At 63.7% G+C, this 57,671-nt stretch carries 44 protein-coding genes, 2 pseudogenes and 1 other annotated feature (2 of these 47 only partly in view); of the genes and pseudogenes, 12 read left to right on the top strand and 34 right to left on the bottom strand.

The annotated features are described in order from the left end of the window. The 14 genes from trpA to MBR110_RS16590 form a co-directional block, all read right to left on the bottom strand. On the bottom strand, positions 1–272 hold the start of the coding sequence (gene trpA, locus MBR110_RS16655) for a tryptophan synthase subunit alpha (RefSeq protein ID WP_011881763.1). The gene continues 547 nt to the left of window position 1, outside the view; 272 of the gene's 819 nt are visible here — the first part of the coding sequence; the start codon lies at positions 270–272; the stop codon falls past the left edge of the window. 91 nt (positions 273–363) lie between these two features. Further along, complete coding sequence (locus MBR110_RS16650; protein WP_046424982.1) at positions 364–1,215, bottom strand: DNA-methyltransferase; 852 nt, start codon at positions 1,213–1,215, stop codon at positions 364–366. A 7-nt stretch (positions 1,216–1,222) separates the two neighbouring features. Continuing rightward, positions 1,223–2,416: a tryptophan synthase subunit beta gene (gene trpB, locus MBR110_RS16645; protein ID WP_011881761.1), complete on the bottom strand. Its 1,194-nt coding sequence runs from the start codon at positions 2,414–2,416 to the stop codon at positions 1,223–1,225. Between the two features lie 54 nt (positions 2,417–2,470). Continuing rightward, positions 2,471–3,169 (bottom strand): phosphoribosylanthranilate isomerase, encoded by a 699-nt coding sequence (locus MBR110_RS16640; RefSeq protein ID WP_181709424.1) that lies wholly within the window; start codon positions 3,167–3,169, stop codon positions 2,471–2,473. Continuing rightward, positions 3,166–3,978 carry a tRNA pseudouridine(38-40) synthase TruA gene (gene truA, locus MBR110_RS16635; RefSeq protein ID WP_034195022.1) on the bottom strand — a complete coding sequence of 271 codons (813 nt, stop codon included), beginning with the start codon at positions 3,976–3,978 and terminating at the stop codon, positions 3,166–3,168. The genes MBR110_RS16640 and truA overlap by 4 nt, the downstream gene beginning before the upstream one ends. Further along, complete coding sequence (locus MBR110_RS16630) at positions 3,978–6,128, bottom strand: FimV/HubP family polar landmark protein (RefSeq protein ID WP_181709423.1); 2,151 nt, start codon at positions 6,126–6,128, stop codon at positions 3,978–3,980. Before MBR110_RS16630 ends, truA begins: the two co-directional genes overlap by 1 nt. 507 nt (positions 6,129–6,635) lie before the next feature. Next, entirely contained in the window at positions 6,636–7,757 is a 1,122-nt protein-coding gene (gene asd, locus MBR110_RS16625; protein WP_034195019.1) for an aspartate-semialdehyde dehydrogenase, read from the bottom strand. An 82-nt stretch (positions 7,758–7,839) separates the two neighbouring features. Continuing rightward, positions 7,840–7,959, bottom strand: a complete 120-nt coding sequence (locus tag MBR110_RS32140) for a hypothetical protein (protein WP_014725191.1) — start codon at positions 7,957–7,959, stop codon at positions 7,840–7,842. A gap of 130 nt (positions 7,960–8,089) precedes the next feature. Beyond that, the gene (gene leuB, locus MBR110_RS16615) at positions 8,090–9,157 is read right to left on the bottom strand and encodes a 3-isopropylmalate dehydrogenase (protein WP_014725192.1); all 1,068 of its coding nucleotides are present in this window, start codon (positions 9,155–9,157) and stop codon (positions 8,090–8,092) included. Positions 9,158–9,230: 73 nt separating this feature from the next. Then, positions 9,231–9,881, bottom strand: a complete 651-nt coding sequence (gene leuD / locus MBR110_RS16610; RefSeq protein ID WP_011881755.1) for a 3-isopropylmalate dehydratase small subunit — start codon at positions 9,879–9,881, stop codon at positions 9,231–9,233. 67 nt (positions 9,882–9,948) lie between these two features. Further along, positions 9,949–10,095: an entericidin A/B family lipoprotein gene (locus MBR110_RS16605; RefSeq protein WP_011881754.1), complete on the bottom strand. Its 147-nt coding sequence runs from the start codon at positions 10,093–10,095 to the stop codon at positions 9,949–9,951. 3 nt (positions 10,096–10,098) lie between these two features. After that, positions 10,099–11,508 carry a 3-isopropylmalate dehydratase large subunit gene (gene leuC / locus MBR110_RS16600; RefSeq protein ID WP_014725194.1) on the bottom strand — a complete coding sequence of 470 codons (1,410 nt, stop codon included), beginning with the start codon at positions 11,506–11,508 and terminating at the stop codon, positions 10,099–10,101. 599 nt (positions 11,509–12,107) lie between these two features. After that, positions 12,108–13,394 (bottom strand): SEL1-like repeat protein, encoded by a 1,287-nt coding sequence (locus MBR110_RS16595; RefSeq protein WP_014725195.1) that lies wholly within the window; start codon positions 13,392–13,394, stop codon positions 12,108–12,110. Positions 13,395–13,397: 3 nt separating this feature from the next. After that, positions 13,398–15,146 (bottom strand): phospholipase D-like domain-containing protein, encoded by a 1,749-nt coding sequence (locus MBR110_RS16590; protein WP_014725196.1) that lies wholly within the window; start codon positions 15,144–15,146, stop codon positions 13,398–13,400. A 92-nt stretch (positions 15,147–15,238) separates the two neighbouring features. On the opposite strand from MBR110_RS16590, the gene istA reads away from it, so the two are divergent. Together istA and istB are read left to right on the top strand one after the other, a co-directional pair. Then, entirely contained in the window at positions 15,239–16,267 is a 1,029-nt protein-coding gene (gene istA / locus MBR110_RS16585) for an IS21 family transposase (protein ID WP_041494180.1), read from the top strand. After that, the gene (istB, locus tag MBR110_RS16580; RefSeq protein WP_011881749.1) at positions 16,264–17,037 is read left to right on the top strand and encodes an IS21-like element ISBcen13 family helper ATPase IstB; all 774 of its coding nucleotides are present in this window, start codon (positions 16,264–16,266) and stop codon (positions 17,035–17,037) included. The genes istA and istB overlap by 4 nt, the downstream gene beginning before the upstream one ends. A 43-nt stretch (positions 17,038–17,080) precedes the next feature. Here the strand turns inward: istB and MBR110_RS16575 are convergent, their stop codons facing one another. Beyond that, on the bottom strand, positions 17,081–17,248 hold the full coding sequence (locus MBR110_RS16575) for a hypothetical protein (RefSeq protein WP_155630342.1): 168 nt from the start codon (positions 17,246–17,248) through the stop codon (positions 17,081–17,083). Between the two features lie 166 nt (positions 17,249–17,414). On the opposite strand from MBR110_RS16575, the gene MBR110_RS16570 reads away from it, so the two are divergent. Further along, a protein-coding gene (locus tag MBR110_RS16570) for an IS3-like element IS1416 family transposase (RefSeq protein ID WP_105819029.1) occupies positions 17,415–18,652 on the top strand; the annotation gives its coding sequence in 2 pieces (ribosomal slippage) (positions 17,415–17,706 and positions 17,706–18,652; 1,239 coding nt in all). After that, positions 17,696–17,812: a sequence feature (AL1L pseudoknot), on the top strand. (Overlaps the previous gene by 117 nt.) Here the strand turns inward: MBR110_RS16570 and MBR110_RS16565 are convergent. Then, positions 18,649–21,251 (bottom strand): annotated as a pseudogene (locus tag MBR110_RS16565) (type VI secretion system Vgr family protein). The gene MBR110_RS16570 and the pseudogene MBR110_RS16565 sit on opposite strands and share 4 nt — an antisense overlap. Before the next feature lie 63 nt (positions 21,252–21,314). Here MBR110_RS16565 and MBR110_RS16560 point away from each other — a divergent pair. Further along, complete coding sequence (locus MBR110_RS16560) at positions 21,315–21,752, top strand: hypothetical protein (protein WP_181709422.1); 438 nt, start codon at positions 21,315–21,317, stop codon at positions 21,750–21,752. Between the two features lie 60 nt (positions 21,753–21,812). Here MBR110_RS16560 and tssJ read toward each other — a convergent pair whose 3' ends face one another. The 10 genes and pseudogenes from tssJ to MBR110_RS16510 all read right to left on the bottom strand — a co-directional run. Further along, positions 21,813–22,463, bottom strand: a complete 651-nt coding sequence (tssJ, locus tag MBR110_RS16555) for a type VI secretion system lipoprotein TssJ (RefSeq protein ID WP_181709421.1) — start codon at positions 22,461–22,463, stop codon at positions 21,813–21,815. A 46-nt stretch (positions 22,464–22,509) separates the two neighbouring features. After that, positions 22,510–23,526: a type VI secretion system baseplate subunit TssG gene (gene tssG, locus MBR110_RS16550; protein ID WP_011881747.1), complete on the bottom strand. Its 1,017-nt coding sequence runs from the start codon at positions 23,524–23,526 to the stop codon at positions 22,510–22,512. Positions 23,527–23,588: 62 nt separating this feature from the next. Then, positions 23,589–25,403 carry a type VI secretion system baseplate subunit TssF gene (tssF, locus tag MBR110_RS16545; protein ID WP_034195156.1) on the bottom strand — a complete coding sequence of 605 codons (1,815 nt, stop codon included), beginning with the start codon at positions 25,401–25,403 and terminating at the stop codon, positions 23,589–23,591. 16 nt (positions 25,404–25,419) lie between these two features. Further along, the gene (locus MBR110_RS16540; protein WP_181709420.1) at positions 25,420–28,974 is read right to left on the bottom strand and encodes an ImcF-related family protein; all 3,555 of its coding nucleotides are present in this window, start codon (positions 28,972–28,974) and stop codon (positions 25,420–25,422) included. A gap of 1 nt (position 28,975) precedes the next feature. Then, positions 28,976–30,136: a hypothetical protein gene (locus tag MBR110_RS16535; protein ID WP_011881744.1), complete on the bottom strand. Its 1,161-nt coding sequence runs from the start codon at positions 30,134–30,136 to the stop codon at positions 28,976–28,978. Between the two features lie 34 nt (positions 30,137–30,170). Further along, a complete protein-coding gene (locus MBR110_RS16530; protein ID WP_124260072.1) occupies positions 30,171–30,989 on the bottom strand; it encodes a hypothetical protein in 819 nt (272 codons plus the stop codon). 32 nt (positions 30,990–31,021) lie between these two features. Further along, on the bottom strand, positions 31,022–33,175 hold the full coding sequence (locus MBR110_RS16525; protein ID WP_011881741.1) for a hypothetical protein: 2,154 nt from the start codon (positions 33,173–33,175) through the stop codon (positions 31,022–31,024). Between the two features lie 12 nt (positions 33,176–33,187). Beyond that, entirely contained in the window at positions 33,188–35,734 is a 2,547-nt protein-coding gene (locus tag MBR110_RS16520) for a type VI secretion system Vgr family protein (RefSeq protein ID WP_011881740.1), read from the bottom strand. Between the two features lie 569 nt (positions 35,735–36,303). Further along, positions 36,304–37,629 (bottom strand): hypothetical protein, encoded by a 1,326-nt coding sequence (locus MBR110_RS16515; protein WP_011881739.1) that lies wholly within the window; start codon positions 37,627–37,629, stop codon positions 36,304–36,306. 1,450 nt (positions 37,630–39,079) lie between these two features. Then, a pseudogene (locus MBR110_RS16510) lies at positions 39,080–41,347 on the bottom strand (type VI secretion system Vgr family protein); the annotation flags it as partial. A gap of 289 nt (positions 41,348–41,636) precedes the next feature. On the opposite strand from MBR110_RS16510, the gene tssC reads away from it, so the two are divergent. The 6 genes from tssC (at position 41,637) to MBR110_RS16480 (ending at position 46,904) form a co-directional block, all read left to right on the top strand. Then, on the top strand, positions 41,637–42,959 hold the full coding sequence (gene tssC, locus MBR110_RS16505) for a type VI secretion system contractile sheath large subunit (protein ID WP_014725205.1): 1,323 nt from the start codon (positions 41,637–41,639) through the stop codon (positions 42,957–42,959). Positions 42,960–43,015: 56 nt separating this feature from the next. After that, positions 43,016–44,362, top strand: a complete 1,347-nt coding sequence (gene tssK, locus MBR110_RS16500) for a type VI secretion system baseplate subunit TssK (RefSeq protein WP_011881735.1) — start codon at positions 43,016–43,018, stop codon at positions 44,360–44,362. After that, on the top strand, positions 44,359–45,021 hold the full coding sequence (locus MBR110_RS16495) for a DotU family type IV/VI secretion system protein (protein ID WP_011881734.1): 663 nt from the start codon (positions 44,359–44,361) through the stop codon (positions 45,019–45,021). Before tssK ends, MBR110_RS16495 begins: the two co-directional genes overlap by 4 nt. Positions 45,022–45,033: 12 nt before the next feature. After that, on the top strand, positions 45,034–45,465 hold the full coding sequence (tssE, locus tag MBR110_RS16490; protein WP_011881733.1) for a type VI secretion system baseplate subunit TssE: 432 nt from the start codon (positions 45,034–45,036) through the stop codon (positions 45,463–45,465). A 27-nt stretch (positions 45,466–45,492) separates the two neighbouring features. Next, positions 45,493–45,771 (top strand): PAAR domain-containing protein, encoded by a 279-nt coding sequence (locus MBR110_RS16485; RefSeq protein WP_011881732.1) that lies wholly within the window; start codon positions 45,493–45,495, stop codon positions 45,769–45,771. Between the two features lie 407 nt (positions 45,772–46,178). Continuing rightward, on the top strand, positions 46,179–46,904 hold the full coding sequence (locus MBR110_RS16480; RefSeq protein ID WP_011881731.1) for a glutathione S-transferase: 726 nt from the start codon (positions 46,179–46,181) through the stop codon (positions 46,902–46,904). 14 nt (positions 46,905–46,918) lie between these two features. On the opposite strand, the gene MBR110_RS16475 is transcribed toward MBR110_RS16480, so the two are convergent. The 5 genes from MBR110_RS16475 to MBR110_RS16455 all read right to left on the bottom strand — a co-directional run bounded on the left by MBR110_RS16475 (position 46,919) and on the right by MBR110_RS16455 (position 52,409). Further along, on the bottom strand, positions 46,919–48,616 hold the full coding sequence (locus MBR110_RS16475; protein WP_011881730.1) for a flavin monoamine oxidase family protein: 1,698 nt from the start codon (positions 48,614–48,616) through the stop codon (positions 46,919–46,921). Between the two features lie 39 nt (positions 48,617–48,655). After that, entirely contained in the window at positions 48,656–49,138 is a 483-nt protein-coding gene (locus MBR110_RS16470) for an aromatic-ring-hydroxylating dioxygenase subunit beta (RefSeq protein WP_011881729.1), read from the bottom strand. Then, positions 49,122–50,462 (bottom strand): Rieske 2Fe-2S domain-containing protein, encoded by a 1,341-nt coding sequence (locus MBR110_RS16465; protein WP_059567414.1) that lies wholly within the window; start codon positions 50,460–50,462, stop codon positions 49,122–49,124. Before MBR110_RS16465 ends, MBR110_RS16470 begins: the two co-directional genes overlap by 17 nt. A 157-nt stretch (positions 50,463–50,619) precedes the next feature. Beyond that, positions 50,620–51,018, bottom strand: a complete 399-nt coding sequence (locus MBR110_RS16460) for a hypothetical protein (RefSeq protein ID WP_011881727.1) — start codon at positions 51,016–51,018, stop codon at positions 50,620–50,622. Between the two features lie 8 nt (positions 51,019–51,026). Further along, positions 51,027–52,409 (bottom strand): MFS transporter, encoded by a 1,383-nt coding sequence (locus MBR110_RS16455; protein ID WP_034195016.1) that lies wholly within the window; start codon positions 52,407–52,409, stop codon positions 51,027–51,029. Between the two features lie 138 nt (positions 52,410–52,547). Between MBR110_RS16455 and MBR110_RS16450 the strand changes: the two genes are divergently transcribed. Next, on the top strand, positions 52,548–53,453 hold the full coding sequence (locus tag MBR110_RS16450; protein WP_011881725.1) for a LysR family transcriptional regulator: 906 nt from the start codon (positions 52,548–52,550) through the stop codon (positions 53,451–53,453). 21 nt (positions 53,454–53,474) lie between these two features. Here MBR110_RS16450 and iaaH read toward each other — a convergent pair whose 3' ends face one another. The 3 genes from iaaH to MBR110_RS16435 all read right to left on the bottom strand — a co-directional run bounded on the left by iaaH (position 53,475) and on the right by MBR110_RS16435 (position 56,928). Continuing rightward, positions 53,475–54,896, bottom strand: coding sequence for an indoleacetamide hydrolase (iaaH, locus tag MBR110_RS16445; RefSeq protein ID WP_081054332.1), 1,422 nt, complete (start codon positions 54,894–54,896; stop codon positions 53,475–53,477). A gap of 287 nt (positions 54,897–55,183) precedes the next feature. After that, complete coding sequence (locus MBR110_RS16440; RefSeq protein WP_060082192.1) at positions 55,184–56,434, bottom strand: DUF1479 domain-containing protein; 1,251 nt, start codon at positions 56,432–56,434, stop codon at positions 55,184–55,186. Positions 56,435–56,538: 104 nt separating this feature from the next. Further along, entirely contained in the window at positions 56,539–56,928 is a 390-nt protein-coding gene (locus MBR110_RS16435) for a VOC family protein (protein WP_034195013.1), read from the bottom strand. A 71-nt stretch (positions 56,929–56,999) separates the two neighbouring features. Between MBR110_RS16435 and MBR110_RS16430 the strand changes: the two genes are divergently transcribed. Further along, on the top strand, positions 57,000–57,671 hold the 5' portion of the coding sequence (locus MBR110_RS16430) for a helix-turn-helix domain-containing protein (RefSeq protein WP_175658282.1). Its footprint extends 330 nt past the window's final position; 672 of the gene's 1,002 nt are visible here — the first part of the coding sequence; the start codon lies at positions 57,000–57,002; its stop codon lies beyond the right edge, outside the window.

Below are 57,671 nucleotides of genomic sequence, written 5' to 3'. Positions count from 1 at the left end.
TCGCGAAAGCGCTTCACGTCGGCGAGCACGGTCTTGAGCGTGACGCCGCGCGCGAGCGCGCGCTCCGACGAGCGCTGGATCACCGGGCCGTCGGCCATCGGGTCCGAGAACGGCACGCCGAGCTCGATCACGTCGGCGCCGCCCGCGGCGAGCGCGTGCATGAACTCGACGGTCTTCGCGGGATCGGGATCGCCGGCCGTGATGAACGGGATCAGGCCCTTGCGGCCTTGTTCGGCGAGCGCCGCGAAGGTCTGCTGGATACGGTTGGACATGGCAATTTTCCTTGTGTCGACCGGAGCGGGCGCTTCAGCGCTCAACTCCGATCCCATGCAAAGCGAGCGATCGGCACGGCGGCGGCGCGGCTCACGCGCACGCCTGCGCGGCGAGCGCGTTCACGCGCTCATGCGCGATCGCGCAATAACTTTCGTTGATCTCGTAGCCGACGAAGTCGCGCCCCTGCCGCGCGCAGGCCACCGCGGTCGTGCCGCTGCCCATGAACGGATCGAGCACGCGGCCGCCCGGCGGGCAGCTTGCGAGCACCATCCGCTCGATGATTTCCAGCGGCTTCTGGGTCGGATGATCGACGCGCTCCGCGTGCTGCCGATGCAGGCGCGAGACCGACCAGACGTCCTTCGGGTTGTAGCCCATCTCCAGCCACTTGCTGCCTTCGAACAGCTTGCGCGAGCGGGCCTTCTTCGTGTCGGCGTCGTAAGGGATGCGGACCGGATCGAGATCGAAGTAATACGCTTTCGAAACCGCGAAAAAGCCGATGTTGTCGTGCACCGACGTGAAACGGCGCGTCGTGCCGCCCATGCTCGGCACGCGCCGATCCCAGATGATCTCGTTGACCATCGTGAGCTTCGTCTTCAGGAAGCTGAAGATTTCCGGCGCGTACTGCCACGTGCAGAAGATGTACATCGACCCGCTCGGCTTGAGCTTCGGAATCGCGAGCTCGAGCCACTCGCGCGTCCACGCGAGAAACGCGTCGCCCGAACGCTTGTCCGAGTCGTTGCCGTAGTCCTTGCCGAGCCCGTACGGCGGATCAGCGACGATCAGGTCGATCGACGCATCCGGCAGGCGCGCGGCTTCGGTCATGAAATCGCGGTTGTACAGCTCGATCCCGAGCGGCAGCGCGCGCGGCGCGGCGGCGGCCGGCTGCGCGGCCTCCGCTTCGCTCGCGGCGCCGCCGCCCGGTTGTTCGATCAGGTCACGCATCGGGCGGTCAGAGCGCGATGCCCGTTCGCTCGGCGACGGTGTGCATGTCCTTGTCGCCGCGGCCCGATAGGTTGACGAGCAGGATCTTGTCCTTCGGCAACGTCGGCGCGAGCTTCACGGCATATGCAAGCGCATGGCTCGACTCCAGCGCCGGAATGATCCCTTCGATCCGGCAGCAGTCGTGGAACGCCTTCAGCGCTTCGTCGTCGGTGATCGCCACGTACTGCGCGCGGCCGCTGTCCTTCAGCCATGCGTGCTCGGGGCCGACGCCCGGATAGTCGAGGCCGGCCGACACCGAATGCGTCTCGATGATCTGGCCGTTCTCGTCCTGCAGCAGGTACGTGCGGTTGCCGTGCAGCACGCCGGGGCTGCCGGCGATCAGCGATGCCGCGTGATGGCCCGACGCGAGGCCCTCGCCGGCCGCTTCGACGCCGATCAGCTGCACCGACGTGTCGTCGATGTACGGATAGAAGATGCCCATCGCGTTCGAGCCGCCGCCCACGCACGCGATCACCGCGTCCGGTTGACGGCCGGCCAGCTCCGGCATCTGCACGCGGCACTCGTCGCCGATCACGCGCTGGAAGTCGCGCACCATCGCCGGATACGGATGCGGGCCCGCGACCGTGCCGATGATGTAGAACGTGCTTTCGATGTTCGTGACCCAGTCGCGCATCGCCTCGTTGAGCGCGTCCTTCAGCGTGCGCGAACCCGATTCGACCGGCACGACCGTCGCGCCGAGCAGCTTCATCCGGTAGACGTTGGCGGCCTGGCGGCGCACGTCTTCCGCGCCCATGTAGACGACGCACTCCATCCCGAAGCGCGCGCAGATCGTCGCGGTCGCGACGCCGTGCTGGCCGGCGCCCGTCTCGGCGATCACGCGCTTCTTGCCCATGCGCTTCGCGAGCAGCGCCTGGCCGATCACGTTGTTGATCTTGTGCGCGCCGGTGTGGTTCAGGTCTTCGCGCTTCAGGTAGATCTGCGCGCCGCCGAGCATCTCGCTCCAGCGCTGCGCGTGATAGATCGGCGACGGCCGGCCGACGAAGTACTTGAGCTCGCGCTCATACTCGGCGACAAATTCGGGGTCATTGCGGAATTTTTCGTACGCCGCGCGCAGTTCGTCCAGCGCGTGAATCAGCGTTTCGGCGACGAATACGCCGCCATACGGGCCGAAGTGGCCGTGATCATCAGGGAGGTTGTACATGGTGTCACTCTCGATCGGTCGGTGCGCCGCACTGTGGGGCCGCACCGGCTTGCATCACCCGGCGTCCGCGTCGCGCACCGCGCGTACGAACGCCGCCATCCGGGCGTGATCCTTCACGCCCTTTGCGCCCGCCACTTCGATGCCGCTCGAGACATCGACAGCAAACGGACGCAACCGGCGGATCGCATCACCGACGTTTTGCTCGTTCAAGCCACCACTCAAAACGGCCCGATGCGCGAGCTCTGCGGGAATAAGTGACCAATCGAAGACCTTGCCGCTACCGCCGTAGTCCGGCACCAGGGTGTCGAACAGGAGGCCGCGCGCTTTCGAATAATGAAGATCCGATTCTACCAAATCGGCCGGCTGCGTCGAGGGGCCGACGCGCACCGCGCGCAACCACGGCAGCCGCGCCGCGCGGCCGAGGGCCTCGCACTGCTGCGGCGTCTCGTCGCCGTGGAACTGCAGCATCGTCAGCGGCACGTCGCGCACCACCGCATCGATTTCGGCCTCGGTCGCGTTGACGAACAGCCCCACCACCGATACGAACGGCGGCGCGGCGCGCGCCAGCTCGGCCGCCTGCGCGATCGACACCGCGCGCGGGCTGCTCGGGTAGAACACGAGGCCGATCGCGTCGGCGCCGAGCACGGCGGCGTGCAGCACGTCGTCGACGCGCGACAGCCCGCAAAGCTTGATGCGCGTGCGCGGCGCGACGCCGGACGCGGAAGTCGAAGGAAACACGGCCAGCTCCGTCATGGTTGAGGGTCCAGATCGGCCCAGACGCTGCTCCACGGCACGCTGCCGAGCTGCGCGGGCGGGACGGCGAATTCCGCCGGATAGCCGACGTGGGCGAGGTACAGCCCGTCCGCCATGAACGTCGGCGCGGCGAGATTGCGATCGCGGCCCGCGAGCACGTCGGCGAGCCAGTCGGCCGGGTAGCGGCCGCGCCCGACCGCGACGAGGCAGCCCATCAGGTTGCGCACCATGTGGTGCAGGAACGCGTTCGCGCGGAAGCGGAAATGGATGAAGTGCCCCGCACGTCGCACGTCGATCTGATACAGGTGTTTGACCGGCGTCTTCGACTGGCATTCCGACGAACGGAACGACGAGAAGTCGTGCTCGCCGATCAGGTGCGCGGCGGCGGCGCGCATCGCGTCGTCGTCGAGCGGCGTGTGGATCCAGCCGGCCCGGCCGGCCAGCATCGGCGAGCGCACCGGATGCACGTACAGCGCGTAGTAGTAGGTGCGCTCGAACGCCGAGAAGCGCGCGTGGAACGTGTCGGGCATCGCCTTCGCCCACTGCACGGACACGGTCGGCGGCAGGAACGCGTTGGTGCCGCGCACCCACGAGAATTCCGCGCGGTCGAGCGCCGTGTCGAAGTGGACGACCTGACCGAGCCCGTGCACGCCCGTGTCGGTCCGTCCCGCGACCGTCGTGTGCAATGGCACGCACGCGAATTCGCCGAGCGCGCGCTCGAGCGCATCCTGCACGGTCTTGCCGTGCGGCTGCGCCTGCCAGCCGCAGAACGCGGCGCCGTCGTACTGAACCCCGAGCGCGATCCGCATCACGCGTCGGCCGCCAGTTTCGCGAGCAGTGCGCGCGCATCGTCGCGCGTGGCGGCGTCGTTTGCGTCGACCACCTCCTGCAGCAGCGTGCGCGCGCCCGACAGGTCGCCAAGCTCCACGTATTCCAACGCCAGATCCAGCTTGTTGCGGGCAATGCGCGCAAGCTCCTCCGGCGTCAGTGCGGGCAGCTCGGCATCGGGGGCGGACGGCAGATCGAGATCGAAATCGAGCTTCAATGCACCGAACCGGGCGCCGAGCGGCGGCAGCGATGACGGCGTGGGCACCGTGGACGCGCCTCCCGCCTGCTCGGCAGGCGTGGTCGCATCCGGGTCCCAATCGAACTCGTCGTCGTGCTCGACGGATCGTTCATCCGACGCTTCGGTCGCGCCCAGCGGCGGGCGCGGCGCGGCTTGACCGTTAGTTGCTGATTGCTCGCTTTCGGTTTGGGCTTCCGACGCTTGCGGCACGGCGTGCTCGTCGGCGATGCGCGGCGGCAACGGCATGTCGAGGCTATTCAACGCGTTGATCGCGTTCTGCATCAGCGCCTCGTGCTGCGTGTCGGTCGGTGTAGGAGCCGCGGGCGCCGTTTCAGCCGGCGCGTCTGCAGCGGCGGGCGCAGCAGCAGGCACGTCGGGCGGGAGCGCTGCTGCGGCGTGCGCTGCTGCGGGCGCGGCCGGCGCTTCGGCTTCGGCGTGATCGTCGTGCGTCGACGCCTCTTCCGGCGGCGGCGCGACGTCGGCCTCCCGCACGTCGGCCGTCTCTGCCGCGACCGCGGCGGCCGTCACGAGGCTCACGTCGGTCGCCGCATCGCGGGAAAACGGTGTGGCGGGCAGCGTCGGCGGCACGGGCTCGACGGCACGCGACGATGCGCCGAGGTCGGTGTCGATGTCGATGTCGACGGGTGCCGTATCACGGGATTGCGCCGGAGGCACGTCGGCGGACGACGCCGCAGCGGCGTCCGCGGCGCGCGCTTTCCTGCGCTTGCGCCATGCAAAACCCGCAATGAGGACGACAACGGCCGCGCCGGCTGCTGCGGCCGGACGCCAGTCCATCTGACCGGTCGCGCGAGGCGACGGCGGCGGCGCAACGCTCGTCACGGCCGGCGGCACGGTGGCCGACGCCGGCGCCACTGCGCTGGCGGCGGCACCGGAAGCCGCACCGGACGCCGCGTCGCCCGCGACCGCCGACGACGCAGCACCGGGTGCCGCGACATCGCCCTGAACCGGACGCACAGCGGCCGGCGCAGGCGCAACGTTGCCGGACGGCGCCGGCTTGCCGATGCCGTGCTTCTGCAACTCCATCAGCACGCGATTCTTCAGCGCGAGCAATTGCTGAAGGCTGGACGGCCGCGGCTGCGACGCACTCGCAGCCGCCGCCGCTGCGGGCGGCTGCTGTGCGTGCTGAGCCGCACCGCCTGCGGCCGGCTGCGCCGCAGCCTCGCTCGCGGACGACGGTGCGGACTGAATCGCGCCGTTCCAGACGTGCGGCCCGCTGGCGCCGCCGACCGGCGCCGCCGGTTGAGCGGTTGCGGCCGACGATGCACCGTGCGTCGCCGATGCGCCGGCCGAACTCGATGCACCGTTGGCGGCCGGGGCGTTCGCGCTGCTCGTGGGAGCGGCCGGCGCCGCGGGTGCGATCGGGGCGCTCGACACGGCCGATGCCGTCGGCGCGGCCACGGCGGCCGAGCCGGGATGGGCAGCCGACGCGCCGTGCTGCGCACCCGCCACCGTGGCGGAGCCCCCACCTGCCGCGGACCCGGCCGATGCGCCCGATGCCGCGCCTGCACCGGCCGGCACGAGCGCGGCGCCGGTGGCGTCCAGCGCCGGCACGGTCAGCGTCGCACCGACTTTCAGCCGACTCGGGTCGCGCTTCATGAACGCCTGCGGATTCGCGTCGAACAGCGCACGACCGGCACGCGCGAGCACGCCCGGGTCATGCGACTGCGTGGCGGCCTTCGCCAGATCGTTCAGCGACTGGCCCGGCTGGACCGTCACGGTGAGCGGAACGGCGCCGCCGGCGGTCGACGCCGGCAGTTCGCCGGGGCTGGCCGCACCGGCCGAAGCGGCCGCGCCGAGCGCCAGGACCGCCAGTGCGCCGCACACGGCGCGCGACAGGCGGGACTGACGCGGAAACAGGGAATTTCGGGACATCGTGGGCTCTATCGCCGCGCGCGGGCGCGGCTCGGATTCGCGTAGGGAAGCGTCTATAAACTCGCCGCAGAAATGCAAAAGCGTCGCGCGGAACGCGACGCTTTCGGCGGCTCTGCGCGTCGTAACCGCATAGTTTACTTCACGCGATCCGATTCCGGCCGAATTCGTCGCCGGCCGATACGGCCGACCGACCGATTCGCCAATGGATCGCGGGATCGCGCGCGGCGCGCATGATCGAGCACGCGCCATTCGTCGGCCTGAATGTCGCCGGCGGCGTTCTGGCGGGAACGAACGCGGCCGCCATCGACGCGATGCGCGCAACGCGCACCGCATCGACATCCACGCCCACTTCCGCGCCGGCCGCGAAGCCGCGGTATCGGCGGCGCGGCCCCAGCCTGCTCATGAGCGCATCCAGCGCCGGACATCAACAAAAACGCCTGCCGCCCGCGAACGGGCTGGCAGGCGTCTCGCCTCGCGCGCCGGCGGCGCGCGTGCGCGGCCCGATGCTTACTTGTCGAGCAGGATGCGCAGCATGCGGCGCAGCGGCTCGGCCGCGCCCCACAGCAGCTGGTCGCCGACCGTGAATGCCGACAGGTACTCGCCGCCCATCGCCAGCTTGCGCAGGCGGCCGACCGGCACCGTCAGCGTCCCGGTGATCTTCGCCGGCGACAGATCGCGCATCGACGCTTCACGCTCGTTCGGGACGACCTTCACCCAGTCGTTCGCCGACGCGAGGATGCCGTTGATCTCGTCGAGCGGCACGTCCTTCTTCAGCTTGATCGTCAGCGCCTGCGAGTGGCAGCGCATCGCGCCGATGCGCACGCACAGCCCGTCGACCGGGATCGAGCCCGGCTGGCCCATCGCCGGCTTGCCGAGGATCTTGTTGGTTTCCGCGCCGCCCTTCCACTCTTCCTTCGACATCCCGTTGCCGAGATCCTTGTCGATCCACGGAATCAGCGAGCCGGCGAGCGGCACGCCGAACTGGCTCGTCGGCATAGCGTCGCTGTTCATCGTCGCGAGCACGCGGCGGTCGATGTCGAGGATCGCCGAAGCCGGATCGGCCAGTTGCTGCTCGACCGAGCCGTGCAGCGCGCCCATCTGCGACAGCAGTTCGCGCATGTTCTGCGCGCCCGCGCCCGACGCGGCCTGGTACGTCATGGCCGTCATCCAGTCGACGAGGTTCTCGCGGAACAGGCCGCCGAGCGCCATCAACATCAGGCTGACCGTGCAGTTGCCGCCAACGAAGTTCTTCGTGCCCTTGACGAGCGCGTCCTTGATCACGTCGAGGTTCACCGGATCGAGGATGATGACCGCATCGTCGTTCATCCGCAGCGACGACGCCGCGTCGATCCAGTAGCCGTTCCAGCCGGCCGCGCGCAGCTTCGGGAACACTTCGTTCGTGTAGTCACCGCCCTGGCACGTGATGATCACGTCGCACTTCTTCAGTTCCTCGACGTTGGTCGCGTCCTTGAGCGTGGTCTCGTTTTTCGCGAACGACGGCGCTTTGCCGCCCGTGTTGCTGGTGCTGAAAAACACCGGTTCGATCAGGTCGAAATCGCCTTCTTCCTGCATGCGTTGCATCAGCACGCTGCCGACCATGCCGCGCCAACCTACGAGACCTACGTTCATGACTAACCCTTTGAATGGAGCTTCCCCGCCATTTCCGCCCCCGGCGTGACCGCGCGGGGAAACAGGCGGGCACGACGGACGATCAGCGTTTAATGATCGTTTTCGTGGTAATGGTTTTCGTGATGACGATGGCGCGCGCATCCGCACGGGCAATGTTGCCGTGGGATTTCAAGACCGGGGAGATCAGGGAAATCAGCGCCATCGTTCGAGTCTACACAAAGCCGGTTGCCCGCACAACGGCCAACCGTGCGTGGACCGGCCGATTTCGCGGCCGATTCACGTGTTTTTCATCCCGGCCGCCGTACCGGCCGGCCATATGCGTGCAACGCGGCTTACAGCGCCGCCACCACCGCATCGCCCATCGCCGAGGTGCCGACCTGCTGGCAGCCCGGCGTCGCGATGTCGCCGGTGCGATAACCTTGTTCGAGCACCGTTTTCACCGCGCGCTCGATCCGGTCGGCCTGCTCCGCGCGATTCAGCGAATAGCGCAGCAACATCGCGGCCGACAGGATCGTCGCCAGCGGGTTCGCGATGCCCTTGCCGGCGATGTCCGGCGCCGAGCCGTGCGACGGCTCGTACAGGCCCTTGTTGTTCTTGTCGAGCGAGGCCGACGGCAGCATGCCGATCGAGCCCGTCAGCATCGACGCTTCATCCGACAGGATGTCGCCGAACATGTTGCCCGTCACGATCACGTCGAACTGCTTCGGCGCCTTCGCGAGCTGCATCGCCGCGTTGTCGACGTACATGTGCGACAACTCGACGTCCGCGTATTCCTTAGACACGTCGATCATCACGTCGCGCCAGAATTGCGACGTTTCGAGCACGTTCGACTTGTCGACCGACAGCAGCTTCTTCGCGCGCTTTTGCGCGGCCTGGAACGCGACGTGTGCAATGCGGCGCACTTCGGGTTCCGAGTAGCGCATCGTGTCGAAACCTTCGCGCGCGCCGGCGAACGGGCCGTCCGGTGCGGCGCGCACGCCGCGCGGCTGGCCGAAGTAGATGTCGCCGTTCAGCTCGCGCACGATCAGGATGTCGAGGCCCGCGACCAGCTCCGGCTTCAGCGGCGACGCATCGACGAGCTGCGGATAGCAGATCGCCGGGCGGAAGTTCGCGAACAGCTCGAGGTGCTTGCGCAGCCCGAGGATCGCCTGCTCGGGGCGCAGCGCGCGCTCGAGCGAGTCGTACTTCCAGTCGCCGACCGCGCCGAACAGGATCGCGTCGGCGTCCTTCGCCAGCTTCAGCGTCGCGTCGGGCAGCGGATGACCGCTCGCCTCGTAGCCGGCGCCGCCCACCGGCGCGTGCTCGAGCTCGAACTTCTCGTCGAGGGCGTTCAGCACCTTGACCGCTTCGTTGACGATTTCCGGACCGATGCCGTCGCCGGGCAGCACTGCAATCTTCATGCGTTATTCCTGGACTGGGTAATGTAGGTGGCAGGTCGGCGAGCGCGTCACGCGCGCCCGCCCGCGGCCGAAATCAGCCGACCAGCTTGTTGTTGAGCCACGGCTGCTTCGCGAGCCGCTCGGCTTCGAACTGGCGGATCTTGTCCGCGTGACGCAGCGTCAGGCCGATGTCGTCATAGCCGTTCAGCAGACAGTACTTGCGGAACGCGGCGATCTCGAACGGATACTCGCGGCCGTCGCCCGTGCGCACGACCTGCGCCTCGAGGTCGATCGTCAGCTGATAGCCGTTGAACGCATACGTGTCGTTGAACAGGTGATCGACCTGCTGCTCGGTCAGCACGATCGGCAGCAGCCCGTTCTTGTAGCAGTTGTTGAAGAAGATGTCGGCGAAGCTCGGCGCGATGATCGCGCGGAAGCCGTACTGCTGGAGCGCCCACGGCGCGTGCTCGCGCGAGCTGCCGCAGCCGAAGTTCTTGCGGGCCAGCAGCACCGACGCGCCCTGGTAGCGCGGCTGGTTCAGCACGAAGTCGGGGTTCAGCGGGCGCTTCGAGTTGTCCTGGCCGGGCTCGCCGTGGTCGAGGTAACGCCATTCGTCGAACGCGTTCGGGCCGAAGCCCGTGCGCTTGATCGACTTCAGGAACTGCTTCGGGATGATCGCGTCGGTGTCGACGTTCTCGCGATCGAGCGGCGCCACGACGCCGGTATGCACATTGAATTTTTCCATGATCCGTCTATCCGGTTGAAGGGCCGGCATGCCTGGCCGGCGCACATCGACAATATTTCGGCGGGCGTCAGTCCGCGGCGCGCTGCAGCGCGTTGCCGGCGGCGTTGACGTCCTGGCCGAAGCCTCGGACGGTGTTGCAGCCCGTCAGGCCGAAGCCGAGCCCGACGAGTGCCAGCGCGGCAAGCACGCGCACGATACGTTGCGATGCCTTCACGCGTTACCCCAGCTTGCGAATGTCGACGAAATGGCCTTCGATCGCCGCCGCCGCCGCCATCGCGGGGCTCACGAGGTGCGTGCGGCCGCCCGCGCCCTGCCGGCCTTCGAAGTTGCGGTTCGACGTCGACGCGCAGCGCTCGCCCGGCTCGAGCCGGTCGGCGTTCATCGCGAGGCACATCGAGCAGCCGGGCTCGCGCCATTCGAAGCCCGCGTCGGTGAACACCTTGTCGAGCCCTTCGCGCTCGGCCTGCGCCTTCACGAGGCCCGAGCCCGGCACGACCATCGCGAGGCGCACGTTCGGTGCGATGCGGCGGTTCAGCTTCTTCACGACGTACGCGGCCGCGCGGATGTCTTCGATGCGCGCGTTCGTGCACGAACCGATGAAGATCTTGTCGACGTTGATCGACTCCATCGGCGTGTTCGGCTCGAGCGCCATGTAGGCGAGTGCGCGCTCCATCGCGTCGCGCTTGACCGGATCCTTCTCGCGCTCGGGATCGGGTACGCGCGCGTCGATCGACGTGACCATTTCCGGCGACGTGCCCCACGTGACCTGCGGGACGATCTCGGCTGCGTTCAGCTCGACCACGCGGTCGAACTGCGCGCCTTCGTCGGACTTGAATTCGCGCCAGTATTCGACCGCCTGATCCCATTCCGCGCCGGTCGGCACGAACGGACGGCCTTTCAGGTAGTCGATCGTCGTGTCGTCGACGGCAACCATGCCGGCGCGGGCGCCGGCTTCGATCGCCATGTTGCACACGGTCATCCGGCCTTCCATCGTCAGCGCGCGGATCGTCGAGCCGCCGAATTCGATCGCGTAGCCGGTGCCGCCCGCGGTGCCGATCTTGCCGATGATCGCGAGCACGATGTCCTTCGCGGTACAGCCGCGCGGCAGCGTGCCTTCGACCTTCACGAGCATGTTCTTGCTCTTTTTCTGCAGCAGCGTCTGCGTCGCGAGCACGTGTTCGACTTCCGACGTGCCGATGCCGTGCGCGAGCGCGCCGAACGCGCCGTGCGTCGACGTGTGCGAATCACCGCAGACGATCGTCATGCCCGGCAGCGTCGCGCCCTGCTCCGGCCCGATGATGTGCACGATGCCCTGACGCAGGTCGTTCATCTTGAACTGCGTGATGCCGAAGGCGTCGCAGTTCGCGTCGAGCGTGTCGACCTGCAGCTTCGAGACCGGATCGGCGATGCCGTGGCTGCGATCGGTGGTGGGGACGTTGTGGTCCGACACGGCCAGGTTCGCGCTGATGCGCCACACCGGGCGGTGCGCGACGTTCAGCCCTTCGAACGCCTGCGGGCTCGTGACTTCGTGCAGCAGTTGACGGTCGATGTAGAGCAATGCCGTGCCGTCGTCTTCGGTGTGGACGACGTGGGTATTCCACAGTTTGTCGTAGAGAGTCTGTGCCATGGGTATGCGGGGTCGTGATGACTACAAGCCTTGCGGGTGCGGTCGATTATGCCACGCGCAACGCGCCGCCGCGCAGTGCGGGCGCGAAAAACCCATTAAAAACAGTGGTTTGGCTGGTAGTGGCAATACCTGTATCGGGATTACCAGCCAAAATCAGTGCCGGATTTGATCAGACGCGGAGGGCCTATTTGTCATTTTGCGGCGTGCGCCGCAGAGGCGAGACGGGGCGACGCGTGAAGAGCGCGCAGGAGTCCCGGCGCCGAAATTGCGGTAAGTGCAGATATTGGTCGGGGGCGAATGCGCGTGTGAGTGGCCTACGCGCAATACGGACATGGCGGGACCGGCCCGGAATCGAGCGAGGGCACATCTCCCCAAAGTGCCAATACGAAGGCCGGCAGCCCCGAATCGTCCACATCGGCAAAGTCGCGGCGACGCGCGAATGTGAGCGACTGCGTGATATCGAATTGAAGCACTGCCTGATGAGCCCGACTCTGCCGACTTGCTTATCGAAATTCTCTCAACCCGGGTGCTTCACAGTGCGCTCACTGTCGGACTGCCGCTCGCGCTCTTCGGAATGGGCCGTACCAAGCGGTCAGTGATCACAATACGCGTCGGTCATAAGATTCGAGGCGCCAGACCTCGTCAGTACTGTGCACACGCATGCCGAGTAATGCATCGAGCCCGGGAAGTGGCCGGGGATTGTCGACAGCGAGAGGCGGCATGATTTCGCCCTTGCTGACATACCGCGTTGCCTCGAGACAAACTCGAGAAACATGCCGTACCGACCAGATGCCGTCCTGCGGACACACCTCGCCTGTGCGCGCCGCGGTGCCCAGTGGCATGCGATCCTCCTGAGTGCTTTTAGGTGCTGACACAAGAGGCAGCCCAGTCGTCGGGTCGAGGTTCTTTTCGCGCGCGAGGCGCTCGACTAGTTGGTCGGACGGTTTTTGCGGCGGTTTGGCCGCTTCCTGCTCTTTTTGCCACTGAAACGTGCCGTCCCAAGGCGGTAACTTCACGGGAGGCAGCGGGACGATCTTGTCAATGTCCGGTACCTTCGGGTTGAGATCCTCATTGTCGTTGAGAAATTTCCAGATCGCTTCGTAGCGGCGCGAGCGTTCGAGGTCATTAGATAACCCGAGGAAATAAACCCTATCCGATGGTTGAGTATCAAATCCGTGCCGCAACGCAAACGCCGATTCAGCAACCCCCGCTCGCACGCCCTTCTGAAATGCTTTGACGGCTGCGGGGTACGATTTTTCAGTCGACAAATCGATGCCTAGGTAATTCGCCGCCTTGCCGTATCCTTGATCGGTTGCACACTCGATCATTTTTCTGGCAATGTCCGGTGCGCGATCCCTGGGGGAAAGCAGGTCTCCGACACGAAATTGCCCTTCTGGACTTCCCAGGTCGGCGGCTTTTCTGAAATAGGTCAACGCCTTCTTCTCGTCCTGCTTTACGCCATAACCGAGTTCGAGATAATGGGCCATGTCGTAGTAGCCCCCCGCAACGCCAGCTGTAATCAACTGTTCGACCAGATCAATCGTCTCCTTTGGCGCATCGGGCGAGTGCGCGAAACCTTCGGACACCAGCAGTTGCAGATTGTGGTTCGCCTTGAAGTGTCCGTAGGCAGCCGCAATCCGGTAATATCGGGCTGCTGCATCGTAGTTCTTCGGCCCCTCCTGCTTCTCCAAATACAGTGCGTACTTGAACAGTGTGTCTGCTTCCGGATCGAGCGGCGGCAGATGGTCGACTTCGTGAACGCAGGTAAAGGCCAGTTTCGCGCGCACGGCGTTCATGTCAGCTTCGGAGGGCATCGAATTGTCCTTGTTCGAACAAGCGCAAAGCGCAAGCGCCAGGCAGATCGCAGTAGCAGTGTTTCGTTTCATTGTTTAGTCCAACCGCGTGCGCTTTGTCGACGTCCACTTGAAGCCGACGAGAGAGGCGATAGGTGGCTGCCCGCGTTTCTGATTACTAGCATTCAGTTTAATGATGTGCTCCCAAGCCGTCGCCGCGTTCCCCGCTGAGTCTGATGCACCCTCCTCTACTCCTCCGGTATGCATGGCCCACAGCCGTCTACGCAATGGCTGCGTGACGCCCATATGTTCATGGCAGATGTTTAGCTCACTATCGACTTCCATGCTGCGGCGGTTGATGTTGGCCGAACCGTGTGTCAGGAACACATCGTCTACGATCATAATCTTGCTGTGGATATAGACTGGCATCCAGTTGGTCGGCGGGGAATCCGGCGCGACTAATGTGCAGAGGTGAACCTTCAATCCACGAATCTCCTGCGGCAGGATCAGCGTTTTCATATCGTCATTGATCTGGGCTTGCCGCCTGACGCTATCGAGCTTCGCCTGCGCCTTCTGCTTTTCCTCTGGACCAGAGGCATTATTCAACTGCAGCTGTGCTGCGGTCGCTTGCTTGCCAAGCGATTTGGCAGTTTCTATCCGTGCAACGTTCGGCATGGTATCCGCACGGCCCAATGCGTTCAGCATGTCGTAGGTCGTGCCGGCACCCAGCCCCATCCCCTCGTCACTCGAATTGGTCACGACAAAGAGATGAACGGAGCCGTGCTTGGCGATATCGCGCCCCTGCCCAAATTGCTTCTTCACCGCGCTCTTGATTTCATCGGCCAGATCCGGCCACCTGAAATACTGATTCTCGATATAGATGAACTTCGTCGCGTTGCGAACCGCTTGAAGATAAAGAGACTTGATGTTACGCACGCCCTCTTGCGACTGCGTGCGATTGATCTGAGCCATGACCGGTGTCCCGGCCGTGGTCGATAACTTCAGTTGCTTGGCCAGCGGCATGCGCTTCGCTAGCAGATCTTCCTTCGTGCTGTGCTGCCATGCCCGGCAGAAGTTGACGTTCAGATGTTCGAGAATCGGACCCGCAATCCTCGCCGACATGTCCTGTCGGGGTGTCTCACCGTTACGACCGCGATCCGGAGATTTTTTCACATAGCTATGCGAGTCATCATCCCAGTAGGCATCAAGTGTGTTGTGTCCCATCACGAAGCCCAGTGCCAGCGCAGGGGCCTCATAGTCGATCAGCACTGTCTTCTGATGATGAGACGGTTCCGCACCATACGCGCCGATGGCAGTGTGGGTCGGACCTTTGCCGCTCCCACGCAGCAACGCCTCTCGATACATTATCTCGCTACGATCACCGAGTGAAAAATCCCGCATCACCACCTCGATCCCAATATCCTTGAGTGATTGGGTGCCGAGCAATGGCCAGGCATTCGAAGCAAGTTGCGGGTACATTTTCGATCCGGCGGGCGCGATCGTAGATCGTTGCGTTCCGCGAGGTTGCCGCGCGCAGTAATACCAGTTCCGATCGTACGCTCTCTGTTGTGTGTCCTCGTTCTGGGTCACGAAGCGCTTCAGATTGTATTCTGGCGCTTCCTGTTCGCTGAACTGTGCGACCCACGCAGAATCCAGCCAACAGAGAATGCGAACCTTGACCCCTTGCTTGGCCTGCTGGATAAGCAAGTCGCCGATGCGTAGCGACTTTCCACCGTCACGCTTGAAATACATCGACGGTTGAAACCCCCAGCAAACGTAATCGATACTGTGCTTGGCATTGCAAATCGCATCATAGAGCGCCCCGAACGCCTCCTTGCCGTTCACTGTTGGGCGCAAAGTAATAATGAGCCACTTCGCGCGAAGTAAATCTAAGCCACCTTTCAGTACAGTCAGCCTTTTGCGCGCAAAGGCTGGCGATGCTCCAGAAGGAACAGTGGATGCAAATCCATGTGCTCAAAGCCCAAGGCGTATCGGAGCGCGAGATCGCGCGGCGCCTGGGCATTTCTCGCAACACGGTGGCGCGGTACCTGTCGGCTGAGGAAGTGCCGCGCTACAAGCCGCGTGAACCGCGGCCAACCAAGCTCGGAGCGTTCGAGGCGTACATCATCGAGCGCATGAGGGCCGCAGCACCGGAGATCATCGCAGCGCCGGCGCTGCTGCGCGAGTTGCGGGCGCGCGGCTACGAGGGCCAACTGCGAAGCCTGCAGGCTTTCATGAACACGCATAAGCCCATGCCGAAGCCCGATCCAGTCGTAAGGTTCGAGACCGAGCCCGGTCGGCAGATGCAGTGCGATTTCGTTGTCTTCCGACGAGGCACCGACCCGCTTTACGCCTTCACCGCCACGCTCGGCTTCAGTCGTTGGCGCTGGGCACACTTCACCACCGATGAACGCGCCGAGACGCTGGTTGCCTGTCATCATGCGCTGTTCGAAGCCTTGGGTGGCATTCCTCGCGAGATCCTTTACGACAACGCCAAGACCATCGTTGTCGAACGCGATGCTTATGGCGACGGCCAACATCGCTGGCACGCCGGCCTGCTCGATCTGGCCAAGCGGTACGGCTTCCTGCCCAGATTGTGCCAACCGTACCGCGCGCAGACCAAGGGCAAGGTCGAGCGATTCCACCGCTATCTGCGCGGCAATTTCTATGTGCCGCTGGCAAGCCAGCTTAAACAATCCGGCTTGATGCTCGATGCCGCGACTGCGAACGTCGAGGTGAGTAAATGGCTGCGCGACGTGGCCAACCAGCGCGTGCATCCGGTTACCGGGCAGGCACCCGCGATTCTGTTGGAGCAACGAGAACGGGCTTGCTTGCTCGATATGCCTGGCTACACATTGCCCCGATTGCCGGCTCGCGCCGTCGCTCGGCCGCGCGTTGATCCCGCGATGTCGATCCAGCACCCGTTGTCCGTCTACCAGCAATTACTGACCGAGGTGCGCGCATGAACTTGCAGCAGGAACGCATCGACGGGCACTGCCAAAGCCTGAAGCTCGAGGGACTCATGCACCGATACGTCGCTCTGGCCAGCGACGCGGCGGCCAAGCAATGGAGTTTCCTCGACTTCCTCGAGAACGCGCTCGCGCACGAACGAGAGACGAGGCAAGTTCGTTCGCGGCAAACACTGGTGCGCATGGCCGGGTTTCCCGCCATCAAGACACTGGATGACTACGACTACAGCTTCGCCGTCGGGGTCCCGCGCGAGGCAATCGACGAGCTTGCCACGCTACGCTTCATCGAGCGAGGCGAGAACGCCGTGTTGCTTGGTCCGTCGGGCGTGGGCAAGACGCACCTCGCGATCGCCATCGGATATGCAGCGACGCAGGCCGGCATCAAGACGAAGTTCATCACGGCGGCGGATCTGATGTTACAGCTCGAGGCTGCACGCCGACAGGAGCGATACGACGCCGTTCTTCGGCACAACATTCTCGGCCCGAGGCTGCTCATCGTCGATGAGATCGGCTATCTACCGCTCTCGGGCGATCAGGCCAGTCACTTCTTCCAGATCGTCGCCAAGCGCTACGAGCGTGGCTCGATGATCCTGACCAGCAACCTGCCGTTTGCGCAGTGGGACGAAACCTTCGGCGGCAACACCACCCTCACTGCAGCGATGCTCGACCGCATCCTCCACCATGCCCACATCATCCAGATCAAAGGAGACAGCTACAGACTGAAACAGCAACGCAAAGCCGGGCACGTCCCGACATCGAAGAAGTAACGACTGGCTCAGTTTTACTTTGCGCGATCAGGCGCGAAGTGGCTCAGATTTCAAATGCGTTTGACATCACTAACGGCATATACGATGCTTCTACGGGGTGAAACTCGGCAGGCCCCTCTGCGGCAAAGTCAACGAACCATGGTGAACAGAAGGTCGCCGAGCGTTTCTCGCTACGAGCGATCGGCGTGACGATATTTGACGGGTCGGCCACGTTTTATGCTCCAGTCTGAGAATCCGGCGCGATATCTATCAGATCACTGTATCGCTGGCGATGTGCCGCTCGGTCACCCGGCGGGGTGATGTCTGGATTCCTGCTGTTTTCATGAATGAACCGCACCGAATTTTGTGGAGGCTCGGATTCTTGAGAGAATCGAGCCATGAACAAGAAGGCAACCAAGTTTTCCCCGGAAGTCCGGGAGCGCGCAGTGCGTCTGGTACGTGAGCAGCGTAGCGAACATCCGTCGATGTGGGCGGCGGTCGAATCGATTGCGCCGATGATCGGCTGTACGCCGCAGACGCTGCTGGATTGGGTCAAGCGCGAGGAGATCGATCGTGGGGAACGTGATGGCGTGAGCACGGCCGAGCGTGAACGCATCAAGGCCCTGGAGCGTGAGGTCAAGGAACTGCGCCGTACCAACGAGATTCTCAAGCTGGCGAGCGCGTTTTTCGCCCAGGCGGAGCTCGACCGCCGATTCAAGTCCTGAAGGCCTTCGTTGATCAGCATCGCGACACCTTCGGGGTCGAGCCGATCTGCAAGGTATTGCGGATCGCCCCGTCGGGCTACCGACGCCATGCTGCGCAGCTTCGTGATCCGTCCAAACGCTGCGCTCGTGCCAAACGCGATGAGGTCCTGCAACCCGAGATCAAGCGTGTCTGGCGGGCCAACATGCAGGTCTACGGTGTGCCGAAGGTCTGGAAGCAGATGAACCGGGAGGGCATTGTGGTCGCACGCTGCACGGTCGGGCGGCTGATGAAGCTGCAGGGCTTGCGAGGCACAGTTCGCGGCAAGCGAGTTCGCACGACGAATCCCGATACGAGCGCCCCGCGCCCGCTGGACCGGGTCAACCGGCAGTTCAAGGCTGAGCGCCCAAATCAGCTCTGGGTGTCTGACTTCACCTATGTCTCGACATGGCAGGGTTGGCTGTACGTGGCGTTCGTGATCGACGTGTTTGCCCGTCGCATCGTCGGTTGGCGCGTCAGTTCGTCGATGAGCACGGACTTCGTTCTGGATGCGCTCGAACAGGCGCTGTACGCGCGCCAACCGGGCGACGATGGGACCTTGATACACCACTCCGATAGGGGGGCTCAATACGTCAGCATTCGGTATAGCGAACGTTTGGCCGAGGCGGGTATCGAGCCGTCCGTCGGCAGCCGTGGCGACAGCTACGATAACGCGCTGGCTGAAACGATCAACGGTCTCTACAAGACGGAACTGATTCATCGGCGCGCCCCTTGGAAAACGAGGGAATCCGTCGAACTGGCAACGCTGGAATGGGTCGCCTGGTACAACCATCATCGGCTGATGGAACCGCTCGGCTATATCCCGCCCGCCGAGGCTGAGGCAAACTACTACAGGCAACTCAGAAATGCTGCTGAAGTGCCTGCATTAACTTAAACCAACCGGCCTCCACGATTCCCGGTGCGGTTCAGAAAGTGGTAGCCGCTGTTCGCGAGCGCCGCATTGGCACTTTCGCCGCGGTAATCCTCGCTGACAGGAAACGTATGCGTAACGCCATTCGCGAGTTCGAGTTTGTATTGCTGAGTTGTGACGTGATGGTCGATCTGGAGTAGTCCCGTCTCGTCGAATACACCTTGTTTCACCAGTATCCCGTCAGCAAACAGCTTGTAGGGCATGCCTGCTGGTACAACGGCCTTCGAGGCGGGCGAGGCAATGGCATTCAGAATGAGCGGCGTTGTTGGCAACGTAGCTAGCGCAGGATGAGTCAAGTTCAGTGGCGTATTCATCGACGCTGCCCCTTGCTTCTGGATCGTGATGACCTTAAAAAGGAGGTCACCGGGGCCACCGAGTGTGATGTTGCCATCCTTCAACTGGATGAAGGCGCCGCCGCATTCCAGAATGATCTCCTTCGCCGCAATGAGATCAACCTGCCCGGTCACGCTAACGATGCTGACATCCTTGTCTGCGGCGAGCGACATCGCGCCGCTCTGGGCCTGCAACTCGACCGGCCCTTTCCCCGCAAAGATCTTGATCCCGAGCTTCTGCGCGAACAGCGAGATTCGCTCGCCGGCAGTCGCCGTGAAACGCTTCATGACGCTGAAGTCAGCGCTCTTCCCCGCCACGGCCGAGATGTTGTCTTCGGCTGCGATCTGCACGCCTTGGCCCGCGATGATCCCCGCCGACGCGGGCGTACTCATCAGCAATCCCGGTTTCTTCAGCCCGTCGAGCTCGTCCTTCATCTGCTGTTGCGCATCGGTGTCGGCCGGCATCGCCTTAGCCGTACGCGCCGCATCACCCAGCGACTTCGCCAACGCCAGCGCTTGCTCCAGTTGCGCGATCGTCTCCTGCATGTCGAGTTGCTTCCCGCTCGCACCCGGGCGGTCGCAGGCCGTCAGGTGCAGCCCCTTGCCCGCGCGCTCGACACCGTGACCCGACGTGCGCAGTTCGAAACCCTCACCGCGCCGCTCCAGTTTCTCGTCGACCAGATAGCCCAGGTCCAGGTGGCTCGTGCCGGAGTGTTCCGTGCTGAGCTTGATGCCCTCCTGCCCCGCCCAGTCCTCCATCCGCAGTTTGTTGTTCGACTGCGTGCGGATCACGTTGCGCGACAGCCAGCGGCGATCGCTCGTCACCAGATCGCGCGCCTGACTGTGATGATGGAAGCCGATGATCTCCGGCTTATCCGGGTCCGCGTCCCGGAACGCGATCACCGCTTCGTCGTTGTCCAGCGCCGGGAAGTGGAAGCCCGTCTGCCACTTGCCCGCGAAGGGCTTTGCCAGCCGCAGCGGCACGCTTTCCCCGCCTGCCGGCCAGTCCGCGAAGTCCACGTCGAATCGGACCGTGTAGTAGCCCGCCGCGGTCAGGTACGCGACTTGTATTTGTCCGGTGACGTAACCCGGCCCGAGAGCGTACCGGCGATCTTCGGCCACTCGGCCTCGTCGAGCTTCAGCCGGAAGCGCCGGTTCGCCGGGATCGCCATATAGCGATTCGTGTAGGACTGGTCGCGCGCGCCGGTGTGCGTCACCTCGATCACGACCTGACCGTCCGGCGCATCGGGCAACTCGGTGTCGAGGTTCAGCACGCGTCCGGCATGCAGCGCCAGCACGTTGCTCTCGCCCTCGTAGACGACCTGCCATGCGATCGCCGCTTCATGGCGCAGTTGCGCCTCCCACTTCGCGCCCGCCTGATCGAGGTGGTGCGTGCCGTAGATGTACGGCTGCCCATAGGTGGTCCGGTCCTGCGGCGCGACGTTCGCCTCGTCCTTGAACCGCTCCCATGCCTGCTCGGGGTTGTAGTCCGCCACACGGAACGACTGTGGCACCGTCACCGCGTGGGTCCTAAGCGACCTCACTGCCTCGGCGCCGGTCGCCTCGAGCCCCGCTGTCTCGCGGTACGCGGCTGTCAGGTGCGGGTCCCACTGGTAATGGTCGACGTCGTCGGCAAACACCACCTGGTCGCCATGCTCGGTCTCGACGATGTAGCTGTAGATGCCTGCCTTCTGCATCAGCATCTGCACGTACGACAGGTCGTCGAGCTTGTACTGGAAGCGGAACAGGTGCTGCGGATACTGGCGGCGCAGCCGGAATGCGAACTGGTGGCCTTCCAACCCGTGGCTGCGCAGCACCGCCTCGATGATCTGCGGGGTGGTCTGATGCTGGTAAATGCGGCTCGTCGTGACGGCTTCGAGGCGCGCAAAGTGCGACCGCAGGACGATTTCGTACTTCGTGAAGTCGTGCGTGGTCTGCAGCCCGGAGAAGCGTGCAATGAACCCGGAGAACCGCCGCGGCGCCCCGTCATCCGGCACGATTGTGCAGGCCGCATCCCGGTTCAGGTAGTCGGCGCGCACCAGTGGCAACGGATGGGTCAGCACCACGTGCACCTCGGTGGGCGCGCCCATCCGTTCGGTGGCGTGTACCGACACCACCGACAGCGCAGCCGCGCTATCGGTGCCAGGCACATCGAGAAAATATGCCTGGCACCCCGAAATCGCCGTCAGGTTTGAAACGAACCGCTTCGCGTCGTCAAACGAACTTGCCATTGGTGTTCACCCGTCGTAGTGACAGTACGACTCCGCAATCGGTGCCCGCGAAGGTTCTTCTTCATGAGCGAATTCCCGCGCAACGTGGCTATGTGCCTGCCATCGAACAGCACATCTGCTTCCGACGAAAATCCAGCCCATTTACGAACGCCGCGTGTTGTTGGCTTCGAAGGTCGGCTGCAGAACCTTGTAGGTTTGCGTCGCGGAACAGCTTGGCAAATTGGAGTCGTACCGTGCGAATCGTATGACGCTATCAAACGCTCGTCATACAGTCCAATCCCGCAACGCAAATTTGACAATTCTTTGATCATGTCTTGCGTATTCCCAACTACGGTCGTTGATACCAATATCAACAACTTCGATTTCCTAATCACAAAACGTAATCGCAATGCTGCACTCCGATTGCCTGCCCGTCTAACCGTTTTCTACTGCGCCGCCCCTGGTACATCGGGCAACGCTGGGTTGCTCGTCGTAGATCGTGAGCAGCACCTTGCTGCTTGACCATTTTTCTTCGATGGCCACCTCATCCCGCCCAATCCTGACGAAAGCGAGTCCCGATGTTCATCCTTCATCCTGTGTGCCGGATTGAGTGGTTGCTTTAGGTATGGGCTTGGGCGCGGCCGGTGCGCTCTGCTGGGGCGCGGTGTGAGTTATCGGCCGATCCTTTGTACCGACCAGATTGAGCGTGTTGTCGCGCACCTCGATCTTCACCGGATCGGTCTTTTTCCACTGCTTCTTCGACACCGCCAGTTTCCACACCGCGCCGTCCCCCGGCTCACGGAAGAACGCCACGACGCCGACCACCTGCGCGTCCGGGTTCATCGGCTCGACCACGCTGGCGCTCGCGCCCGGGCGCAACACGACATCCTTGGTCGCCAGCAGATCCGCCTTCAGCACATCGAGATCGTTGGTCTGCAACTGGGTATAGTCGAGTTGCTCGAAGGTCTTCGCGTCCTTCAACTGATAGAGCCTCACCACCGTCGACAACGGCTGCCCGGCCGCGTTGGCGTTGAGCGATGAGCGGGCGACGAGGTCCAGGTTCATCGTCTTCACCTGCGTCGTGAAGGCCCATTTCGCAGCGTCCACCGTGCTGTCCTTCACGGCCTGGCCGACGCCGCAACCGGCCGTCGCAACGACCACCACGGTGGCCACTGCACCGACGAAGCTTCGTCCAATCGGGATCCTTAAAATGTTCATCTGATTGTTGTCCATGTTTCGAGTTCTGCGTCGCGTTGTGCCAGCGAATCGTATTGCGGGCTTATACGGTTTCCGTCGCCCCGCTCCAGCGCCCCAACTGCACCCGTGTCACGCGAGTGGGTCCGCGCCCTACCGCAGGCGGCGACCCGAGCTGCGTGGTCAGGCCGAGGTTCGCCTGACCGGCGGCCAACAACGGTTCCGGCATCAGGTCAGGATGCACCTGCATCTCGAGCAGCGCTTCGCTTTCGTAGCCGAGGTAGAAGCGCAGCAACGCGGTGATCTGTCGGTATGCCGGTTGCCCGGGTACCAGCGCGGTGACCGATTCGCGCGTGTGCGGCGTGATCACGATGCGTACCGTGTTCGCCCGATCGTAGAATCCGCGTCCGAGCAGACATTGTTCGCCGAGCGCTGCAGGCTCGAAATCGTTGACGGTACGCCACACCGGATAGAACTCCTCCACGTCGATCGCGGCATCCGGTATCGCATGTGTCAGCACGCCGGCGAGCCCTTCCGCGGTACGCGTCTTCTGAGCGGCTAGTCCGAGCATCGACAGCAGCGTTCGTGCACCAACGCCCTGCGGCAGCCCCCAGTCAGGCGCATGTGTGTCCGGCGACCGGAACCCAAGACCGACAAAGCTGAGCACACCGCGGGAGACCGTGTCGAAGCCATCCGGCCGGAAACCGGCCGGATAGCGATACTTGCGCCAAATCCGGTAGAACTGCGTCGCAATACGATGGTGGAACAGGTCCAGGAACGCCGACAGCGGCTCGGCGCCGTCGCGGTTCTGCGCCACTTCGTCGACGAAGTACGTCGGCATCCGCGCGTCGACGCCGTACAGACCGAGGAACGTCGTACGCACCGCAACCGGCTTCGCCGGATCGTCCGCGTCGTATTCGACTGCATCGATCTCGCGCGCCGGAAACCCAAGTTGGCCACGTGAGCGGAACCGGACCGGATCCGTCGCGGGCGAATCGGTGGCGCCGAGCGGCGCTGCATCGGGTGACGCCAGTTCGATCAACGCGCAGAAGCGATAGAAATTCATCCGATGCGCCTGATCCAACAGCGCCGGCAACAACATCCGGTCCGCGTGGGCTGGCGGCAGGGTCGTCAAGCTGCGTTCCGACCGGGTCGGAAGTGCGTTCAAAACGGCGCTCCTTCGCCCTTCGTATCGGGCCATTCGAGCCGCTGACCGGTCGGCTGCGACACGATGACGAGCTTCGTGTACAGGTTGACCGTCGCATAGAGGCCGAGGAACCGGTTCAGCATGGCGCCGAACAGCTCGAGATCGCCGTTGCCCGCGAAACGCGTGCTGTCGATCGTCACCGCAATCTCGACGCCGCGCATCAAGCCGCCCTTCACGAGCTTCTGCAATGGCCGGTGACGCACGTCGGTGATCGCCTCGATGCGCCGCCGGTTCAACTCCCCGTCCGTCCAGTCGTACAACGCGAGCGAGCCGCGCAGGATTTCCGCATCGAGCAGCGACAGATAGTTCGGCGCCAGATGGGACAGCACACGCCATTGGAAGCGATCGCCGGTCGGCGGGTAGACCGGCAGCGTCGGTGCGGTCAGATTGCGCACTGCCGCGATGTTGGTGAAGCCCGCGCGCATCCGCGTGATGCTGGCATCGCGCAGCGCCTTGCGCGGCAGCATGCCGTTGGTGCCCGTCACCGACAGCGACAGCGTTTCCGGGGGCAGCGCATGCTCGCTTTCCCAAGCGTGGCCGCCCAGCACGACCCACGTATCGAACCGTCCGGAAGGCGCGCGTCGCACGTGCGAATGGAAATATCGCTCGGGCATCGTATGGCGCAGCATGCCGCCACGATGGCGGAATGCCGCGAACGGCGCATATTCGAAGCGTCGGCCGCGATCGATGCCGTGCACCGCGTCGATCGAGTAGATATCGACCAACGGGCCGTGCTGCTCGCGCGCCCGTACCCGGTATTCGGTCTCGAACTGCGTGACCTTGACCGGATCGGCCTGAACGGGAAACAGGTTGATGATCGGCGTGCAGTAGAGCCGCACGTTCTGCGCGTTGAAACGCATGTCGTCCTGCCACGGCTTTGCCAGCACGATCTCGACGTCGACATGCGGCGCGGACGGTGGAAGCGCCTGGATGTCGAGCCCGAGCAGGTCGACGAACATGAACTTCTCGGGGAACGTGAAGTACTCCAGCAGCAATTGGTAGCCGCCGAACGCGTTGTCGGCCTTCGGCCACAGACGTTCGTTGCCCGCGTAGCCGGCCGCCTCGATCCGAAGCCCCGGTATATCTTGAGGCGCACCGGGGCGATCTTCCGGGAAACCGGGCACACGCACGTGCATTGCCAGCGGTTTCGCCGTCAACGCGGCATGCAGTGCGAGCGCAATCGGCCGGTCCGCGTCGAGATACAGCCGCAGTCGCGGTACATGCAGTCGTTCACGCTGAGCTTGTGGCTGAATCGCCAGGCGCAACCGGATGACCGAGCGACCGTCTTCGCGCGCCCACGCGCCTGCGTCGGTGAGCGTGATCGGGTAGAGATCGATCGGCTGCGTCGTGCGGTACACGCATTCGACGTGTGCGGGTGCGCCGTCTGTGTGGCCCGTCGCGATCGGTCCGGACGTCACCTCGAGGCCGGCGCCGAGCGTCTCGTGCTTTTGCAGCGCACCCATGTCCGGCGTGAGCTCGAGGATCGACAGCGACGGAATCATGCGCAGATAGTGCGGCCACAGCATGCTGACGAGCCCTTCGGTCAGCTCGGGCAGCTCGTCGTCGAGCTTGTGACGCAGGCGGCCCATCAGGAACGCGAAGCCTTCGAGCAGCCGTTCCACATGAGGGTCGCGCTCGCCTCCGCGATCCAGGCCCAGCTCGCGCGCGCGATCGGGAAATGCATCGGCAAACTCCCGGCCGGCGTCGCGCAAATAGCGCATCTCCGCCTCGTAATAGCGCAGGATCTCGTTATCCTTGATCGGATTCGTCATTCGGTGTCCTGTTGTGTCATTCGGGCAGAGACCCGCCGGGGATCGGCACGGATGCGTGGCGCGCCGCGGCGAGTGCGCCCGGCGGAAGCGGCGGCGGCTGCAACGCCGTACCGGCCGCTCGGGACGGCGTCGTTCGGGGCACAAAGACGCGTGAAGGCAATGCGAACCCGCGCAACGCCAGCAGTTCGAGCGGCCCCTTGCCCACATCGGTGCGCATCAGGTAGGTGAGCGGATACGCCAGCGATGCCGGCGCGGGAGCGAGCGGCGCCTGCGTGGTCAACGACTCGCCATCGTCCGTCTTCGCGACGCCTGCCTTCGACTGCGGCGCGGCCTGCCAAGTGATCAGATAGGTGGCCGTATCCACCGGGCTCACGTGTGCTCGCTCCAGCAGCCGGACCAGCGCCCACCGGCCGCCGAATTCCATGTTCAGGTTCGTGCCCGCTCGCTCGGTCTGCCATTCGAGACGCGTGCCCGCCTTCTGCGGCTCGTTCGACGGCCACGTGAACGTCTGCCACGTCTCCTGCTGGTTGTAGTAGTGCAGCTTTTGACCGTCTACCGTCAGGCGCGTGTCCGTCACGCCGAGGCTGGGTACCGGTTTGAGGTCGAATGCGTACTGCGGCTCGCCCTGCGCCAGCAGGTGATTGGCGATCCGCTGCAGCATGTTGATCGCATTGAGAAAGGCCGGATCGATCGTGCGCGCCGCGCTGCTCGCGCCCGAACCGCTCGATGCCGGCACCCATTGGTCGCCCTGCAACGTCAGCACGCCCGCCAGCTGCGTGGCGAGGAACGAGCCGACCAAGCCGCCCTGCGGTCGCAGGAAGCGCGACAGCTCCGGCAACGATGCGTCGTTGTTGGTGTTGGCGAACGGATAGCGGCCGGCAAACGAGCGGTTCCAGCTCGCGACGACGGTCTGGCGCCATGCGTCGTTCAAGCTCGCCTGTGCCGGCTCCAGAATGGCCTGAGTGGCTTGCGTGACCGGCTGCACGAACAGCGACTGCCCCATCCCCGCCCACTGCTCGCCGAGACTGGCGGCGACAAGCTGCGCATAGGCGAGCGTGTCGGCCAGTTCCGAACTCTTGCCTTGGAACAGCGACTGCGCGACTTGTCGCGACTCGCTATCGGCGTCCGGGCTGTCAGCGATTTGTTGCAGCTTCAGACGCAGCATCGTGATGCGTTCGATGAAACGCTGCAGGCTCAGGTCGCTCGTTGCGCCTGCCGTCGCAGCGTTCCCCGGTGCGATCAGATGCAACACGGGGCCGAACGACACGCCGAGCGGTCCGGCCGGGTCGGGCGCGGCCGGCTGCGGCGCATTGTCCTTGCTCGCGAACATGTTCTGCGCCTTGTTCACCAGGGTGTCGGACAGCGATGTCTTCACGACGCCCGCTCCGCCCTGGAACTCGAGCGACTTCATCAGCGAGATCACCGGCGACTGCCGCGAATCGGCGATGAGTTTCAACTGCGCGACGGCGGCCGGCAAGGTCCGCGCCGGTTCGCACGTGATGCTGTTCATGAAGGTTTGCCAACGGTCCGCATAGTCCGCGAAGTAGCGCGTGCGCAACGACGCGCGCAGCGCCTCGGGCGTCGCGGCCGACGCGTTGCGATTGGCGCCGGTCGCGCCGAGCACCCAGTCGGCCGTCACGCCATTGCGTTTCGCCATGTCGTCGATCGCGGCCTCGATGGTCCCGTCCCATGCCTGACGCGTGTACGCGCCGGGCACGCTGGCCGTGGTTTTCAGCAGTCCGCGCGTGTCGGTGCCATCGGTCAGAGACGCGAGCGTCTGGTCCGGGTACTTGCGACCGACCGATTCGAGGATGCCCTGATAGATCATGTCTTCCGAGTTTTTCACGCCGATCACGGCGAGCAAGGTCTGGCGGGCGCCCGCGACGAGCTCGTCACGCGCGGCGATGCGCCAGTCGGGATGCGCGCCGAGGTGCTGCGCGTAGAACGCCAGCAGCCGCTGCGACAGGTCGAGCTTTTCGCCCGGAGACAGTCCGATGCCGCCGTTCCAATGGCGCACCAGTTGCGGCGTCATGAACGCCGCATCGGCGCGCGACGGGTCCGCCATCATCAGGTACGTCTTGAGCGTGGCGTGACCGTCGCGAGCGAGGCGATTGACCTGGTCATCGACTTGGGCGGTCGGCATCTGCGTGAGATCGACCAGTTGCCCTTCGATGTCCTGTTGCACGGGCGCAAGCAGTTGCGGGCGCGCTTCGCGCACATAGGGCTTCCATAACGCGGTGAGCACGTCCTGATCGTGATTCAGGCCGAAGCGCGAGAACAGCGTCGGACGCTCGACGCGCGCTTCGTAGAACTCGATGCGCTGCTGGAGCGCGAGCAAGGCGCGCAGACGGGTCGCCGGACTGTTGGCGCCATTGAACGTGCGAAGCACGTCATTCGTCAGCGCCAGGCCGCGGGCATTCGTCAGGCCCGAGATGAGCATGCCGGCGCCCCACAGTCCGACGGCCGCCAGCGCGATTCCCGAGACCATCGTGAGAGGATGCGTCGCCGTGCGGCGGCCCGGCGTACGCTTGGCTGCATCGGTCAGATAGCGCCACAACGGAAAGTGAAGACTGTCGGTGCCCGTTGTCGTCGCTCCGGATGCCGGCCACGGTGCGAACATCACACCGGCAACCGGTTGGGCACGACGTTGCCAGTCGGACAAACTCGCGATCCAGCGAGCCAGCGGTGCGCTACGCGTATCGAGACGGGTCGAGAGATCTGACGCGTAGCGGTCGGCAGGGTTGTGCGCGAGCTGGCCGACACTGACGTCGGCCAATCGATTGCGTAATTCGAGTAGCGCGGTTTCGATTGCAGGCGCATCAGCAGCGTGCGGGATTTCACAACCGGTGACGGGCGTATCCACACGGTGAACGGTGTCGGTGCCGTCGAGATCGAGGACGAATACCGGCGCAGACCAACGCAGCAGGTGCGTGATACGCGCGAGGTGGATGCCCCATGGACTTGTCGTGCCGCGAACTGCGTCGGGCAGCAATGTCGATTCGTCGACCATCAGGATGATCGCGTCGAGCGGACGCGTGCGACGAAAGCGACGGATCTGCTTCAGCCACATCTCGTCGGGCCGACCGTCCGATCCGGTGCGCCCCCACAGCAGCACCGCGTCATCCGCGAGCAGCCAGCCGCGTTCTTTGAGGTCGGGCAACAGGCGGCCAATAGTTGTCTCGTCGCCCGTCAACAGCAGCCAGGGGCGCGTATAAGCCCATCGAAACCATCGGATTTGCTTCATCTGGAAGCGGAGGTCCTTCAACTGCAAGGCGGCCGATTCAACCTGCTTCTTCCCGGCGTCGGCAGCGGGGTTGATCGGAGGAGGAGGCTCGAGCCCATGATCTTTGGACGCCTGCTGCGCACCGAGCTGCACGAGCCCGCGTCGCTGCAAAGTGACACCGATCGCTGCCAACAGCATCACTCCAGCGCCGACGATAGCTAGCCGATTTTGGGAGGACCACGCCTTCAGATCCTTGAGATCGACGGTGTACAGAATCAACGCCGTCACGGCCGCGATCGCCGCGATGACGAGCAGGCACCGGCCCAATATGCGTCTTTTCAACGTCACCTCAGATTTCCTTTTGTCTTTTTTGCGGCTGGGCACCGCGAACGATGCAGAGATGCAGCACCTCGGCGCCCGGCTCACGCCAGGCGACGAGGTGTGGTTCCCCTTCCTGCGATGCTTCATACGCAGTGGCAAGCGCAATCCAGCTGGTGGCTGGCCCCGGCTCGCCCACGATGTGATCGAAGGATCTCTCGATCGGTCTCACCTTAGTGTCGGTAGTGAACGCCGCCGTAATCGCACCGGACTCCGCTTCGCATCGGGTGAACCAGGCGTGAGTGATGTGATCGGGTGAGAGCTGCATCTGCGCGAGTTGCTTCAGGTCTGCGTCGCGCGTGCCGGCCGTGCTGATCATCGGACGCAAGACACGGCCCGGCCCCTCGTCGGCCGATTCCATCAGGAGTGCTGCGGCGCCCTCGCTGAAGGTATGCCTGGTCGCACTGTCTGGCCAAATTTGTGCAGTAATGATCAGATGCGGCTCGGTACCGACAAGGTCGACCTGCTGCGCAAGAAACGATGCACAAGCCATTGCCGGTTCGGTGTCAATCTTGAATTTGCAAGCAGGCGCGACCCTGCAAAGCGCGTCCTCCGCATCCGCTTTCCAGCCGAGCAGAGATTCTTCCGGTGCGTCGGCGACAACCAGCTTGACGCGCAACTCCTTCCGCCCAGCAAGCGCCACCTGCAACTTTTCTGCGATTTGATTGAGCAACTTCTCGCGTCGTTGCTTAAGCGTTTTGTTCTTCGACCATGGAAACGCGCTCGCCCGCCCTCTATTCACTGGGAGTTCCGCATCGGGCTCCCTCATCCCAGCAGCTGGAACAGGTATCGGTAGGATGGCCACGGAAGCCGTTACACAAACGTGGCGTCGGCACCATGATTGCCAAAGAGACATGATCCGCTCTTGCTCACGCTCCAGTTCTTCCGCAACCGTCTGTTCGCGCTCCCAGCGGTCCAGCCGAATGCCGAGCGCTATCGCGCAAGACACAAGCGGAGCGCCGATGAGCAGTCCCCAGAATTGAAGCCCGTGCGTGGATTTTCCATGAGGCCACAGCAGCAATAAGGCGCCCGCAGCGCCGACCGCGAGTGCCAAGAGGCCGGGCACCCATACTCGAAGTTCAAGCGGCTTCGGGTAGAAAACCGAGGTCAGCGTTGGAATAGGCCAGGACATAGTGAAGTAACCAGACGACGATCGATACGTACCTTCAGCGCTGCAACTGCGGAGAGACAAGATCAACCAATCGCTGCGCCTGATTGACCAGTTTGGGATACTCGCTTTGGGAGGGCAGTTTTTTCGCAAAGCATTGCTCATAGGTGATCGATGTCTGTTGATTCGACACAGAACACGCCGGCATACCCTTTACCGTAGCTTTCTCGGTGAAAATGAAAATGCGATCGCCCTGCATGACCGTCACGGCGAGGTTGTCGGGGGGACTAGGTGCGGGGTCATCCTGTCCGACGGCAAACACAATCGCCCGCGCGATTGAATCGCCGCCTCGTGCAGCCACCGGTATTTCGCCATAGGAATAAACGGCTGCATCTCCGTTGAGCGTTGCGGTCGCATTGTAAAATTCTTCAGTCCCCAGCATTTTCCGAAGCGTCGAATAATGCTTGAAATCTTTCCGATGAACCGCCAACCATGACTCCATAATCGGCACAGTCGTAACGAAAAGTAGTGTTTTGGCATCGAATGATTTCACCTCGACTCCGTCCAATCCATCGTACTCGTCGTCCGACCTTGAACCAATAACGCTCTTGCCGCTTCTCGGAAAGCCTTTCGCATTGACCGCGCCCACCAGTCTTTGCAATTTGATCCGCACGTCTTGCATCGCTTTATCGGCGGCCCGACTCAACCGTTCGCTCCCTTGATCGGAGTATTTCGCATGAACGGCTTCGACCGCGTTGTTTCTCGAGGTAACGTAATCGCGGATCGATGTTTCCGAAAAGACCGAAATTGACGTCACCAGAAGAGCGGTTCCAACGATTTTTAAAAGTCTGCTTTTCATTTGATTTTGATGGCCCATAGAAATTTCGTTTTTCGTATTCCGATCAAATTCTAGGAGCCTCCGTATTCTCTCAGGTACTTGTCGAAGTCCGCCTTCATATCGGTCATCGTGTAGCCTTGGTCTTGCCCTCCACCAGGAAGCGATGGCCATTGACGCTTGCGAAGCAGACTCACTGCCTGATCGATATCACCCTGCCGGATATAACCCAAAGCACTGGGAGCGGGCAGACATTCCGGTTTCGGGCCAAAACGTCCCGGCTCGCCCTCCATCAACCACACCGCATAGCGGTCTTGGGTCTGGGGAGTGAAGTCTGAAGGTAACGCGCCGGTGCCCAGAGCGTGTCCTCTTTTCCATGATGACCTGGCAATCTGGTATGCACCTTGGTGGTCTTCCGCTTTTTGGGGATTGGATGGATAGGTTGAAAAATCCTTGATCCCGTTCTGAATCTTGTAGACGCCTTGCGATGCAAAATAGGTCTTTTCATCGCCGAATGAAAAAAACGCTTTGGCCTCCCGTGACCGGATGATCTTCAAAAAAGCTTTCATGCGCGCAAGGGCAAGTGGATCGAAGTATCCAGGCTTGCGATAGATCCCGCTCACCTCATAGAAATGCGTACCCCCGCCTCCACTGAAGCAAAGATAGTTTCGTTTGAAGTCGCTGACATAGTAGTGGTACGTGCGTATGTCAATGTGACCGGGCTGGCCACGACCGTCAGCCGTTTCCGCGTCACCCTTGACGTGGTAGACGATCACGTCGCCGGGTAAGGCCCATCTCGCATCCGGAAGCTGATCGGTGACATTCACGAATCCCTGCGACATCAAGAATTCTCCCGCCACCTTCGCATAGCTACCCCCCGCCGCGTCAAAATCTCCTTTCTTGTTTTTTATGAACTTGATCGCGTTGCCTCGCCACAGCGCGATCTTCACATACATGTAGCATTGCCCCTTCGATTTTTTGGAAGGCTTGCTTCCATACGTAATCGAACCATCCGCGATCTTCTTCAGATTGACGACCGTGGCCGACGACGGCATCGAGTGCTCCGTCTGGCCCTCCGCAATGGAGATCAGCGATTGCACCGCAGTGAGATTTCGTGGCGCACTACTCGTGTTGGCAGCACCGCCCTGTGCAGACGCCGGTGTTTGCGGCCGGACCACTGTCCCTGCCACCGGGTTCGAGTCGAGCCCGAAGATGTCTTCGATGAAGTGCCATGCCGCATGTACCTTGTGGCTTGCCCAGTCGGTAAATGTTTCGGTCGGTGCCGCTTGCGGATGTCCAAGTTTGTCCCGAGCGGCGGTCGTAGTGGTCGACGGCGCACGTTTCCCGGAACTCCCTTTAGCGATCGTGGTGCCTTTCTTCGGCAAGGGAGTCGTCGACGGCTTTGCTGAACCGACTGGCGGCGTCGAGGACGCCGCCGCACCCGGCCTCCCGTCCGTGGCCTTTATCGTTTCGGAATTTCCCGACGTCGCAGCGGCCGGGGTGTTGTCGTTTGTGGTACTTGGTGCACTCGAAGCCCCGCCCGCCGTCGACTCATCTTGAGACGAATAGGCTGGATGCGATTGCGAGCTACGTGTGTCATCGACGGGTGGCGATGGCTCACGCGCCGCGTCGTCGGACGAACCAGCGTGTGGCTGCGTCTCGCTTTCCAACACCATGCTTCCGCTCATCAGCGTCGCCGATGTGTCGGCTGTTGGCACGGTGTAACAGGCGACCTGTTTGTAAGCGCCACTGTCCGTCAATACCAAAACCGCGCAGTCCGCCCCCGCGGAGAACGAATTGACGGGAGCGGCCTTGCCATCGCCATCCGTCACCCCGTCAATGATTGCGCCGTCGGATTCGAAGCGGTATTTGAGCCCATTGATCGGCGTGCCGTCGAGGCCGACAAACACGTGATCGAGCACCGGCGCGCCCGACTCCAGGCCCGAGCGTGGCGCAGAGTCCTGCGTCGTCGTGGCCTCCGGCAACGGCCCGTCGTTAGACGAAGCAGTCGATGCTGTCTGGGTTGCAGGAAATTTGTCGGCCTGGGCAACCGCGGACGTGGTCGTGTCTCCCGATGCGGGAGCGCCCGTCGATGTAGTCGTGATTTCAGATGCTGCTTCGTTCGTCGTCGCCGATTCTTGAACAGGCACTTGTGCGTTGGAAGCGGCACCATCGACCGGGAGAACCGTTGTCGATCCCGTTGCTGCATCGTCAAAAGTCGTTGCCATGTGCGTGCTTCCCTATTCCTGAGGCTCGTTGTCGATCTCGGCGTGCTTCGAGTCGAGAAACAGACGCCAAGGATCGTTGCCGATGTGGTACTTCAGCTTTGAAGACTGTTTGGTGAACGTACGCCCCGTATACCCTGCTTCGTCGAGCATGCCGCTATCAACGATCCGCCCGGTTGAGTCTTTCACCGCATACGGAATATGGTGCAAGGGAAGCGAGAATTCCTTGCCGAGCAGCGGACTGACATCGAGCCGTTGGCTGAACATTTCAACGCCAGCGGGGACGGGCAATTGCGGAACCGGCAGATTCAGAGACTGCGCTCCCTGCTTCTGAATGGTGAGTACTTTCAGGAATAGGTCGCCCGGGCCGCCCAGTGTGATATTGCCGTCCGCGATCTTGATGAACGCCCCGCCACACTCGAGAATGAGTTCTTTCGCGGCGGAGAGATTCACCTTTCCGTTCGCACTGGCGATGCTTACATCCTTCTCTGCCGTGAGTGCCATGGCGTTGCTCTGCGCCTGCAACTCGACTGGCCCCTTAGCCGCAAAGATCTTGATTCCAAGCTTCTGCGCGAACAACGAGACCGCCTCGCCCGCGGCCGCCGTGAAACGCTTCATCACGCTGAAGTCAGCGTTCTTGCCAGCCACCGCCGAGATACTCTCCTTCGCAGCCATCTGCACGCCGCCGCCTGCCACGACGCCGATCGAGGCCGGCGCACTCGCCAGTAAGCCCGGCTGCTTCAGCCCGTCGAACTCGTCCTTCATCTGCTGTTGCGCATCCGTGTCGGCCGGCATCGCCTTGGCCGTACGCGCCGCGTCGCCCAGCGACTTCGCCAACGCCAGCGCCTGCTCCAGTTGCGCGATCGTCTCCTGCATGTCGAGTTGCTTCCCGCTCGCACCCGGGCGGTCGTAGGCCGTCAGATGCAGCCCCTTGCCCGCGCGCTCGACACCGTGACCCGACGTGCGCAGTTCGAAACCCTCACCGCGCCGCTCCAGTTTCTCGTCGACCAGATAGCCCAGGTCCAGGTGGCTCGTGCCGGAGTGTTCCGTGCTAAGCTTGACGCCCTCCTGCCCCGCCCAGTCCTCCATCCGCAGTTTGTTGTTCGACTGCGTGCGGATCACGTTGCGCGACAGCCAGCGTCGATCGCTCGTCACCAGATCGCGCGCCTGACTGTGATGATGGAAGCCGATGATCTCCGGCTTGTCGGGGTCCGCGTCCCGGAACGCGATCACCACTTCGTCGTTGTCCAGCGCCGGGAAATGGAAACCCGTCTGCAGCTTGCCTGCGAACGGCTTGGCGAGCCGCAGCGGCACGCTTTCCCCGCCCGCCGGCCAGTCCGCGAAGTCCACGTCGAACCGGACCGTGTAGTAGCCTGCCGCGGTCAGGTAAGCGTATTTGTACTTGTCGGGGCTCGTCACCCGAGCGCTCAGCGTCCCGGCAATCTTCGGCCACTTCGCTTCTTCGAGTTTGAGCCGGAAGCGCCGATTAGCGGGAATTGCGGTGTAGCTGTTCGAGTAAGCCCGATCGCGCGCGCCGCGATGCGTCACTTCGATCACCACCTGTCCGTCGGATGCATCGGGCAATACCGTGTCGAGATTCAGCACGCGCCCGGCCTGCAGCGCCAGCACGTTGCTCTCACCTTCGTACACGACCTGCCATGCGATCGCCGCTTCATGGCGCAGTTGCGCCTCCCACTTCGCGCCCGCCTGATCGAGATGGTGAGTGCCGTAGACGTAGGTCTGGCCGTACGTGGTCGGATCCTGCGGTGCAACGTTTGCGTCGTCCCGGAAACGCTCCCACGCCTGCTCGGGGTTGTAGTCGGCCACGACAAACGACTGCGGGACGACAACCGCGTGAGTTCTAAGCGCCGTCACAGCCTCCGTACCGGTCGCTTCGAGCCCGGCCACCTCGCGGTACGGAACCGTGAGGTGCGGGTCCCACAGGTAATGATCAATGTCGTCGGCGAACACGACCTGATCGCCATGCTCGGTCTCGACGATGTAGCTGTAGATACCGGCCTTCTGCATCAGCATCTGCACATACGACAGGTCGTCGAGCTTGTACTGGAAGCGGAACAGGTGCTTCGGATACTCGCGGCGCAGCCGGAATGCGAACTGGTGGCCTTCCAAGCCATGGCTGCGCAGCACTGCCTCGATGATCTGCGGCGTCGTCTGGTGCTGGTAGATGCGGCTGGTGCTCACCGCTTCCAGTCGCGCGAAGTGCGACTTCAGTACGATCTCGTACTTGGTGAAGTCAGCCGTGGTCTGCAGCGTCGAGAAGCGTTCGATGAAGCCAGAGAATCTGCGCGGCACCCCGTCGTCGGAAACGATCGTGCAAGCCGCGTCGCGGTTCAGGTAGTCAGTGCGTGCGAGTTGCAGCGGATGCGTGAGCACGGCGCGCACCTCGGTCGGCGCACCCATCCGCTCGACGGCCTTCACCGACACCACGGACAGCGCGGCCGCCGAGTCCGTGCCCGGCACTTCGAAGAAATACGCCTGACGCCCCGGCACGCCGGTCAGGTTCGACACGAACCGCTTCGCGTCATCAAACAGGCTCGACATTGTTATAACCCCGTATCCAAATAGCACTGTTCGCACCGCCGTCGCAGGCAGTTTCATTCCTAGGTGCGCAATGCATGGATTAAGCGACAAACGATAGCCGCACGAACCCTGTCTCGGGAAGTGCCAGCCCCGATTATTCAGCGGAATTGTTGTATTTGGCTGAAGTCTGACAATTGTTGACGTATACCGCTATTTTTGAGAAGCCTCGCATGCTACCGCGAACATCAATCAAACCGAATCTGACTAAAAATTAAATTCGACCAATACAATTTGCGATTCCAATACATTCACTCAGTCAGACCCATTGAATATTTCCCGGCGAGACAGTGGTTCCCCTTCTCCAATCGTGGTCGTCATTCATCCCTTAAGGCCCAATCGCAACGATCGTTCTAACGACAAGAGATGTGACGGTGCGCCCGACCACAGCGGCGAGCGCATCAACACTCACGAATAAAAAGTACGTGCCAACTGAAGCATGCGAAAGTACCGGGTCGGAGTAACCAGGCACGAGGACGATTCTCAGCCGACTCAATTGCTACCGCCGTGACAAGCACCCATAGCGTCGCCGCTCATGCACCAAGCCATTGCCAATAGTGATGCAACACGTTCCCCTCCAGACCTGTGAGGCTCGGAGCAATTTCGCCCGCACGAAAGCGCCGCTCAAGTTCGACATGTGTGACGTCTGCGTCTACCGATCCCATCCTCATCGTTCGAGCGACCCAGAGACCGTCGCGAGGGCAAGAGTCGCCGGGCTTGCATCGCGTAGATAGCGCCAAGTCGGCATCCCACACCCAGTGTTCAAATGGGCGGTCAAGAGTTGGGGCTTGCTCGCCTTTGCTCAAACCCCGGACGAACTGGCCGCGCTCGCCGGTAATCGCCACCTTGCGGTAATATCCCGGTTCTGCAACGGTTGCGCCTGGGCCAACTGACTGCGACGACATTTTTTCCCGCTGCCGCGCTTCGAAGTCTTTCCACTCGTTCGGTGTCGCCGGATAGTCAGTGTCGAACGTAAAATTAGGAGCACGGGCAGAATTCGAACTGAAATTGACGCGACTCAAGTTCGGCGCATCACCCTCCGTTGTCATGGTCGTGACGACTAATACGCTGAACTTGTAAGTACCCTTCGGGATTTTTTGGTCGGGTGCAACGAGGAATTTGAACTCGACCGCCCCTCCGGCTGGAATAGTTACAAACGTCCCGCGGCCTCCCATAGGAAGCTCTTCGGTTCTGATTGAGAGATCCGACTTGTTATATAGCCGACGACCAACGAGACTTGCTTTCCATAAATCACCTCCGCCAACTCGCCTTCCGCCAATGTCAAGCCGTTCTTGCCAATTCTTTTCCCACTCGTCCGGCGTTCGCATACTAATCCCATACTGACCAGCATTGGAAAATTTCACCGTAACCAAGAAATCTTCACGCTCTCTGCGAACCGCGGATACAGATGCACCCACTTTAACGACAACCTGCCCGGAGCTAATGTAGTCGGTCAGTAATTTTTGATACAAGCCAAACGACTCAATTGCCAGATCGCGAGGAAGATCGGTAAGACGACCCTGGTGCTCCGTCATTTCTCCGTTTCGCATACAACGAATCGAGTAGACATTCAGTGTGTCTGGGGGCAAATCCTTCGACGACGGCCCACCAATCCTTTGACATATTTTCTTGAAAACGTCGCTCGCACTTTTGAGATCATCAGCCGACAGAATGCTATCGACGACCCCGGCCCCGTCAAAATTCTTGTCGAATGCATTCGACAAACTAACGCGCACCTTTCCAGAAGAAATCCATATCCCGACAGCGTTTGTGCCAACCTGGTGATCGCCAATAATGCTAATGGATAGCCTTTCGCCGTTGACGTCACGAGGACTTGCATTGGTTATCGCTTGCAGCATTATAATTCCATAAAAAAAGCTTACGACGATTAATCTGAATGCGCGATGGAAATTTATAGCCCCTCTGGCATCAAACATCGTACCCAACCCTCCATTTTCTCCACGTCTTCTTGCCGTCCGGAGTCCGGACCGGCTTTCTTTCTCCGGTCAACTCGCAGAAGTGTCGCCTGATGTATTCCAAATAATAGGGATGCACTGTCGCGCTTGGTGATGCCTTGTCGCTCATCGACGCTTGGATATTGCACCCGCCACCCATTACGTTTGTTTTTGAGGCAATTTGCCACGTTTCCCTTCCATCGTTGCGCAAACCGACATCAAAATCCAATTTCTTATCTTTGATGTACTGCTCATGCACCCATCCTCCATACTTCCAATACTCATCTGGGTAGTTGAAAAGATGACCGCATTCGTGCGCGATCACATTTGTCTCATATGGCATATCCTTCCAAACTACACTCTGGTCAGGCAGCGCCTCGGGGTACATAATTCCCTCCCCCCATGATCCAGAATCTGCTCGCTGCGTTCGGGGAAACAGATGAATTGTTTTATGGATTTTCTTACCACCACCGACTTTCTCCCCCTTAACGCTCAGCAGCAAGTTCACCTTAAACACAACCGAGACTCGGCATCCACAAGCCGCATCCCGTGAGCATCCATTTAAAATCAGTTTGCTCTTATGCCCATTGAGAACAGCCTCAATCTGACGAGCTTTGGCATTGATGTCAAAATTCTCCCCAGTCCCCTCGCGATATTTCATAACATAGCCGTTCATCGGCTTGTCTACTCCACACGCCACAAGGAATGAATGTTTGTCGTGATCAAACGGGCGGGATTCAAGCTTGCCATCTTCGCCTGGCACAGGCTTCCCAGAGCCATCGCATTTGAACAATTCAACAGGAATGACCTGCACGCGCACCGCTGCATAAAGCGTCTTTTTCTCAGGGTCATATGACAACTCAAATGCCGTGTCTAGCTGTGCCCCGGATAACGTTTGGGCGTCGGGCCATGCATTCTTGTGGCTATCCAAGCCGTAGTACTCTACTGTTTCGGTCGAATCTGTGCGCTCTTCTGTGAACGCTGGCGTGTGCCAGTCGCATACGACGGGTGTCTCCAGCTTAATAGGCGTGCCGGCATCATCCGCCAGCGGCTTTTTCGGTTCATGCGCCGATTCGTTGTCAGCAGGTAACGCAGCAGGTTTCGCCCGCGCGTCGTGTGCTATTGCCTCCGCACTCGGTACATCAGGTTTCGTAGTGACAGCGGGCTGCGAGTTTGGTTGTTGCTTTTGCGGGCGCGGCGCCGGAGCTTCGGCGCTTACAGCCGCGGGATTGCCGAGTTGATTCCAGTCGGAAGCCTTTGGCGTTGGCTGCGTTGATTCCGTGTTATCCGAATCGATCGGACGACGCCACGCGTCGCAGGCGAACGTAAACGGCACTACGGTTGTCGAAAACGCCGGTGCCGCCAGGTGCATCTGTGCCTTGCCTTGCTGCTGAATCGTGATGACCTTCAGGAACAAATCGAGCGGACCGCCCACGGTAATATTTTCGTCCTTGAGCTGAATGAATGCGCCGCCACTACCAAGCGTCAGTTCAGTTTCGGCTCGAACGAAAACAGCGCCGTTGACACTTGTCACGGTCAAGTCTTTGTCTGCTACCAATGACATTGGTCCATTATGGGCTTGTACTTCGACCGGCCCCTTAGCCGCAAAGATCTTGATTCCAAGCTTCTGCGCGAACAACGAGACCGCCTCGCCCGCGGCCGCCGTGAAACGCTTCATCACGCTGAAGTCAGCGTTCTTGCCAGCCACCGCCGAGATACTCTCCTTCGCAGCCATCTGCACGCCGCCGCCTGCCACGACGCCGATCGAGGCCGGCGCACTCGCCAGTAAGCCCGGCTGCTTCAGCCCGTCGAACTCGTCCTTCATCTGCTGTTGCGCATCCGTGTCGGCCGGCATCGCCTTGGCCGTACGCGCCGCGTCGCCCAGCGACTTCGCCAACGCCAGCGCCTGCTCCAGTTGCGCGATCGTCTCCTGCATGTCGAGTTGCTTCCCGCTCGCACCCGGGCGGTCGTAGGCCGTCAGATGCAGCCCCTTGCCCGCGCGCTCGACACCGTGACCCGACGTGCGCAGTTCGAAACCCTCACCGCGCCGCTCCAGTTTCTCGTCGACCAGATAGCCAAGATCGAGATGGCTCGTACCCGAATGCTCAGTGCTGAGCTTGACGCCCTCCTGCCCCGCCCAGTCCTCCATCCGCAGTTTGTTGTTCGACTGCGTGCGAATCACGTTGCGCGACAGCCAGCGGCGATCGCTCGTCACCAGATCGCGCGCCTGACTGTGATGGTGGAAGCCGATGATCTCCGGCTTGTCGGGGTCCGCGTCCCGGAACGCGATCACCGCTTCATCGTTGTCCAGCGCCGGGAAGTGGAAGCCCGTCTGCAACTTGCCCGCGAAGGGCTTTGCCAGCCGCAGCGGCACGCTTTCCCCGCCTGCCGGCCAGTCCGCGAAGTCCACGTCGAATCGGACCGTGTAGTAGCCCGCCGCGGTCAGGTAAGCGTATTTGTACTTGTCGGGGCTCGTCACCCGAGCGCTCAGCGTCCCGGCAATCTTCCGCCACTTCGCGTCTTCGAGCTGGAGCCGGAAGCGCCGGTTAGCGGGAATCGCCTTATAGCTGTTCGTATAGGCCCGATCGCGCGCGCCGCTATGCGTCACCTCGATCACGACTTGACCGTCCGGCGCGTCAGGCAGTGCGGCGTCCAGATTCAGCACGCGCCCCGGCTGAAGTGCCAGTACGTTGCTCTCACCTTCGTACACCACCTGCCACGCGATCGCCGCTTCATGGCGCAGTTGCGCCTCCCATTTCGCGCCGTCCTGATCGAGGTGATTCGTACCGTAGACGTACGGCCGCCCATAGGTAGTCTGGTCCTGCGGCGCGACGTTCGCCTCGTCTTTGAACCGCTCCCACGCCTGCTCGGGGTTGTAATCGGCCACGACAAACGACTGCGGCACGGTCACCGTATGCGTCTTGAGTGCGGTCACCGCCTCGGCGCCGGTCGCCTCCAGCCCCGCAGTCTCGCGATACGCCGCAGTCAAGTGCGGGTCCCACTGGTAATGGTCGACGTCGTCGGCAAACACCGCCTGATCGCCATGCTCGGTCTCGACGATGTAGCTGTAGATGCCGGCCTTCTGCATCAGCATCCGCACATACGACAGGTCGTCGAGCTTGTACTGGAAGCGGAACAGGTGCTTCGGATACTCGCGGCGCAGCCGGAATGCGAACTGGTGGCCTTCCAAGCCATGGCTGCGCAGCACTGCCTCAATGATCTGCGGCGTCGTCTGGTGCTGGTAGATACGGCTGGTGCTCACCGCTTCCAGTCGCGCGAAGTGCGACTTCAGCACGATCTCGTACTTGGTGAAGTCCGCGGTGGTCTGCAGCGTCGAGAAGCGCGCGATAAAACCGGAGAAACGATGTGGCACACCATCGTCAGGCACGATCGTGCAGACCGCGTCGCGATTCAGATAGTCAGTGCGGGCCAGCTGCAGCGGATGCGTGAGCACCACTCGCACCTCGGTGGGATATCCCATCCGCTCGACCGCCATCACCGACACGACCGAGAGTGCAACTGCGCTCTCGGTCCCCGGCACCTCGAAGAAATATGCCTGGCGCCCCGACACCCCGGTCAAGTCCGATACGAACCGCCTCGCATCGTCAAACAGGTTCGACATTGTTGTAACCCCGTATCCAGATAGCGCTGCCAAACACCCGCATCGCGCTCAGAGCCGAGGAAGAACAGTAACTACACTCGCCCTTGTCGTGGAAGAGCGAGCGTGCATTATTCAGGCCGTTTGTTGTATTTGTCCGAAGTCTGACAATTGTTCACGTATTTCGCTATTTTTAAGATGTTCGCCATGCTATATGTCGCATTCCTCTGTTATCCGGCCATGCCAGATGCAACGTCCGATGAGTGAAGGCGCTCAGTGCGACCAATACACCGACGCCAAATTATCTTCAGAAATGCGCATAAATACGATTGCGTGCATCGATTCCGATTTGATCGATTGGTATCTGGCTGAATTGGACGATCAACTCGGCAGACAGCTCGACGCCATCCTCCACCACTGCGCATTTCAGACACTCGAATCGACGTGGCGCGGCCTGCAATTCCTGGTGGATCGGACTGATTTTCGACAAAACGTCAAAATCGAGGTGCTTGATGTCTCGAAAGAAGCGCTGCGTCAAGACTTCGAAGATGCACCGGACATCATCCAGAGTGGCCTGTTCCGGCTGACATACGTCGGCGAATACGACATGCCGGGCGGGCAGCCCATCGCCGCGATCGTCTCGGCCTTTGAATTCGATCACGGCGGCCCGGACATCGCACTATTGCGCAATATCTCGAAAGTCGCGGCCGCGGCCCATATGCCGTTCATCGGCGCCGTCTCGCCTGCGTTCTTCGGGAAAACCACGATGGAAGCCGTCGCAGGCATCCGCGATCTGCCGAGCTGGTTCGAGCGGGCCGAATACCTGAAGTGGAAAGGCTTCCGTGAAACTGAGGATGCACGCTACATCGCGCTCACAATGCCGCGATTCCTTGCACGTTTGCCGTACGGATTCGATACGATGCCCGTGCGCGCATTCAATTACACCGAGAATGTCAGGGAATCTGGTCGCAGCGCATATCTGTGGACAAGCGCGGCGTTCGCTTTTGCGGTCAATATCGTGCGCAGCTTCGTACGAAACGGTTGGTGTGTGCAGATTCGCGGCCCGCAAGCGGGTGGCGTCATCAATGACATTCCCGCGCATCGGTACGACCTCGGCGCCGGGCAACTGGGTAAGATTTCCACGGACGCATTGATTTCGGAAACACGCGAGAATGAATTCGCCGATATCGGCCTAATTCCCCTTTCGTATACCCGCAATCACGATCAAACGTGTTTCTTCTCGGCGCATTCAACGCAACGGCCGCGATCTTACGATGCACGCGACGCCTCCGCGAATAGCCGGATCAATGCCCGTTTACCGTACATCTTCTTGCTGTCACGGATCGCACATTACCTGAAGCTCATCCAGCGCGAAAACATCGGCACGACGCGCGATAGCCGATTGCTGGAGCTCGAGCTGAATACCTGGATTAAATCGCTTGTCACGGAAATGACCGATCCCGGCGATGAACTTCAGGCGGCACACCCGCTGCGGCAGGCCAAGGTCACGGTCGAGGACATCGAGGACAACCCGGGGTTCTTCCGCATCAAGCTGTTCATCGTCCCGCATTTTCAGATCGAGGGCGTCGACATCAACCTCTCCCTGGTTTCGCAGATGCCGAAAGCGAAACATTGAACGCGTTCCGTCGCGCACCTCTACACCGCTACTTCCATTCCAGAACAACCAACAAGATGAAGATAACCAGACCGCTGTGGGCCAAGGGGATTTTCATGACGCCGCAGCACTTCCAGCAGCAGGCGATATGGGAACAATACGTCCATGACCGTGTAGCCCGTATCGCAAGCCCCGACGCTTGGGGTGCCGTCCACGTTGCGCTCGACAGCGAAGCACTGAGCGTCAATCGACTGCAGTGCACGGCGCTCGGGCTGCGCCTGCCGGACGGTACGCTGATCGATAGTGAAACGGCCGACTGGCTTCCTGCGGCACGCAGTCTCGACGACGTGCCGACAACGGTCGACAGCGTGACCGTGCTTGCTGGTGTAGCACTGATGGACGCTCAGGGCGGCAACTGCGTCGAACCCGGCGAAAAGCCTGCGCGGCCGCGGCGCGTGACCCGCGAATACAAGCACGTTGCCGATCTGAACGGCGACGGACAGGAAGAAATCAGCGTCGAGCGCAACGTGGTAGCCCTTCTGTTCGACTTCGAGCAGGCCGGAGACTACGTCACCTGTCCGATCGCGCGGCTCGTGCGCACGCCACAAGGGCGGTTCGAACAGGACAAGAGCTTCGTCCCGCCGTGCCTGTTCCTGTCGGCGAGCGATCGCCTCGTGCATCGCGCGCAGCGCATCTCCGAAATCCTGTCTGCCAAGAGCGCCAGCCTTGCAGTGCGCCGCAAAGAGCGCTCGGATCAGATCGCCGATTTCGCCGTGTCCGACGTGGCGCTCTTCTGGCTGTTACATAGCGTGAATAGCACCTGGCCCGAACTCGCCCGTCTCGTACAGGCGCCGGACCAGCATCCGGAACGGCTCTACGCCGTGCTCGCCCGCTTGGCCGGCTCACTGCTGACGTTCTCTACGACCGAGTCGCTCCAGGCGATTCCGCTATACGATCACCACGCGCCGGAGCCGATGTTTGCCGAGCTCGAATCGCTGATCAGAACACTGCTCGACGCCGTGATTCCGTCCCGAGTCGTGCCGATTGCACTCGAGCGCGTGCGCGCGACCACATGGCTCGGCCGAATCAACGACGAGCGGCTGACGGAAGGCGCTGAATACTATCTGTCGGTTCAGGCCGCCATGCCCGCACACGCCCTCATCGAGCACCTGCCGCGCCTCTGCAAGGTCGGCGCACCGGACGAAGTCGAGCAGATCGTCAATTCCGCACTGCTCGGCATCGCACTGCGACCGATGTCGCGCCTGCCTGCCGCGATTCCCGTGCGGATAGAAAACCAGTACTTCGCGCTGGACAGCAACGATGCCGCGTTCAAGCGGATGATCGACGCGCATGCCTGCCAGATCTACGTGCCGGCGTCGATTCCTGAAGCGTCGCTCGAGCTGTATGCGGTATTGCCGTCATGAGTGCGGTGACGATGGCAGATTCGCCCCTGCTCCCGGTTGCGTTACGCGACACGGCACGCACGGTCACCGCACTGGCCGAAGAGCCGCTTTCGTTCGACGCGCTTCGAGGCCAATGCAACACGCAGATCGACCAACTGCGCTCCGATCTGGGCTTGCGAGGCCTCCCGGATCACGGGATCAACGATGCGGTCTACGCGCTGTGCGCGCTGCTCGACGAGGCCGCATTGAAGCACCTCACGGGAGAAGCTCGCGAAAGCTGGGAGAAGCGGCCGCTCCAGGAGGAACGTTTCTCGAGAAACGATGCCGGCGAGGAATTGGTACGACGCATCGAGGATCGCTTGCTCGAGCCACGGTCGCCGCGGGTGCTACTTGCGATATTCGCCGCGGTGCTGTCGCTTGGCTTCACCGGACGGTTTGCGATGGACGGGAGTACAGCGCGTGCGGCGCTTATTCGCACCCTCGACGAACGACTCGGGCGCACGACCGCAGCGGAGGACAACCACGCAGCGCCTGCTTCGATCGTGGTGAACCGCACCAACGCCCGCCCGCTGCGCATTTCTCCGCTGACTTGGGTGGTCGCCTCGTGCGTCGCCGTCGGCGTCGCCTGGTTCATGGTCGATCGATGGTTCATCGCGTCGATTGCTCAGCTGGCACGATAGAGGAGATTGGCCATGTGGACAGGTCCTGGGTTGTTCGAGCGAATCACCGGACATTTTGCGGACGGTTCGGCAGTAGACGACTTCGCCGCGGAGGTTCAGGTCTTTCTTTCGGTTCGCGACAATATCGAGCGCATCTTGAACAGCCGACGCGGATCGCTCGCTCATCTACCGGACTACGGGCTGGACGACCTATCGGCGATCTATCGGCATCTGCCGTCCTCCGCGCACAAGCTCCAGCGCGCGATCGAGGCCACCCTGCTCGCCTACGAACCGCGGCTCAAGAAGGTGGAAATCGAAATTCATCCGCCCGAACCAGGCATGTTGATCAGCTTCACGATGGCTTGTCATTTGCATCGCGAAGGCTTGGTCCGCTTCGGCACGAATTTCATGCCGGACGGTAAGACCCGCCTGCGCATGCTCCAGGCTGCACTGGATCGGTACTGACTCCCCCATGGCACCGGTGAAGAACAAATGAGCAAGATCATGATGGCCCTGAAGGGCAATACGACCACGACCGGTGGTGTCGTGCTTGACGGTGACGGGGCCATGCTGGATGACGGCGTGCCGCTCGCAAAACATATGGGGCTGGCGTCATGCCCGCGCTGCGGTCAGAACGGGCCCATTTTCGGAACGGCATTGAGCTGGGGACTGACGAGCACGCGGGGCGTGCGCGACAACGACATCGTGATGTGCCGATGCCCGCCCGGGACCAACCGCGTCATCGCACGCTCGACCATTTACGACGAGTAGACGACGCTCCGATCGCGGCCTTCGGAGAAATCCGATCGACGAGCCGCACACGCGAGGACGGTGCGGATGAACGCGTTCTACCGAATCGCGCCTTCTTCCTCGCCGAAGTCCTGCGCCTGATCGGCACCATTCCATACTCCGCCGGCAGCGACGAGTCGGTCGCGCGTTCGTGCGGCATCTGCCGGGATAACCAGGGCAGAATCTCGGATGACTGCCGCATGCGGCCAGACACTCTCCCACGGCCCGCAAGCCACCGAGCCCGACACACGCGACACCCCCCACCCCCTCCCCACCCAGCATTCCCCCCAATCTCCTACACTGTCTATTCCCGACGAGCGGCGCACGGCCGCCCTTCCCGCCATCGCGATGCGCACGTCACGCGGCGCATCGCCCGACAGGAGCACCGGATGCGATACGAACTCTATTACTGGCCCGAAATCCAGGGCCGCGGCGAATACGTGCGGCTCGCGCTCGAAGCGGCCGACGCCGACTACGTCGACGTCGCGCGCGAAACGGGCCGCGGCATGGGCGTGTCCGCGATGACGCGGATGATGGACAGCACGAAGGCCGAATGCGTGCCGTTCGCGCCGCCGTTCCTGAAAGCCGGCGACGTAGTCGTCGGGCAGACCGCGAACATCCTGCTGTTCCTCGGCCCGCGGCTCGGGCTCGCGCCCGACGACGAAGCCGGCCGGCTGTGGGTTCACCAGTTGCAGTTGACGGTCGCCGATTTCGTCACCGAAATCCACGACACGCATCACCCGATCGGCAGCGGCCTGTACTACGAAGATCAAAAGGCGGAGGCCGCCGAGCGCGCGGCCGATTTCATCGCCCACCGGCTACCTAAATTCCTCGGCTACTTCGACCGCGTCCTCGCGCAGAATCCACACGACAGCGGCTACATCGCGGGCGACGCGTTGAGCTACGCGGATCTGTCGATGTTCCAGCTGATCGAAGGCCTGCGCTACGCGTTCCCGAACGCGATGAAGCATGCAGCGCGCAAAGTCGGCGGCCTCGTCGCGCTGCACGATCGCGTCGCCGAGCATCCGGGCGTCGCGCGCTATCTGGCATCGGAGCGCCGCATCGCGTTCAACGAGATGGGGATCTTCCGGCACTACCCCGAGCTCGACAGCTAGCGGCGCATGTCGCGTCAGTCGCCGTAGCGATAGCGGTTGCGCATCGCGTCCAGCGGATTGCCGTCGGCCAGCACGCCGCCGAGGCTGTGGATCACCGCGCTCGCCGCGTTGATCGCCGTCTGCACCGCGCCCTCGATCCAGCCGCCCGTAAACGAGCAGCAGCAGCCGGCCAAGTAAATGCCACGGTCCGTCGAAGGCTCGGCGGCCGTCTGGAACTGGTAGAACAGCGCCTGCGAATGGATGTCCTCGCCCGGATAGTTCAGCTTGAACGCGCCGAGCGCATAGCGGTCCGACAGCCAGTCGTGGCTCGTCACGTTGCGCGCGTAATCGTCGTCGAGCGGACGCAGGTGTGCGGCGAACGCCGGCGACACGACACCGATCTCGGCCACGAGGCGCTGGAACCGTTCGACCTTGTCCGTGAGCGACAGGATCTTGTGCGAATCGTCTTCCCACGTGTAGCTGATCAGCACGACGCCGTGCGCGTCGCAATCGTCGGGCGCGTAGTCGAGGCAGTAGATGCCGCGCGCCAGCGTGTCGGTCTGGATGTTGTGCGGCAGCCCGTGCTTGAGCCAGAACTTGTCGCGGGTCAGCACGAACAGCTTCGACGAACTGACCATGTGCGTATCGTTGATCGCGCGCACGACCTCGGGCGCGAACAGGTTCGCGATGCCGGTGATGCCCATGCCGACCTGCATCGCCCGCGTCGTCGTCGCGACGATCACGCGGTCGAACACCTGCGTCGTCCCATCGTCGAGCGTCAGCGCGAAGGTGCCGTCCGGCTGCTTCTCGACGCGCCGCACGGCCGCGTGCACGACGCGGTCGCGTACGCGCGCGGCTTGCCCGCCGTCGTCGAGCAACCGCTGCGCGAGCGCGAAGATGCCGGCCGGAATCAGCCGCTGGTCGACTTCGAGTTCGTTGACGACGATCCGCAGGATTTCGAGGAACGACGCGCGATAGACCGGCTGAAAACCGCCCGAGCCGATCCCGAGCGTGCCGAACAGCCGCAGGTCCTCGCTCCTGCGCCAGCGCACGCCGCCGGGCGGCGTCGCGCCCGTGAAGATCTTGACGATCGCCGAGTAGAACGACTCGTCGCCGAACCGGTCGATGTACTGCTGCCAGCCGCGACGCGCGTCGTCGTAGCAATGCGCGCGCAGCAGCGCCGTCAGCTCGGCCGGCGCGGGCAGCTGCGTGCCGTCGTCGAGCCGCACGCCGTCGCGTATGAACGCGCGCCAGCCGCGGTCGACGCGGTCGAACAGCGCAGGCGGGCGCTCGCCCGCGGGCCAGCGATACGCGTGCCCCTGGTAATGGATCTCGGTATCGACGACACCCGGATCGGGAAACGTCGACGAGCTGTCGATGCCGAACCGCTCGAGATAGTGGTACAGCGCGGCCTGCGATGGCGGGAAACGCATCGCGCCCATTTCGGCGAGCAGGTGCGGATGGTCGGGATTGATCGACTGCGACAGCAGCCGGCCGCCCACGCGCGCCGGGTTCGCCTCGAACACGACGAGCTGCCGCGCACCCGCGCGCAGCAGCTCGCACGCGGCGACGAGGCCGCCCACGCCGGCGCCGACGATCGCGATCCGCGCGTCGCGCGCGCCATCCGCCGGCAGCGTGCCGAGGTGTCCGCCGGTGCGGGCCAGGAAGGCGCCGTAGTCGTACAGCGTGTCGATGTACGGCAGCGTGCGCGACAGAAATTCAGGAGCGTTCATGGGATCGGGGTCGGTAAGGAGCGTGCGCGGCGCACGCGGTCACATCGGCAGCTGGATGCTGCCGAGCGGCGCGTCGGCATTGACGAGATCGACGCGCTTCACGTGGATGCGCAACGCGTCGTCGCGCACCGCCAGCGCGTGCGTGTACCAGCCGGCGAACAAGGTCTGCTCGTCGCGCCGTGTTTCGACGTAGTGAAACGGCGTGCGCAGCAGGTACGCGCCGTGATCGGGCTCAGCGCGATCGACCTGCGGCCGCTGCAGCAGATGATGACCGCGGCTCGCCGGCTGCTGCGAGAACGTGCGGCGCCCGCCGAGCCGCTCGATGCGGATGCGCAGCAGCAGCAGGTCCTCGTCCATCAGCGCGCCGTGCAGCTCGGTGTCGGGCTGATCCGGCGACAGCGGCATCCAGTAGCGCGCATCGTCCGCGTACATCGAGAGCCATTCGTCGTAGCGCCGCTCGTCGAGCAGGCGCGCCTCGCGATAGACGAACGCGACGAGCTCATCGTCACTGAATACGCGCATCGGCGGCCTCCTGCGTCGACGCGGGCGCGATGTAGCGCAGCCATGCGCGGAACTGGTTGCGGATCTGCTGCTCGCTGGTGCCGTTCGTCACGAACGTCGGCTGCGTGAACTCCTGCGGATCGAACAGACGACCGACGTGCACCCAGTCGCGCGACTGCGTCGCGAGCCCACGCTGCGCGCGCTCGTACATCTCGAGATCGTCGTGCGCGACGATCGACGTCGGCGCATTGATCAGGCGGTTGTACGCGAGCGTGCGCTCGAACAGCGAGTCGGGCGCGCCCACGAGCCGGAACGACCACGACTCGACCAGCGTGCGATCGACGGCGAGCGGCTTGAACACGCGCAGGATCTGGATCGGCCCCTTCACCATCGCATTCGGGAACAGCACGGTGTTGTGACGCACCTCGCCGAGAATGCGCGCGGCGCGCGCTTCACCATAGGCGGCGACCATCTTCTCGTGATAGCCGGGAATCGGCGTATAGCGCGCATGGATCGAATCGGCGGTGCCGGTATGCCCGTGCCCGTTGGGCCACACGCGCAGCCCCATCTGCTCGAAGAACGCGTGCGGCTGGATGAACGGCTCGAGCAGTTCGACCGCCATCGGCTTCGCGTGCTGCGCGCCGTCGCGCTCCCACACGCGCACGGCCGTGCCGGCCGACGATTCGTGCGCGACCATCGGATGACAGGTGTCGGTCTGGTTCTCGACCAGCATTTTCCAGTTGCAGCCGTGCACGTAGCGGAACACGCCGCCGGCGACTTCGACGCGCCCTTCCGGCGAACGGTCGACCAGATTGTCGAGCGACGACAGCGCGTCGCCGAAATACGCGTGAAAATCGACGCCGGACGGGTTCAGCCGGCAGAACACGAAGCCGCGATGGTCATGCACCGCGCCGACCGCCTGCATCCCCTTACTCGCCTCGCACGATGCGAAGCCCGTGTTCTCGTAGCCGCGCCGCAGCGGGATCGCGTAGAGGCTGCCGTCGGTCCGATACGACCACGCGTGATACGGGCAGCGGAAGAACGCGCCCGTGTTGCCGCACGCGTCCGTCACCAGCTGGGTGCCCTTGTGCGAGCAGCGATTGTGGAGCACCCGCACCGACCCGTCGTCGTGGCGCACCATCACGACCGGCTCCGCGCCGATCGTCGTCGTCACGTAGTCGCCCGTCCGCGGAATCTGGCTCGTGTGGCCGACGTAGACCCACGTGTTGCGGAACAGCTCGCGCATCTCCAGCTCGAAGATGCGCGGCGACAGATAGAGGTCCTTGTGCACCTCGGTGTCGCGCACGAGCGACGCCGGCTCGTCGATGAACGGTTGCGCCGTCATGCGTGCCTCCGGCTGCGCACGCGCGAACGCCGCGCGCCGGCGCGGCGCGCGGTGTCGATTGCTTTTGTTGTCATCTCTCAGGTTCTGCTCGATATGGCGCCCGGAAGCGCATGCGCGTGCCGCCGCACCGCGCGGCACGCGTCGTTGCGGGTAACGGTCAGCCCGTCACCGGTGTTTCGTGCAGCCGCAGCCAGCCGATGCGGCCGTCCGCATCGCGTTCGAACACGACGGTCGAGCGGCGCACGGTACGCCGGCCGGCTTCGTCGGTCTGCGTCTCGCGATACGCGATCGCCGCGCCGCGCTGCCATGCGCTCACTTCGTGCAGCTCGTCGATCGCGATGCGCAGGCCGGGCCGCGCGCCGTAGCCGCGCGAAAACAGGATGTCGATATCGGCGTAGTCGAGCGCATGGCCCTGCAGCGAGATCATCGAGAACGCGCGCGAGAAGCGCGCGAGCAGCGGCGCGAGCGCGTCGCGCGTGGCGCGGCCGGACAGCCATTGCTCGATGTCGACGTGCGCATCGATCACTTCCTGGAAATACGGGTTTGACGGATTCATGCTGGAACTCACGAACGTTGGGAAGCCGCGCGCGCGGCAGGCGCACGATGCGTGGCGAGGCGTGCGACGAACGGCAGCGGCAGCAGCGTCGCCAGCGCGGCCAGCCCGAAGCATTGCTGGTAAGGCAGCTGCGCGGCGCCGCCCTGCAGCGACAGCAGCAGGTTCAGCGCGCTGCCCAGCACCGCGACGCCGAGACAGAAACTCAGTTGCCGATTGATGTTCCACAGCGCGCTCGCGTCGCCCATCCGCGCGGCCGGCACGTCGACGAACGCCGCGCTTTGCGACGTGCTCGTGCACATGCTGGCGCCCAGCCCCATCGCGACGAACGCGAGCACGCGCCCGGCCTCGAGCGCGGCGAGCGGCGTCGCGAGCAGCACGATGCCGATCGCATCGATCGCGATCCCGCAGACGAACAGCGGTTTCGGCCCCCACTTCGGAAAGCAGCGGCGCGTGGTCGCGATCGCGGCGAACGACGCGATCGCCCACGGCACCATCAGCGCGCCCGTATGGGTCGCACTGAGCCCGAGCGCGTTCTGCAGATACAGCGCGGCGACGAGGTTCACGCCCGTGAACACGCCGGGCACGCACAGATAGACGATCAGCCCGATGCGCAGCAGCGGCTGCGCGACCAGGCGCAGATCGAGCAACGGCGCCGCGGCGCGGCGCGCATGCAAGACATACGCGGCGCCGGCCGCGCTCGCGATCGCGAGCGGCACGAGCGCGTCGCCGCCCGCACCCGGCTGGCCCGCGAACGTGAGCCCGAGCAGCAGCGCGACGAGCGCCGTGGCGCTCAACCCGAGGCCGCGAAAGTCCAGCGCCGGCGGGTTGCCGTCCGGCGCGTCGGCCGGCAGCCATGCGAACGCGAGCACGCTCGTGAGCGCGGCGAGCGGCAGCATCCCGAAGAAGATCGCGCGCCACGATGCGCGGTCCACGACCACGCCGCCGAGCGCTGGCGACAACGCGGGCACGAGCAGCGCGACCATCATCACGATCGACGTCAGATGCGCGCGCGCCTCGGGCGGATACGCGCGATACGCCATCGTCTGGCCGACGGGGATCAGCAAGCCGCCGCCGAGGCCCTGCACCAGCCGCCATGCCAGCAAGGCGCCGATCGACGCCGACAGGCCGACGCCGAGGCTGCCCAACGCGAACAGCAGCAGCGATGCGATCAGCAGCCGGCGCTCGCCGAAGCGCCGCGCGAGCCAGGTGCCGAGCGGAATCACCACCGTGAGCCCGAGCACGTACGTGTTGCCGATCCACGCGAGCTGCGCGACCGACGCGTGCAGCTCGCGCTGGATCGTCGGATAGGCCGCGTTGATGACGAACATGTTCGCCAGGTCGATCGCGAACCCGAGCAGGTAGACGGCAGCGATTTTCGAGCGATCGGTCATGACGGCGGAAAACGTACGGAACGCCGCAGTGTAAGGTTCGGCGCGGCCGTCGATAAGACCGTCCGGGCGGCCACACTGGTCGAAAAATTTTGACAATCGAGGCACCATGTCGGTTTTCCGCCCAGCATCCGACACGCTATGGTGAGTCTCGATCGTTTCGCCGTCTTCCGCGCCGTCGTGGAAACGGGGTCGTTTACGGCCGCCGCCGCCCAGCTGAATCAGGCGCGCGCCGCCGTCAGTTTCAACATCAAGCAGCTGGAGGCCGAGCTCGGCGTCACGCTGCTCACGCGCACCACGCGGCGCGTCGAGCTGACCGACGCGGGCGAGCGCTTCTACGCGCGCTGCGTGCGCGTGCTGGAGGAAGCCGAAAGCGCGATCGACGACGCGCGCAGCGAGCATGGCGGGATGCACGGCGTGCTGCGCGTGACGTCCACGGTCGAGTACGGAACGATGGTCGTCGCGCCGGCGCTGCACGCGTTCATGCAGCGCCACCCGGCGCTACGCGTGCGGCTCGAGACCCATGCGACTCAGGTCGACCTGGTGCGCGAGCGTGTCGACGTCGCGATTCGGCTCGGCCGCCTCGAGCAGTTCCAGGATCTGCCCTACCGCGGCGCGTGCCTCGCGACCTACGAGGTGCGGCCGGTGATCGCGCCTTCGCTGCTCGCCGAGGCCGGCCTGTCGCAGATCGGCTCGCCGGAGCTGCTTGCCCGGCTGCCGCAACTCGGCCATACGCGGCTCGAGCGGATCGCCACGTGGACGCTCACCGATCGCGACGGCAACCCGCATGCGTTTCGTCCCGGCGCGAAGCCGCGCGTGGTGGTCGACAACGCTTCGGTGCTGCGCGTGCTCGCGCGGCAAGGCAGCGGCGTCGCGCTGCTGCCCGAGTGGCTCGTGCGCGACGACCTTGCGAGCGGCGCGCTGGTCGATGCGCTGCCCGGCTACCGGTTTCCGCCGCAGGCCGTCTATGCGCTGTACCCGTCGACCGCACACGTGCCGCAGAAGGTGCGCGCGTGGGTCGACTTCATGAAGGCGTATCTGGCCTGAGCCGGCGCCGCATGCGCAGGCTCACGCGCGTGCCGCATCGTCCCGCAGCCGTGCGTCGACGCGTGCCGCGATCGCCAGCAGGCGGCGGTCGCCGCCCCACGGGCCTTCGAGCATGAGCCCGACCGGCAGCCCCGTTTGCGCGGAGCGGCCGGCCGGCAGCGACACCGACGGTATGCCGGCGAGCGACGCGGGCGAGGTCTGACGCGCGACGCGCGCGAACAGCGCCGCGTCCTGCGCGGCCGTCATCGCAGCGGTGGCGTCGAGCAACGGCGCCTCGCCCGGCACCGTCGGCATCGCGATGCAGTCGACCGGCGTACCGAATGCGTCGTCGTACCAGCGCACGATGCGCCGACGCCAATCGAGCGCATCGGCGTAGGACTGTGCATCGATCGGCGCGGATACGAACGAACGGAAGATCGCGCGGACGTCGTCGCTCGCGATCCGTTCGACGAACGTGTCGAACGGGATGCCGAGCCGTTGCGTCGCGAAACGACGCCAGTACAGGTTGGCCTCGAAGGCCGCAATCGGAAAGCCGCACGCTTCGCTCGCGTCGTGCAGCTGCCGCGCGGGCAACGGCACGAGCGTCGCGCCGGCCGCCGCGCAGGACGCGAGCGCGCGTTCGATGCAGGCCGCGACGCCGGGATCCAGCTCGTCGAAATACGGCGCGGCCGGCACGCCGATGCGCAGCTGCGACCAGCCGGGTGCGGCGGCAATGCCGTCGTCACGCGTCAGCACCGCATCGAGCAGGAGCAGATCGTCGATGTGCCGGGCGATCGGCCCGACCGTATCGCGCGTGTGCGACAGCGACAGCACGCCGTGCGACGAATAGCGCTGCGCGGACGGCCGCAAGCCGTACACGCCGCAAAATGCGGCGGGAATGCGCACCGAACCGCCGGTGTCGGTGCCGAGGCCGAACGGAATGCCGGCCGCGACGACCGCGGCCGTGCCGCCGCTCGAGCCGCCCGCGATACGGCGCGGGTCGTGCGGGTTGCCGACCGCACCGAACTGCCGGTTGCCGCTCGTGATGCCGAACGCGAGCTCGTGCATGTTGGCCTTGCCGAGCGGCACCGCGCCGGCGTCGAGCAGGCGCCGGACGGTCAGCGCATCGTGCGTCGCGCGATAGTCGTTCACTGCCGGGCTCGCGCCGAGCGTCGGCATGTCGGCGGTGTCGAGGTTGTCCTTGATGACGAACGGCACGCCGGCGAGCGGCAGCGCGTCGCCTTGTGCGATACGCACATCGATGCGCTCGGCCGTGCGGCGTGCGAGTTCGGCATCGACGTGCACCATCGCATTGAGCGGCGCAATGGCGGCGAGGCGCGCGAGTGCATCATCGGCCACGTCGACGGCACGGCACGCGCCGTGGCACACCGCATCGGCAAGCCCACGCACGCTCGCGGCGGAAACGAATGGTGAGGAAGAAACGCGGTTCGGCTGTGTTGTCATGTTGTGTGCTGGACGCGGAATCGATCGGGAAACGGGCGGCGTACCGAAGGCCCTGTCCGGCATGCCGCGCGCAGCGCGATGGTAGCCCGGCGCGCGCGCGGGCGCACGTGGGGCATCATGCAGGCGGTTGGGAACGGTCGGGGCGTAGGCGGCCGGGCGCGCGGCGAATTGCAGGCCGAATCGAATCGCAAGCGGCATGGTACGGATGCGGCGGATACTTCGGATGCCGTGGATACTGATGCCGCCGATGCCGCCGATGGACCGACGGCGCGCGCGCCGTCGGTCCATCAAGCGCACGGCTCGAACCCCATCTGCTCGCGGCCCAGCCCCGTCAGATCGCGCTCGCATGCGCGCCCGTCGAAATCGACCTCGAAATGATCGGCCGGAAAATCCGGCGGGCTCTCGCCGCGCACGAACGCCTGCCGCTGCCGTTGCAGGTACGCATCGTTCTTCGGGCAGCCGGGCGCGGCCGCGATGTACATCACGTTGCTGTCGCCGCTGCCGCGATGCACGTCTTCGACCGCATGCACGACGTCGCCGTGCCAGAACACCGCGTCGCCCGGCTCCATCTGCGGAATCGGCACCAGCGCATCGAGCAGCAGCGCATGCCACTCGGGCAGGATCGACAGCGCGCGGCCGGGCCGCGCGCCGCACAGGTCGTCGTCGGCGACATCGTCCAGCAGCGCGCGCAGCACGACATACGCCATCGCGTTCGCGACCGGGATCAGCTGCAGCGTGCCGTCGCCGGGGCCTTGCGGCGTCAGCGCGGTCCAGCCCTGGAACGTACGGAACATCGAACACACGGCTGGCGACGCAATCTCCTCGACGTCGGGCCGGAACGCCGCGTCGAACGGGTCGTAATCGCGCCAGCGGCCGGCGAGCACGTGCCGATACACGTGCCGGAAATTCGGCCCGAGCCAGCGTTCGACCGACCCGCCGTCGACGTGCGGCGACAGCCCGAGCGTCGTCGAACCCGGCGGCCGGCGGCGGATGCGATCCGCGTATGCGGGAACCCGGTCGGGATCGAAATGCGGGCGTGCGCCATCGGCATGACGCCACAGCCGGTTCAGGAACACGCGCGCCTGCGTCAGCGCCGGCGACTGGCGCGCGGCCACCTGCGGCTTCGACCAGTAGACGCCGTAGATCTGCGGCTTGCCGGACGCGAGGTTGCCGAAGTAGCGATCGTCGGCGCGCGCGTGCAGCCGCTCGGCGAAGCGGTTCGCCTCGAGATACGCACCGATCTCGTCGTTCCAGTCGCGCGCCTGCCGCGCGTCGAACACGCCGCGGATCACCGCCGCGCCGTGCGCACGGATCGCGTCGATCGTGCGCGGCTCGACCGCGCCGTTCGCGATCTCCGCGAACCGCAGCACCGGAATCGCATCGCGGCCGTGCGCGTGCGTGCGGCGGATCGCGTCGACCTGCCGCGCGATGTCCCCTTCCAGCTCGAGGAACGTCGTCGCATAGCCGGGCAGGTCCGCACGCAGCGCCCGTTTCGCCGCGCGGATCGCGGACGGCAGATCGTCTATCGTCAGGGGCATCGTCGTCTCCTCGCTGAACCATGTCGTGATGAGCGCTCAGCGTACGGCCGATACGTCGCCGCGATCGATACTATCCAGCCGACAATCGATACAATCCGGACAACCTAGCCAGGACGATGGCAGACGACGCACAGCTTGTTGCCGTCCGGATCGCGGAAGTACGCGCCGTAGTAGTCGCGGTGATAGTGGGGCCGCAGGCCGGGCGGCCCCTCGCAGGTGCCGCCGTGCTGCAGCGCGAGCGCGTGGCAGCGGTCGACCTGCGCGCGCGAATGCGCATCGAACGCGATCGTATGGCCGTTGCCCGGCTCGGGCCGGCGGCCGTCGAGCGGCCGCCCGAAGAAGAACAGCGGCCGGTCGGTGTCGGCCGGCATCCAGCCCGACCAGCCGTCCGGCTCGCGGAACTTCAGGCGCAACCCGAGTTCCGCGAACAGCGGCGCGTAAAAATCGTACGCGCGTGCGGTATCGCTGACGCCCACGCAAACATGTGAAAACATGGCTTCGCTCCGTCGTGACGATCGACCACGATCATGCCACGGTGCGATGCCGCCGTCGCCCGGAGGCCGCGATGAAGTCGCAATACGAACACGTGACGTACGCTCCCGGCTGCTCGATCCGCGTATATCACCGCCAGCTCGCACGCATTCCGTTCGAATGGCATCGGCATCCTGAGTACGAACTGACGCTCACGCTGAACAGCCGCGGCCGGCGCTTCATCGGCGATCACGTCGCCCGCTACGCGGACGACGATCTGGTGCTCGTCCCGCCGAACCTGCCGCACACCTGGTCGTCGAATGCGCGCATCGATCGCGCCGCGCCCGAAGTCGCGCTCGTCGTGTGGTTCGACGGCGACTGGGCCCACCGCGTCGCCGACTGCTGCGCCGAATATGCGCCGCTGCGCTCGCTGCTGCGGCGCGCGGCGTCGGGCCTCGCGTTCGATGCCGATACGGCGCGCGCGATGCGCGCCCGGCTGCCGCGCTTGCTCGATGCGTCGCCGCGCGTGCGGCTCGCCGCCGTACTCGACACGCTCGCGGAACTCGCCGAAGCCGGCGGCGAGCCGCTGGCCGGCGCGCACGCGCGCAGCCGGTCCGAGCGGATCGAGTCGTCCGTCGACGCGTCCGCTCCGGAAGCCGAACGCGTCGAGCGCGTGCTCGATGCGATCGATCGCCGGTTCCACGAGCCGCTGCGCATCGACGCGCTCGCGGCCATCGCGCATCTGTCCGAACGCTCGCTGCAACGG

It is taken from the genome of Burkholderia sp. MBR-1, from assembly GCF_013822785.1.
GTDB classification, from domain to species: Bacteria; Pseudomonadota; Gammaproteobacteria; order Burkholderiales; family Burkholderiaceae; genus Burkholderia; species Burkholderia vietnamiensis.
Note: the sequence above shows the minus strand (reverse complement) of the source record. Positions and strands in the feature narration are given on the sequence as shown.

Bases quoted from the DNA above. Each gene is read 5' to 3' on its own strand.
- MBR110_RS16650 (WP_046424982.1), bottom strand. From the start codon at position 1,215: ATGCGTGACCTGATCGAACAACCGGGCGGCGGCGCCGCGAGCGAAGCG.
- trpB (WP_011881761.1), bottom strand. From the start codon at position 2,416: ATGTACAACCTCCCTGATGATCACGGCCACTTCGGCCCGTATGGCGGC.
- MBR110_RS16640 (WP_181709424.1), bottom strand. From the start codon at position 3,169: ATGACGGAGCTGGCCGTGTTTCCTTCGACTTCCGCGTCCGGCGTCGCG.
- truA (WP_034195022.1), bottom strand. From the start codon at position 3,978: ATGCGGATCGCGCTCGGGGTTCAGTACGACGGCGCCGCGTTCTGCGGC.
- MBR110_RS16630 (WP_181709423.1), bottom strand. From the start codon at position 6,128: ATGTCCCGAAATTCCCTGTTTCCGCGTCAGTCCCGCCTGTCGCGCGCC.
- asd (WP_034195019.1), bottom strand. From the start codon at position 7,757: ATGAACGTAGGTCTCGTAGGTTGGCGCGGCATGGTCGGCAGCGTGCTG.
- MBR110_RS32140 (WP_014725191.1), bottom strand. From the start codon at position 7,959: ATGGCGCTGATTTCCCTGATCTCCCCGGTCTTGAAATCCCACGGCAAC.
- leuB (WP_014725192.1), bottom strand. From the start codon at position 9,157: ATGAAGATTGCAGTGCTGCCCGGCGACGGCATCGGTCCGGAAATCGTC.
- leuD (WP_011881755.1), bottom strand. From the start codon at position 9,881: ATGGAAAAATTCAATGTGCATACCGGCGTCGTGGCGCCGCTCGATCGC.
- leuC (WP_014725194.1), bottom strand. From the start codon at position 11,508: ATGGCACAGACTCTCTACGACAAACTGTGGAATACCCACGTCGTCCAC.
- MBR110_RS16595 (WP_014725195.1), bottom strand. From the start codon at position 13,394: ATGAAACGAAACACTGCTACTGCGATCTGCCTGGCGCTTGCGCTTTGC.
- istA (WP_041494180.1), top strand. From the start codon at position 15,239: ATGCTCCAGAAGGAACAGTGGATGCAAATCCATGTGCTCAAAGCCCAA.
- istB (WP_011881749.1), top strand. From the start codon at position 16,264: ATGAACTTGCAGCAGGAACGCATCGACGGGCACTGCCAAAGCCTGAAG.
- MBR110_RS16560 (WP_181709422.1), top strand. From the start codon at position 21,315: ATGAGCGAATTCCCGCGCAACGTGGCTATGTGCCTGCCATCGAACAGC.
- tssJ (WP_181709421.1), bottom strand. From the start codon at position 22,463: ATGGACAACAATCAGATGAACATTTTAAGGATCCCGATTGGACGAAGC.
- tssG (WP_011881747.1), bottom strand. From the start codon at position 23,526: ATGTTGTTGCCGGCGCTGTTGGATCAGGCGCATCGGATGAATTTCTAT.
- tssF (WP_034195156.1), bottom strand. From the start codon at position 25,403: ATGACGAATCCGATCAAGGATAACGAGATCCTGCGCTATTACGAGGCG.
- MBR110_RS16535 (WP_011881744.1), bottom strand. From the start codon at position 30,136: ATGTCCTGGCCTATTCCAACGCTGACCTCGGTTTTCTACCCGAAGCCG.
- MBR110_RS16530 (WP_124260072.1), bottom strand. From the start codon at position 30,989: ATGGGCCATCAAAATCAAATGAAAAGCAGACTTTTAAAAATCGTTGGA.
- MBR110_RS16525 (WP_011881741.1), bottom strand. From the start codon at position 33,175: ATGGCAACGACTTTTGACGATGCAGCAACGGGATCGACAACGGTTCTC.
- MBR110_RS16520 (WP_011881740.1), bottom strand. From the start codon at position 35,734: ATGTCGAGCCTGTTTGATGACGCGAAGCGGTTCGTGTCGAACCTGACC.
- MBR110_RS16515 (WP_011881739.1), bottom strand. From the start codon at position 37,629: ATGCTGCAAGCGATAACCAATGCAAGTCCTCGTGACGTCAACGGCGAA.
- tssC (WP_014725205.1), top strand. From the start codon at position 41,637: ATGCGCATAAATACGATTGCGTGCATCGATTCCGATTTGATCGATTGG.
- tssK (WP_011881735.1), top strand. From the start codon at position 43,016: ATGAAGATAACCAGACCGCTGTGGGCCAAGGGGATTTTCATGACGCCG.
- MBR110_RS16495 (WP_011881734.1), top strand. From the start codon at position 44,359: ATGAGTGCGGTGACGATGGCAGATTCGCCCCTGCTCCCGGTTGCGTTA.
- tssE (WP_011881733.1), top strand. From the start codon at position 45,034: ATGTGGACAGGTCCTGGGTTGTTCGAGCGAATCACCGGACATTTTGCG.
- MBR110_RS16485 (WP_011881732.1), top strand. From the start codon at position 45,493: ATGAGCAAGATCATGATGGCCCTGAAGGGCAATACGACCACGACCGGT.
- MBR110_RS16480 (WP_011881731.1), top strand. From the start codon at position 46,179: ATGCGATACGAACTCTATTACTGGCCCGAAATCCAGGGCCGCGGCGAA.
- MBR110_RS16475 (WP_011881730.1), bottom strand. From the start codon at position 48,616: ATGAACGCTCCTGAATTTCTGTCGCGCACGCTGCCGTACATCGACACG.
- MBR110_RS16470 (WP_011881729.1), bottom strand. From the start codon at position 49,138: ATGCGCGTATTCAGTGACGATGAGCTCGTCGCGTTCGTCTATCGCGAG.
- MBR110_RS16465 (WP_059567414.1), bottom strand. From the start codon at position 50,462: ATGACGGCGCAACCGTTCATCGACGAGCCGGCGTCGCTCGTGCGCGAC.
- MBR110_RS16460 (WP_011881727.1), bottom strand. From the start codon at position 51,018: ATGAATCCGTCAAACCCGTATTTCCAGGAAGTGATCGATGCGCACGTC.
- MBR110_RS16455 (WP_034195016.1), bottom strand. From the start codon at position 52,409: ATGACCGATCGCTCGAAAATCGCTGCCGTCTACCTGCTCGGGTTCGCG.
- MBR110_RS16450 (WP_011881725.1), top strand. From the start codon at position 52,548: ATGGTGAGTCTCGATCGTTTCGCCGTCTTCCGCGCCGTCGTGGAAACG.
- iaaH (WP_081054332.1), bottom strand. From the start codon at position 54,896: ATGACAACACAGCCGAACCGCGTTTCTTCCTCACCATTCGTTTCCGCC.
- MBR110_RS16440 (WP_060082192.1), bottom strand. From the start codon at position 56,434: ATGCCCCTGACGATAGACGATCTGCCGTCCGCGATCCGCGCGGCGAAA.
- MBR110_RS16435 (WP_034195013.1), bottom strand. From the start codon at position 56,928: ATGTTTTCACATGTTTGCGTGGGCGTCAGCGATACCGCACGCGCGTAC.